General features: G+C 68.7%; 48 protein-coding genes, 1 pseudogene and 1 riboswitch. Of the genes and pseudogenes, 24 read left to right on the forward strand and 25 right to left on the reverse strand.

Annotated features, from left to right (window positions below):
- Both A5764_RS06380 and A5764_RS06385 read right to left on the reverse strand, forming a co-directional pair.
- The coding region (locus tag A5764_RS06380; RefSeq protein ID WP_197501222.1) for a BatA domain-containing protein at nt 1–312 on the reverse strand (312 nt) is incomplete at its 3' end.
- Nucleotides 313–381: 69 nt separating this feature from the next.
- Nucleotides 382–1,413, reverse strand: a complete 1,032-nt coding sequence (locus tag A5764_RS06385) for a cupin (protein ID WP_067110292.1) — start codon at nt 1,411–1,413, stop codon at nt 382–384.
- Nucleotides 1,414–1,626: 213 nt separating this feature from the next.
- Between A5764_RS06385 and A5764_RS06390 the strand changes: the two genes are divergently transcribed.
- Nucleotides 1,627–1,911: a GlsB/YeaQ/YmgE family stress response membrane protein gene (locus A5764_RS06390; protein ID WP_067110295.1), complete on the forward strand. Its 285-nt coding sequence runs from the start codon at nt 1,627–1,629 to the stop codon at nt 1,909–1,911.
- Between the two features lie 47 nt (nt 1,912–1,958).
- Here the strand turns inward: A5764_RS06390 and A5764_RS06395 are convergent, their stop codons facing one another.
- From A5764_RS06395 to A5764_RS06405, 3 genes are read right to left on the reverse strand one after another with little or no spacing between them, the layout of a single operon-like run.
- Complete coding sequence (locus tag A5764_RS06395) at nt 1,959–3,047, reverse strand: adenosine deaminase (protein ID WP_067110297.1); 1,089 nt, start codon at nt 3,045–3,047, stop codon at nt 1,959–1,961.
- The gene (locus A5764_RS06400; protein WP_067110300.1) at nt 3,044–4,345 is read right to left on the reverse strand and encodes a thymidine phosphorylase; all 1,302 of its coding nucleotides are present in this window, start codon (nt 4,343–4,345) and stop codon (nt 3,044–3,046) included. Before A5764_RS06400 ends, A5764_RS06395 begins: the two co-directional genes overlap by 4 nt.
- Nucleotides 4,342–4,740 carry a cytidine deaminase gene (locus A5764_RS06405; RefSeq protein ID WP_067110302.1) on the reverse strand — a complete coding sequence of 133 codons (399 nt, stop codon included), beginning with the start codon at nt 4,738–4,740 and terminating at the stop codon, nt 4,342–4,344. The genes A5764_RS06400 and A5764_RS06405 overlap by 4 nt, the downstream gene beginning before the upstream one ends.
- 261 nt (nt 4,741–5,001) lie before the next feature.
- Between A5764_RS06405 and sdhC the strand changes: the two genes are divergently transcribed.
- From sdhC to A5764_RS06425, 4 genes are read left to right on the forward strand one after another with little or no spacing between them, the layout of a single operon-like run.
- Nucleotides 5,002–5,340, forward strand: a complete 339-nt coding sequence (gene sdhC / locus A5764_RS06410) for a succinate dehydrogenase, cytochrome b556 subunit (protein ID WP_067110305.1) — start codon at nt 5,002–5,004, stop codon at nt 5,338–5,340.
- Nucleotides 5,337–5,804 carry a succinate dehydrogenase hydrophobic membrane anchor subunit gene (locus A5764_RS06415; RefSeq protein WP_067110306.1) on the forward strand — a complete coding sequence of 156 codons (468 nt, stop codon included), beginning with the start codon at nt 5,337–5,339 and terminating at the stop codon, nt 5,802–5,804. Before sdhC ends, A5764_RS06415 begins: the two co-directional genes overlap by 4 nt.
- Before the next feature lie 19 nt (nt 5,805–5,823).
- Nucleotides 5,824–7,596 carry a succinate dehydrogenase flavoprotein subunit gene (sdhA, locus tag A5764_RS06420; protein WP_067110308.1) on the forward strand — a complete coding sequence of 591 codons (1,773 nt, stop codon included), beginning with the start codon at nt 5,824–5,826 and terminating at the stop codon, nt 7,594–7,596.
- On the forward strand, nt 7,596–8,426 hold the full coding sequence (locus A5764_RS06425; RefSeq protein WP_067110310.1) for a succinate dehydrogenase iron-sulfur subunit: 831 nt from the start codon (nt 7,596–7,598) through the stop codon (nt 8,424–8,426). The genes sdhA and A5764_RS06425 overlap by 1 nt, the downstream gene beginning before the upstream one ends.
- A 16-nt stretch (nt 8,427–8,442) precedes the next feature.
- On the opposite strand, the gene A5764_RS06430 is transcribed toward A5764_RS06425, so the two are convergent.
- A complete protein-coding gene (locus tag A5764_RS06430) occupies nt 8,443–8,916 on the reverse strand; it encodes a hypothetical protein (RefSeq protein WP_231989630.1) in 474 nt (157 codons plus the stop codon).
- A 419-nt stretch (nt 8,917–9,335) separates the two neighbouring features.
- On the opposite strand from A5764_RS06430, the pseudogene A5764_RS06435 reads away from it, so the two are divergent.
- Nucleotides 9,336–9,956: pseudogene (locus A5764_RS06435) on the forward strand (carboxymuconolactone decarboxylase family protein); the annotation flags it as partial.
- Between the two features lie 205 nt (nt 9,957–10,161).
- Here A5764_RS06435 and A5764_RS06440 read toward each other — a convergent pair.
- Nucleotides 10,162–11,070, reverse strand: coding sequence for a sigma-70 family RNA polymerase sigma factor (locus tag A5764_RS06440; RefSeq protein ID WP_067110312.1), 909 nt, complete (start codon nt 11,068–11,070; stop codon nt 10,162–10,164).
- 147 nt (nt 11,071–11,217) lie between these two features.
- Here A5764_RS06440 and A5764_RS06445 point away from each other — a divergent pair, with 147 nt between their 5' ends.
- Nucleotides 11,218–12,549 carry an aspartate aminotransferase family protein gene (locus A5764_RS06445; protein ID WP_067110315.1) on the forward strand — a complete coding sequence of 444 codons (1,332 nt, stop codon included), beginning with the start codon at nt 11,218–11,220 and terminating at the stop codon, nt 12,547–12,549.
- On the opposite strand, the gene A5764_RS06450 is transcribed toward A5764_RS06445, so the two are convergent.
- Nucleotides 12,524–12,775, reverse strand: coding sequence for a hypothetical protein (locus A5764_RS06450; RefSeq protein ID WP_067110408.1), 252 nt, complete (start codon nt 12,773–12,775; stop codon nt 12,524–12,526). The genes A5764_RS06445 and A5764_RS06450 overlap by 26 nt on opposite strands.
- A 217-nt stretch (nt 12,776–12,992) precedes the next feature.
- Here A5764_RS06450 and A5764_RS06455 point away from each other — a divergent pair, with 217 nt between their 5' ends.
- Genes A5764_RS06455 through nagA form a run of 3 tightly spaced genes read left to right on the forward strand, consistent with a single transcriptional unit; the run spans nt 12,993 to nt 16,719 of the window.
- A complete protein-coding gene (locus tag A5764_RS06455; protein WP_067110318.1) occupies nt 12,993–14,231 on the forward strand; it encodes a D-alanyl-D-alanine carboxypeptidase family protein in 1,239 nt (412 codons plus the stop codon).
- Nucleotides 14,228–15,607 carry a sugar porter family MFS transporter gene (locus tag A5764_RS06460; protein ID WP_067110321.1) on the forward strand — a complete coding sequence of 460 codons (1,380 nt, stop codon included), beginning with the start codon at nt 14,228–14,230 and terminating at the stop codon, nt 15,605–15,607. Before A5764_RS06455 ends, A5764_RS06460 begins: the two co-directional genes overlap by 4 nt.
- Nucleotides 15,608–15,621: 14 nt before the next feature.
- Complete coding sequence (gene nagA, locus A5764_RS06465; protein ID WP_369807281.1) at nt 15,622–16,719, forward strand: N-acetylglucosamine-6-phosphate deacetylase; 1,098 nt, start codon at nt 15,622–15,624, stop codon at nt 16,717–16,719.
- Here nagA and yhjD read toward each other — a convergent pair.
- Together yhjD and trpS are read right to left on the reverse strand one after the other, a co-directional pair.
- On the reverse strand, nt 16,716–17,744 hold the full coding sequence (gene yhjD / locus A5764_RS06470) for an inner membrane protein YhjD (protein ID WP_067110327.1): 1,029 nt from the start codon (nt 17,742–17,744) through the stop codon (nt 16,716–16,718). The genes nagA and yhjD overlap by 4 nt on opposite strands.
- An 8-nt stretch (nt 17,745–17,752) precedes the next feature.
- Nucleotides 17,753–18,784, reverse strand: coding sequence for a tryptophan--tRNA ligase (gene trpS, locus A5764_RS06475; protein WP_067110330.1), 1,032 nt, complete (start codon nt 18,782–18,784; stop codon nt 17,753–17,755).
- Nucleotides 18,785–18,923: 139 nt separating this feature from the next.
- Here trpS and A5764_RS06480 point away from each other — a divergent pair, with 139 nt between their 5' ends.
- Nucleotides 18,924–19,721, forward strand: coding sequence for an alpha/beta fold hydrolase (locus tag A5764_RS06480; protein ID WP_067110410.1), 798 nt, complete (start codon nt 18,924–18,926; stop codon nt 19,719–19,721).
- A gap of 10 nt (nt 19,722–19,731) precedes the next feature.
- Here the strand turns inward: A5764_RS06480 and A5764_RS06485 are convergent, their stop codons facing one another.
- Complete coding sequence (locus A5764_RS06485) at nt 19,732–20,961, reverse strand: NADP-dependent isocitrate dehydrogenase (protein WP_067110332.1); 1,230 nt, start codon at nt 20,959–20,961, stop codon at nt 19,732–19,734.
- A 28-nt stretch (nt 20,962–20,989) separates the two neighbouring features.
- A complete protein-coding gene (locus A5764_RS06490) occupies nt 20,990–23,236 on the reverse strand; it encodes an NADP-dependent isocitrate dehydrogenase (protein WP_067110335.1) in 2,247 nt (748 codons plus the stop codon).
- A 179-nt stretch (nt 23,237–23,415) separates the two neighbouring features.
- A riboswitch (SAM riboswitch) is annotated at nt 23,416–23,535 on the forward strand.
- A gap of 176 nt (nt 23,536–23,711) precedes the next feature.
- On the opposite strand from A5764_RS06490, the gene A5764_RS06495 reads away from it, so the two are divergent.
- The 3 genes from A5764_RS06495 to A5764_RS06505 are packed head-to-tail and all read left to right on the forward strand — an operon-like array spanning nt 23,712 to nt 26,984.
- A complete protein-coding gene (locus tag A5764_RS06495; protein WP_067110337.1) occupies nt 23,712–25,094 on the forward strand; it encodes a bifunctional o-acetylhomoserine/o-acetylserine sulfhydrylase in 1,383 nt (460 codons plus the stop codon).
- Nucleotides 25,095–25,104: 10 nt separating this feature from the next.
- Nucleotides 25,105–26,253 carry a homoserine O-acetyltransferase gene (locus A5764_RS06500; RefSeq protein WP_067110340.1) on the forward strand — a complete coding sequence of 383 codons (1,149 nt, stop codon included), beginning with the start codon at nt 25,105–25,107 and terminating at the stop codon, nt 26,251–26,253.
- Nucleotides 26,250–26,984, forward strand: coding sequence for a class I SAM-dependent methyltransferase (locus A5764_RS06505; RefSeq protein ID WP_067110414.1), 735 nt, complete (start codon nt 26,250–26,252; stop codon nt 26,982–26,984). The genes A5764_RS06500 and A5764_RS06505 overlap by 4 nt, the downstream gene beginning before the upstream one ends.
- Before the next feature lie 10 nt (nt 26,985–26,994).
- Here A5764_RS06505 and A5764_RS06510 read toward each other — a convergent pair whose 3' ends face one another.
- Together A5764_RS06510 and A5764_RS06515 are read right to left on the reverse strand one after the other, a co-directional pair.
- The gene (locus A5764_RS06510) at nt 26,995–28,368 is read right to left on the reverse strand and encodes an HNH endonuclease signature motif containing protein (protein WP_067110343.1); all 1,374 of its coding nucleotides are present in this window, start codon (nt 28,366–28,368) and stop codon (nt 26,995–26,997) included.
- Nucleotides 28,369–28,695: 327 nt separating this feature from the next.
- Nucleotides 28,696–30,132 carry an FAD-binding oxidoreductase gene (locus A5764_RS06515; protein ID WP_197501223.1) on the reverse strand — a complete coding sequence of 479 codons (1,437 nt, stop codon included), beginning with the start codon at nt 30,130–30,132 and terminating at the stop codon, nt 28,696–28,698.
- 293 nt (nt 30,133–30,425) lie between these two features.
- Here A5764_RS06515 and A5764_RS06520 point away from each other — a divergent pair, with 293 nt between their 5' ends.
- Complete coding sequence (locus A5764_RS06520) at nt 30,426–30,896, forward strand: DUF732 domain-containing protein (protein ID WP_067110349.1); 471 nt, start codon at nt 30,426–30,428, stop codon at nt 30,894–30,896.
- Here A5764_RS06520 and A5764_RS06525 read toward each other — a convergent pair.
- Together A5764_RS06525 and A5764_RS06530 are read right to left on the reverse strand one after the other, a co-directional pair.
- The gene (locus A5764_RS06525; RefSeq protein ID WP_067110352.1) at nt 30,893–31,174 is read right to left on the reverse strand and encodes a DUF3017 domain-containing protein; all 282 of its coding nucleotides are present in this window, start codon (nt 31,172–31,174) and stop codon (nt 30,893–30,895) included. The two genes, A5764_RS06520 and A5764_RS06525, sit on opposite strands and share 4 nt — an antisense overlap.
- Complete coding sequence (locus A5764_RS06530; protein WP_067110417.1) at nt 31,171–32,016, reverse strand: bifunctional methylenetetrahydrofolate dehydrogenase/methenyltetrahydrofolate cyclohydrolase; 846 nt, start codon at nt 32,014–32,016, stop codon at nt 31,171–31,173. The genes A5764_RS06525 and A5764_RS06530 overlap by 4 nt, the downstream gene beginning before the upstream one ends.
- 173 nt (nt 32,017–32,189) lie before the next feature.
- On the opposite strand from A5764_RS06530, the gene A5764_RS06535 reads away from it, so the two are divergent.
- Nucleotides 32,190–33,404 (forward strand): NADH:flavin oxidoreductase, encoded by a 1,215-nt coding sequence (locus tag A5764_RS06535; protein ID WP_067110355.1) that lies wholly within the window; start codon nt 32,190–32,192, stop codon nt 33,402–33,404.
- Nucleotides 33,405–33,433: 29 nt separating this feature from the next.
- On the forward strand, nt 33,434–36,082 hold the full coding sequence (locus A5764_RS06540; protein ID WP_067110359.1) for an FHA domain-containing protein: 2,649 nt from the start codon (nt 33,434–33,436) through the stop codon (nt 36,080–36,082).
- 72 nt (nt 36,083–36,154) lie between these two features.
- On the opposite strand, the gene A5764_RS06545 is transcribed toward A5764_RS06540, so the two are convergent.
- From A5764_RS06545 to A5764_RS06565, 5 genes are read right to left on the reverse strand one after another with little or no spacing between them, the layout of a single operon-like run.
- Nucleotides 36,155–36,712, reverse strand: a complete 558-nt coding sequence (locus tag A5764_RS06545; RefSeq protein ID WP_067110362.1) for a pentapeptide repeat-containing protein — start codon at nt 36,710–36,712, stop codon at nt 36,155–36,157.
- A gap of 7 nt (nt 36,713–36,719) precedes the next feature.
- Complete coding sequence (locus A5764_RS06550; protein ID WP_067110365.1) at nt 36,720–37,295, reverse strand: ATP/GTP-binding protein; 576 nt, start codon at nt 37,293–37,295, stop codon at nt 36,720–36,722.
- Nucleotides 37,276–37,650, reverse strand: coding sequence for a DUF742 domain-containing protein (locus A5764_RS06555; protein ID WP_067110369.1), 375 nt, complete (start codon nt 37,648–37,650; stop codon nt 37,276–37,278). The genes A5764_RS06550 and A5764_RS06555 overlap by 20 nt, the downstream gene beginning before the upstream one ends.
- A 6-nt stretch (nt 37,651–37,656) precedes the next feature.
- Complete coding sequence (locus A5764_RS06560; protein WP_067110372.1) at nt 37,657–38,064, reverse strand: roadblock/LC7 domain-containing protein; 408 nt, start codon at nt 38,062–38,064, stop codon at nt 37,657–37,659.
- Nucleotides 38,061–40,913 carry a sensor histidine kinase gene (locus A5764_RS06565; protein ID WP_067110375.1) on the reverse strand — a complete coding sequence of 951 codons (2,853 nt, stop codon included), beginning with the start codon at nt 40,911–40,913 and terminating at the stop codon, nt 38,061–38,063. Before A5764_RS06565 ends, A5764_RS06560 begins: the two co-directional genes overlap by 4 nt.
- A 257-nt stretch (nt 40,914–41,170) precedes the next feature.
- Between A5764_RS06565 and A5764_RS06570 the strand changes: the two genes are divergently transcribed.
- Together A5764_RS06570 and A5764_RS06575 are read left to right on the forward strand one after the other, a co-directional pair.
- A complete protein-coding gene (locus tag A5764_RS06570; RefSeq protein ID WP_067110378.1) occupies nt 41,171–41,635 on the forward strand; it encodes a tRNA (cytidine(34)-2'-O)-methyltransferase in 465 nt (154 codons plus the stop codon).
- A gap of 46 nt (nt 41,636–41,681) precedes the next feature.
- A complete protein-coding gene (locus A5764_RS06575) occupies nt 41,682–42,008 on the forward strand; it encodes a YciI family protein (protein WP_067110381.1) in 327 nt (108 codons plus the stop codon).
- Here the strand turns inward: A5764_RS06575 and A5764_RS06580 are convergent, their stop codons facing one another.
- Nucleotides 42,009–42,653, reverse strand: coding sequence for a nitroreductase family protein (locus A5764_RS06580; protein ID WP_067110383.1), 645 nt, complete (start codon nt 42,651–42,653; stop codon nt 42,009–42,011). It lies immediately after the preceding gene.
- Nucleotides 42,654–42,675: 22 nt separating this feature from the next.
- Between A5764_RS06580 and A5764_RS06585 the strand changes: the two genes are divergently transcribed.
- The gene (locus tag A5764_RS06585; protein ID WP_067110386.1) at nt 42,676–43,083 is read left to right on the forward strand and encodes a TIGR03667 family PPOX class F420-dependent oxidoreductase; all 408 of its coding nucleotides are present in this window, start codon (nt 42,676–42,678) and stop codon (nt 43,081–43,083) included.
- Between the two features lie 84 nt (nt 43,084–43,167).
- Here the strand turns inward: A5764_RS06585 and A5764_RS06590 are convergent, their stop codons facing one another.
- A complete protein-coding gene (locus A5764_RS06590) occupies nt 43,168–46,455 on the reverse strand; it encodes an error-prone DNA polymerase (RefSeq protein WP_067110390.1) in 3,288 nt (1,095 codons plus the stop codon).
- 76 nt (nt 46,456–46,531) lie between these two features.
- Here A5764_RS06590 and otsB point away from each other — a divergent pair, with 76 nt between their 5' ends.
- A complete protein-coding gene (otsB, locus tag A5764_RS06595; protein ID WP_067110420.1) occupies nt 46,532–47,686 on the forward strand; it encodes a trehalose-phosphatase in 1,155 nt (384 codons plus the stop codon).
- A gap of 91 nt (nt 47,687–47,777) precedes the next feature.
- On the opposite strand, the gene A5764_RS06600 is transcribed toward otsB, so the two are convergent.
- A complete protein-coding gene (locus tag A5764_RS06600) occupies nt 47,778–48,650 on the reverse strand; it encodes a MaoC family dehydratase (protein WP_067110393.1) in 873 nt (290 codons plus the stop codon).
- Nucleotides 48,651–48,732: 82 nt separating this feature from the next.
- Here A5764_RS06600 and A5764_RS06605 point away from each other — a divergent pair, with 82 nt between their 5' ends.
- Entirely contained in the window at nt 48,733–49,437 is a 705-nt protein-coding gene (locus A5764_RS06605; RefSeq protein ID WP_067110396.1) for a histidine phosphatase family protein, read from the forward strand.
- Nucleotides 49,438–49,469: 32 nt separating this feature from the next.
- Here the strand turns inward: A5764_RS06605 and A5764_RS06610 are convergent, their stop codons facing one another.
- Nucleotides 49,470–49,820 (reverse strand): hypothetical protein, encoded by a 351-nt coding sequence (locus tag A5764_RS06610; RefSeq protein ID WP_156664527.1) that lies wholly within the window; start codon nt 49,818–49,820, stop codon nt 49,470–49,472.
- A 57-nt stretch (nt 49,821–49,877) separates the two neighbouring features.
- Between A5764_RS06610 and A5764_RS06615 the strand changes: the two genes are divergently transcribed.
- Both A5764_RS06615 and A5764_RS06620 read left to right on the forward strand, forming a co-directional pair.
- A complete protein-coding gene (locus A5764_RS06615; protein ID WP_067110402.1) occupies nt 49,878–51,890 on the forward strand; it encodes an SDR family oxidoreductase in 2,013 nt (670 codons plus the stop codon).
- 46 nt (nt 51,891–51,936) lie between these two features.
- A complete protein-coding gene (locus A5764_RS06620; RefSeq protein WP_082951540.1) occupies nt 51,937–52,671 on the forward strand; it encodes a 2OG-Fe dioxygenase family protein in 735 nt (244 codons plus the stop codon).
- Nucleotides 52,672–52,786 lie beyond the last annotated feature (115 nt).

The raw sequence follows: 52,786 nt of genomic DNA on the forward strand, positions 1-52,786 counted from the left end.
GTCGATGACCAGCATGACGACCGCACGGTTCAACGGGATCCGGATGTCGGACGTCGGGCCCGCCATCGCGGTGGTCAGCAGCACCAGCGACACCGCGAGCAGGATCGTCGGCACGTGCCGCCAGCGGCCCGAGCGCAGCGGCGCGACCCGCTCCAGCACCTCCATGTTGGCGAACCGCAGCACCCGCCGGCGGCGGGCGAACTGCACCGCGACGTAGATGCCGATCACCAGCAGCACGGCCAGCAGGAACAAGAAGAACCAGGCGTTCTGGAACCCGGTCAGCGACACCGGGCCCAGCAGCGGCAACTTCATGTCCAGCCACACTATTCGTCAAACGTCGACGGTGCATTGGGGCGGCCCGGCCGCCCCGAACGAGCCGGGTCAGCCGGCGGCGAGGTCCCGGCGCTGGGTGAACTTGATGTCGAGGCTGCGCAGGTGGGTTTGCAGGCCGGCGTCCTGGACGGGGATCAGGTGGGCGGGCTGGTCGCTCTCGTTGTAGTGGGCGTGCCACATGCCCGGCGGGGTGGTGAAGGCGCCGCCGGCCTGCCAGTCCACCCGGATCGGGTCGACGATGTCGCCGCGCTCGTCCAGGCGAGTCCCCAGCATCGTGTAGCAGCCGCGGGGCGGGGCGTCGAGGATGAGGTCCAGCGCGACCGACTGGTGCCGGTGTGGGCGCTGCTCCTGATGCGGCGGAAGGACACCGAGCATCGCCCACAGCACGTGGGTGATGGTCAGCGTCTGCTCCTGGTCGGCGTTGGCCAGGAGCACGCTGACGCGGCTCTTCTCGTTGGCCCCGGGCCGGGCGGCGATCTCCTCCAGCTTGGCCACCGCATCGGCGCGGCGGAACTTGGTGGCGCGGAAGCGCGGCCGGGTCGCCTCGGCGCCCAGGTAGCGCAGCAGCGGCTCGTCGTGCACCCAGTACATGGCCGTCTCGGCGTCGGCGTAGAACACCGAGCGCATTCCGGCGGGCAGGGTCACGAAGTCGCCCTTTTCCCACGTGATCAGCCGACCGTTGACGGCCGCGTAGCCCCGGCCGTAGAGCACGTAGAACAACTGCGAGGTGGCGTTGGGGCTGGTGCCGACGTGCTCGCCCGCACGAATGCGCACGAAGTTGGCCAAGAGCGCGGGGCTGGTTGCCGGGCCGGTGATGCCCAGGTCCGCGGACAGATCCAGCGGGACGACGCCGGTCGGCGCGTCCAGGTACAGCTCGGGACCGAACTGCTTGATCGGGACCTGTGGCGCGTGGCCGGAGCCGATGGGGTTGGCGGCCTTCGAGTACTCGAAGTAGCGGGCGTCATCGGCCCACTCTTCAAACCGGCCCTCGAAGCCGTACTCGGCCACGTTGGTCGGCGGCGCGGGAACCGTTGGGTCCAAGTCGGGGGTTAGTGACTGCGTCTCGTGTGCGATGGACATTCCAGCGCCTTCCTCATCGGGTGTGTCTTGCATTTCAAATGTATCTATCTTGTATCTCAGTGTCAACCCCCGGTTCGGCAAGCTGCGCCGGACCGCCAGACGTGATCCTGTCCGGCCCAACGGCCCGACGAATTGTGTTACAAGCCCGTTGATTCGGGGAACCCGCGTACCAGACGGTGCCCACACGGGGCGTCGCTACGAACGGGAGCAGCAATGATTGGATCAATAATCCTCGCCATCATCGTGGGCGCGGTCATCGGTGTGGTGGCACGCCTGGTCATGCCGGGCAAGCAAAACGTCGGCATGATCATGACGGTCGTGCTCGGGGCCGTGGGTGGCCTGATCGGCTCGGCGGTGGCCAGCCAGTTCGGCTACCACAACGCCAATGGCGGAATCGCTTGGATTCCGTTCTTCATCGGCGTCGCCGCCGCGATCGTCCTGATCGCGATCTACGAAGCCGTGACCGGGCGTCGCACCGGTCACAGGCTGACCCGGTAGCCCAACGGCCAAGCTCGCCGCCGCTCAGCGGCGGCGAGCTTGCCGCGCTAGCCGATCAGCACCGCATACCGCGGCTTGATCACCTCGTCGATGATCGCCAGCCGCTCGTCGAACGGGATGAACGCCGACTTCATCGCGTTGATGGTGAACCGCTCCAGATCGCTCCAGCCGTAACCGAAAGCCTCGACCAGTCGGTGCATTTCGAGGCTCATCGTGGTGTCGCTCATCAGCCGGTTGTCGGTGTTGACGGTGACGCGGAACCGGGCCCGCGCCAACAGATCGAACGGGTGGTCGGCGATGCTTTTGACCGCCCCGGTCTGGACGTTGGAGCTCGGGCACAGCTCCAGTGGAATTCGCTTGTCCCGCAGGATCGATGCCAGCCTGCCCAACCGGACTCCCCCGTCATCGAGGACGTCGATGTCGTCGACGATGCGTACCCCGTGACCCAGCCGGTCGGCACCACAGAACGCGATCGCCTCGTGGATGGACGGCAGCCCGAACGCCTCGCCGGCATGAATCGTGAAGCGCGCGTTGTGGTCTCGCATGTACTCGAAGGCGTCGAGGTGCCGCGTCGGCGGGTTGCCCGCCTCGGCGCCGGCGATGTCGAATCCCACCACGCCCTTGTCGCGGAAGCGGATCGCCAGCTCGGCGATCTCCCGCGACACCGCGGCGTGTCGCATGGCGGTGACCAACAGCCGCACCTTGATGGGCCGGCCCTCGGCGGCGCAGGCCTTCTCCCCGGCGGCAAAACCGTCCAGCACGGAATCGACGATCTCGTCGAAGGACAGCCCGCGGTCGATATGCAGCTCGGGGGCGAACCGCACCTCGGCGTAGACGACCGCGTCGGCGGCCAGGTCCTCGACGCACTCGTAGGCGACCCGGTAGAGCGCGTCGGGCGTCTGCATCACCGCGACGGTGTGGGAAAACGGCTCCAGATAGCGCTCCAGCGAGCCGCTGTGCGAGCGGGTGCGAAACCACGTCGCCAGGTGGTCGGTGTCGGTGGCGGGCAGCCCGTCGTAGCCGGTCTGGGCGGCGATGTCGATCACCGTCGCCGGGCGCAGCCCGCCGTCGAGGTGGTCGTGCAGCAGCGCCTTGGGGGCCTTTTTGATCTGGTCTAGCGCCAGTGGTGTCGTCACGTGGTGATCCGATCGATGATCAGCGGCCTAGAAACCGGTGCGGTGTCGCCGACGCTCCAGGCGCCGTCCAGCTCGGCCAGCGCGGCGCCGAAGCGTTCGGGCGTATCGGTGTAGAGGGTGAACACCGGCTCACCGGCGGTGACGGGCTCCCCCGGCCGGCGGTGGATCGAGATCCCGGCGCCCGCCTGCACCGGTTCGCCCGGACGGGACCTGCCCGCGCCGAGCCGCCAAGCCGCCAGCCCCACCGCCATCGCGTCGATATCGCCCATTGTGCCGCCCCGGTGCGCGGTCACGGTCTCGGAACACGAACCGATCGGCAACGGGACCGAAAGATCCCCGCCCTGGGCCGCGACCAGCCGGCGAAATCGGTCCATCGCGGTGCCGTCGCGCAGCGCCCCGGCGGGGTCGCGGTCGTCGATGCCGGCGAGCTGCAGCATCTCGCAGGCCAGCCGCACGGTCAGCTCCACCAGGTCGGGCGGCCCGCCGCCGGCCAGCACCTCAAGCGCCTCGGCGACCTCGATCGCGTTGCCGACGGCCGCGCCCAGCGGGGCGCTCATGTCGGTCAGCAGCGCGTGGGTGGGCACCGAGTGGGCGGCGCCGAGCTCGACCATGGTGTGCGCCAGTTCGCGGCATTGCGCCTCGGACTCCAGCAGCGCCCCCGAGCCGACCTTGACGTCGAGGACGATCGCGCCGACCCCTTCGGCGAGCTTCTTGCTCATCACCGAGCTGGCGATCAGCGGCAGCGACTCGACCGTCGCGGTGATGTCGCGCAGCGCGTAAAGCTTCTTGTCGGCCGGCGCCAACCGGCCGGCGGCGAATATCGCCGCGCCGACGTCGGACAGCTGGTCGCGCACCTGCCGGTCGGACAGGTCCGCGGTGAAGCCGGGGATGGATTCCAGCTTGTCCAGGGTGCCGCCGGTATGCCCGAGCCCGCGGCCCGACGCCTTGGGCACCGCGGCACCGCACGCGGCGACGACGGGCACCAACGCGAGCGTGGTCTTGTCTCCGACGCCGCCGGTGGAGTGCTTGTCCACCGTCGCCAGCGGCTTGCCGCCGCGGCGCAGGCCGGTGAAATCCAAGCGTTCGCCCGACGCCACCGTCGCCGCCGTCCACCGGGCGATCTCGCCGCGGTCCATGCCGCGCCACACGATCGCCATCAACAGCGCCGCCATCTGTTCGTCGGCGACCCGGCCGCCGGTGTACGCGTCGATCACCCAGTCGATGGCGGCGTCGGACAACCGGTGGCCGTCGCGTTTGGTCCTGATCACCATCGGCGCGTCGAATGCGAAGTCGGTCAACTTGGTTCCCGTGGCAGGTCGGCCCCGAAGGCATCGGGCAGCAGCTGACCCAGCCGGCGCGGCCCGGCCGGATGGTCGATGAGCAGCTCGGGGCCGCCGTGTTCCAGCAGCACCTGACGGCATCGACCGCATGGCATCAGCGGGGATCCTTGCGCGTCTACGCACGCCAGCGCGATCAGCCGGCCCCCGCCGGTCGCATGTAGGGCGCAAACCACACCGCACTCGGCACAGAGACCAAGGCCATATGAGACGTTCTCCACATTGCAGCCGGTCACCACGCGGCCGTCGTCCGCCACCGCGGCAGCTCCCACCGCGAACTTGGAGTACGGCGCATACGCTCCCGCTGCCGCGTGGATTGCCTTGTCCCGCAGCGCATTCCAATCGACATCAGGCATCTCGCACCCCCGCTCACCGATGGGCCGACTCGAGCGAACACCCTACCTGTGACACGAACTTCGCCCGGCGACTGTTGGGCACGGCCCGCTACCTGGCAGGGTTAGGCTGGACTGCCCGACTCGAGTGCGTTTGACGTCCAAGAAGGCGGTGAGGACTGGGTGACTACGCAGGCAACCGCGGATCCGGCTGCATCCCAGCAAGCATCCGCGAAGACGCGCAAGCGGCGCCCACCCCGGACCCTGTACCGGGGGGACCCCGGTATGTGGTCGTGGGTGTTGCATCGGATCAGCGGCGCGACGATCTTCTTCTTCCTGTTCGTCCACGTCCTGGACGCCGCGATGCTGCGGGTGAGCCCGCAGACCTATAACGCGGTGATCCACGACTACCAGACCCCGATCGTCGGCCTGATGGAATACGGCCTGGTCGCCGCGGTGCTGTTCCACGGGCTCAACGGGATCCGGATCATCCTGATCGACTTCTGGTCCGAGGGCCCCCGCCACCAGCGGCTGATGTTCTGGGTCGTCGGCATCGTCTTTTTGCTGCTCATGGTTCCGGCCGGCGTGGTGGCCGCCATCCACATGATGGAGCACATCCGATGACCAGCCCCGATCTTCAGCTTGGGCGCGGCCAGGTCGCGCCGGTGCGGCAGCGCTTCCACGACCGCCCCGCCAGCCTGGACAATCCCCGCTCGCCACGGCGCCGCGCCGGCATCCCGAACTTCGAGAAGTTCGCGTGGCTGTTCATGCGGTTTTCCGGGGTGGCGCTGGTGTTCCTGGCGGTCGGGCACCTGTTCATCATGCTGATGTGGGACAACGGCGTGTACCGCATCGACTTCAACTACGTGGCGCAGCGCTGGGCGTCGCCGTTCTGGCAGTTCTGGGATTTGGCGCTGCTGTGGCTGGCGCAGCTGCACGGCGGCAACGGCCTGCGCACCATCATCGACGACTACAGCCGCAAGGACAGCACCCGGTTCTGGCTCAACAGTCTGCTGCTGTTGTCGATGGGGTTCACGCTGGTGTTGGGGACCTACGTGCTGGTGACGTTCGACCCCAACATTTCCTGATCGAGGGAGGCAACCCGAGTTGATCCAGCAACACCGTTACGACGTGGTGATCGTCGGCGCGGGCGGTGCCGGGATGCGGGCCGCCGTCGAGGCCGGGCCGCGGGTGCGCACCGCGGTGCTCACCAAGCTCTACCCCACCCGCAGCCACACCGGCGCCGCGCAGGGCGGCATGTGCGCCGCGCTGGCCAACGTCGAAGACGACAACTGGGAATGGCACACCTTCGACACCGTCAAGGGCGGCGACTACCTGGCCGACCAGGACGCCGTCGAGATCATGTGCAAGGAAGCCATCGACGCGGTGCTCGACCTGGAGAAGCTGGGGATGCCGTTCAACCGCACCCCCGAGGGCCGCATCGACCAGCGCCGTTTCGGCGGGCACACCCGCGACCACGGCAAGGCGCCCGTGCGCCGGGCCTGCTACGCCGCCGACCGCACCGGCCACATGATCCTGCAGACGCTCTACCAGAACTGCGTCAAGTACGACGTGCAGTTCTTCAACGAGTTCTACGCGCTGGACCTGGTGCTCACCCAGACCCCGAGCGGGCCGGTGGCCACCGGCGTGGTCGCCTACGAGCTGGCCACCGGCGAGATCCACGTCTTCCACGCCAAGGCCGTCGTGATCGCGACCGGCGGCTCGGGCCGCATGTACAAGACCACCTCCAACGCGCACACGCTGACCGGCGACGGCATTGGCATCGTCTTCCGCAAGGGACTTCCGTTGGAGGACATGGAGTTTCACCAGTTTCACCCGACCGGGCTGGCCGGTCTGGGCATCCTGATCTCCGAGGCCGTGCGCGGCGAGGGCGGCCGGCTGCTCAACGGGGAGGGCGAACGCTTCATGGAGCGCTACGCCCCGACCATCGTCGACCTGGCCCCGCGCGACATCGTCGCCCGCTCGATGGTCCTCGAGGTTCTGGAGGGCCGCGGCGCGGGCCCGCACAAGGACTACGTCTACATCGACGTCCGCCACCTCGGCGAGGACGTGCTGGAGTCCAAGCTGCCCGACATCACCGAGTTCGCCCGCACCTACCTGGGCGTGGACCCGGTGCACGAGCTGGTCCCGGTCTACCCCACCTGTCACTACGTGATGGGCGGCATCCCGACCACCGTCACCGGACAGGTGTTGCGGGACAACACGTCCACCGTCCCGGGGCTGTACGCGGCCGGGGAGTGCGCCTGCGTGTCGGTGCACGGCGCCAACCGGCTGGGCACCAACTCGCTGCTGGACATCAACGTCTTCGGCCGCCGCGCCGGCAGCGCCGCGGCCGATTACGCGCAAGGGCACGACTTCGTCGACATGCCGCCGAACCCGGCGGAAATGGTCGTCGGCTGGGTGGGCGACATCCTTTCCGAGCACGGCAACGAGCGCGTCGCCGACATCCGCAACGCGCTGCAGCAATCGATGGACAACAATGCCGCGGTGTTCCGCACCGAGGAGACGCTGAAGCAGGCGCTCACCGACATCCATGCGTTGAAGGAACGGTATTCGCGAATTACCGTGCACGACAAGGGAAAGCGCTTCAACAGCGACCTGCTGGAGGCCATCGAGCTGGGCTTCTTGCTGGAGTTGGCCGAGGTCACCGTGGTGGGCGCGCTGAATCGCAAGGAGTCGCGCGGCGGCCACGCCCGCGAGGACTACCCCAACCGTGACGACGTCAACTACATGCGCCACACCATGGCCTATAAGGAAATTGGGGCCGATAAGCAGGGCACCGATCTGCTGAGCGACATCGCGCTGGACTTCAAGCCCGTCGTGCAGACCCGCTACGAACCCAAGGAACGGAAGTACTGATGACCGCAGGCGACGGCCTGGAACCCCACGAGGCACCGCAGGTCCAGTCGACGCTCGAGCCTCCCTTGCCGGCGATCCCCGACGGCGCGGTGATGGTGACCGTCAAGATCGCCCGGTTCAACCCCGATCAGCCCGACGCGTTCGCGGAAACCGGTGGGTGGCAGAGCTTTCGGGTGCCGTGCCTGCCCAGCGACCGGATGCTCAATCTGCTGATCTACATCAAGAGCTACCTGGACGGGACGCTGACCTTCCGGCGATCCTGCGCCCACGGGGTGTGCGGGTCGGACGCCATGCGCATCAACGGCGTCAACCGGCTGGCGTGCAAGGTGCTGATGCGCGACCTGCTGCCCGCTCAAAAGAAGGGGAAGCCCGGCAAGCCGCTGACCATCACGGTCGAGCCGATCCGCGGGCTGCCGGTGGAGAAGGACCTCGTCGTCGACATGGAGCCGTTCTTCGACGCCTACCGCGCGGTCAAGCCCTACCTGGTCACCACCGGCAATCCCCCGACGCGGGAACGCATCCAGAGCCCGACCGACCGTGCCCGCTACGACGACACCACCAAGTGCATCCTGTGCGCGTGCTGCACCACCAGCTGCCCGGTGTTCTGGCACGAGGGCCAGTACTACGGGCCGGCGGCGATCGTGAACGCGCACCGCTTCATCTTCGACAGCCGCGACGAGGCCGCCGCCGAGCGCCTCGACATCCTCAACGAGGTCGACGGCGTGTGGCGGTGCCGGACCACGTTCAACTGCACCGAGTCCTGCCCGCGCGGCATCGAGGTCACCAAGGCGATCCAGGAGGTCAAGCGCGCGATCATGTTCTCGCGCTGAGTGCCGGACCTGAGTTTCAGCCCTTGGATTCGCCGCGGCCGGTGCCCTCCACGTGCGCCGGCCCGACGCTGTCGTCGTCGCGGTCGGATTCCGGCATTTCCGAGGCGGGTTGCTCGTCGGCCGGGGACTGACTCCGGCCGCCGGGGGTATCCGACGGGCTGGCCGACTTGAAACTGGAGTCCGCGGCGGGACCCGTCGCGCCGCCCGCGCCTTCGCTGCCGCCCGCGGCGCTCTCTTGACGTCCCTCGTACGGCGGGACCGCGCTCCCCGTGTCCTGCGGAGGCAATTCACCGGTGCCGCCGTACGTGTCCGACGCGGTCGGATCGCTCATCGGCGGGTTGGCGTCTTCGTCCACGGTTCCGACGGGGCGGTCCCCGCGGCCCTGCTCGGGGGTGTCCGAGCCGGTGTCGCGCACGCCGCCGCCCAACTGCGGATCGTCGAAATGCTCAAGCCGCGCGTTTGCTGATTCCTGTTCATTTTGAGAGGTCATCACTATCTCCTCACCCTCTCGCACCCTGCAGCACTGGATGGCGGCACGGGTAAGGCTCGGGTACCCGACGCCCGCACCGAAAAACACGCGCCGGCCGGCAATGATCGACCGCTGGCAGCTCAGCAGAGCTCGTGATGATGACTCTGGTTGCCCCCAACCGTTCCTGGTACATGGCCGGCCGGACGCGCTGATCGACTCCTCCAGAAGTGATTGTGGTTCGGGTGCGCTGTCGTGGAAACGGGCGCAGGCGGTGCCGATGCAGGCGGTCACCCCCCAGTCGAGGCTGGGCCGACGAGACGGATTGCCGCCGCGTGCCCGTCGCGGTGCCGGACCATGTCCGCGATCGAAGCACCGCACCGCCCTCACCACTCGATCCGCGAAGGCGATAGCACGGTCGAAAATCACCTTTCAGTTCCAGCGGCCCGTCACACTCTGGTGGGCGGGTTCGTCTCACGGGTATGACCCAGAAAACCCGCATCGAGCCCCTTGCCCCCCAGCGCGCCGGACTGCTGACCCGTGTCATGTATCGGGTGGCCAAGCGGCGCTACGGTCAAGTGCCGGAGCCCTTCGCCGTCGCCGCACACCATCGCAAGCTGATGGTCGCCGGCGCCGTGCACGAGACCATGCTCGACCGCGCGTCGAAGACGCTGCCGGCCAGCGTCCGCGAGCTGGCGGTGTATTGGACCGCGCGCGCCATTGGCTGCTCGTGGTGCGTCGACTTCGGCTCCATGCTGCAGCGCCTGGCCGGCCTGGACATGGAGCGCCTGCAGGACATCGACAACTACGCAACCTCGCCCGCCTTCACCGACGACGAGCGCGCCGCCATCGCCTATGCCGACGCGATGACCACCGACCCGCACACGGTCACCGACGAGCAGGTCGCCGACCTGCGGGCCCGCTTCGGCGATGCCGGCGTGTTCGAGCTGACCTATCAGATCGGGGTGGAGAACATGCGGGCGCGGATGAACTCCGCGCTCGGAATCACCGAGCAGGGCTTCAATTCCGGGGACGCCTGCCGCATCCCCTGGGCTAGCGACGATCGCAAGCGCGGCGTAGCCGGGCGCAGCGGGTCGTCGCCGGTGGCTAGCGACGATCGCAAGCGCGGCGTACACGGGCGCAGCGGGTCGTCGCCGGTGGCTACCGACGATCGCAAGCGCGGCGTAGCCGGGCGCAGCGGGTCGTCGCCGGTGGCTACCGACGATCGCAAGCGCGGCGTACACGGGCGCAGCGGGTCGTCGCCGGTGGCTACCGAGGCAGCTCCCGCAACGGAGAGCCGGTGAACTTCTCGGGGTTGGCGATATCCCATAGGGCGCAGACCCTTCCGTCTCGCACCGTCATCGCCATGATGCGTGGCATCAGCTCCCGATAGCCGTCACTCGCCGGGCAGCCCGGCGTGTAGATGCCTAATTCGCCGTTGACCAGCCCCAGCTGATACGACGTGAACATCGCCGGCCCGTACCGCTGCGCCAGGCCGAAGATGAACCGGACCACCTTGTCGGGGCCGTGGATGACCTGAACGGCGGTGGGCGCCTTGCCATTCGAATCGCCGATGAACGTCACGTCCGGATGCAACAGCGCCACCACCGCGTCCACGTCGCCGGCGGCCATGGCGGCCATCAGCTTTCCGACCACCTCGTTGTGCGACGGGTCGGGTTTGGGCGCCGGCCCCTCGGTGACGGCCTTGCGGGCCCGGGAAGCCAGCTGCCGGGCGGCGGCCTCGCTGGTGCCCAGCGCGTCGGCCACTTCGGCGAACGGCACGGCGAACCCGTCGTGCAGGACGAACGCGACCCGCTGGTCGGGGGACAGCCGTTCGAGCACCACCATCGCCGCAAAGCGGGCGTCCTCGTTGGCGACCACGAGGGACAGCGGGTCGGCCTGGTCGAACCCGGTGACCACCGGCTCGGGCAGCCAGTTGCCGGTGTAGGTCTCGCGGCGGTGCGCGGCCGACCGCAGCCGGTCCAGACCCAGCCGGCTCACCACGGTGGTCAGCCAGGCCCGTAGGTCGGTGATCGCCTGCCGCTGCCCGTGCCAGCGCAGCCACGCGTCCTGGACGATGTCCTCGGCGTCGGCCACGGTGCCGGTCAGCCGGTAGGCGACTGCGATGAGATGTGGCCGCAGCGCCTCGAATTCGCTGACCTGCTGGGCTGAGGTCATATCCGAGAGCCTAGCCCGGCGACGGCGAGCGCCGGAACGGCGCGAGTGAGGAGCCGGGCAATCGAACCTAGCCCGGCGACGGCGAGCGCCGGAACGGCGCGAGTGAGGAGCCGGGCAATCGAACCCAGCGCTACGCTCGCAAGCAACATGACCGAACACCTCTGGCTGCACTTCGCCCGGCACGGCCCGGACGTCACGCCGCCGATCATCACCCGCGGCGAGGGCGTCACCATCTTCGACGACCGCGGCAAGAACTACCTCGACGGGCTGTCCGGGCTGTTCACCGTGCAGGTCGGCCACGGCCGCACCGAACTCGCCGAGGTCGCCGCCCGGCAGGCGAGCACCCTGGCGTTCTTCCCGCTCTGGGGATATGCCACCCCGACCGCGATCGAGCTCGCCGATCGGCTGGCGCACTACGCGCCCGGCGACCTGAGCCGGGTGTTCTTCACCACCGGCGGCACCGAGGCCGTCGAGACCGCGTGGAAGGTCGCCAAGCAGTACTTCAAGCTCACCGGCAAACCCGGTAAGCACAAGGTGATTTCGCGGTCGGTCGCCTACCACGGCACCACCCAGGGCGCGCTGGCGATCACCGGGCTACCGCGCTACAAGGCGCCGTTCGAGCCCGTGACGCCCGGCGGCTTCCGGGTCCCCAACACCAACTTCTACCGCGCGTCCGAACCGTTTCACACCGACGCGAAGGCCTTCGGGCGGTGGGCCGCCGACCGGATCGCCGAGGCGATCGAGTTCGAAGGACCCGACACCGTCGCCGCGGTGTTCTTAGAACCGGTGCAGAACGCGGGCGGCAGCATCACCGCTCCCCCAGGCTATTTCGAACGGGTGCGCCAGATCTGCGACGAGTACGACGTGCTGCTGGTCTCCGACGAGGTGATCTGCGCGTTCGGCCGGATCGGGTCGATGTTCGCGTGTGACGACGTCGGCTATGTGCCGGACATGATCACCTGCGCCAAGGGCATGACGTCGGGCTACTCACCGATCGGCGCGATGATCGCCAGCGAGCGGTTGTTCGAGCCGTTCAACGACGGCGAAACGATGTTCCCGCACGGCTACACGTTCGGCGGCCACCCGGTGTCGGCGGCGGTGGCGCTGGCCAACCTCGACATCTTCGAGCGCGAAGCGCTCAACGACCGCGTCAAACAGCACGCGCCGAAATTCCGCGTCACCCTGGAGAAGCTGTACGACCTGCCCATCGTCGGCGACGTCCGCGGCGAGGGCTACTTCTACGGCGTCGAACTCGTCAAGGATCAGGCGACGAAGCAGACCTTCACCGACGACGAACGCCGCGCCCTGCTGCGCCGGGTGTCGTCGGCGCTGTTCGCGGCCGGGTTGTACTGCCGCACCGACGACCGCGGCGACTCCGTGATCCAGCTGGCGCCGCCGCTGATCAGCGGTCAGGCCGAATTCGACACCATCGAGGCGATCCTGCGGGCCGTACTCAGCGAGGAGTCGGCCCGGCTGTAGCGAGGACGCGCTTGACCTCGTAGGCGGCCAGCAACACCTCCCGCGAATGCGTGGGCGACGCGCTGGCCGCCATCCGCGTCTGAGCGTTGCAGAGCCAGGTGAGCGCGGACCGTAGGTCGCCCTCGGGCGCGGTGTCGCGGTGCGCCTTCAGCTCGGTCAACACGCCGTCGAGACCGGAGCTGCGAACCTGGGTCCCCTTCTCGACCTGCTTGAGCAGATTTTCCAGCGATCGCGGACCGTCGCCGTCGCGTCGCCATCTCGACCAGAACCCGTTGTTTGGAATGGCACGCCCTTTGGACCGCAGTTGGTGTCGCACTGACAGCATGCCAGCGTAACGGGTCGCGTCGGTCCCCGCCCACCGGCAAGCTGTCGTAACTTCCGTCCCACCAGTCACAGCGCGGCTCCCGGGAATCCGGCCGCGCATCGCCTAGTCTGCACAAGCAATGAACCTCCTACGCCCCGCGTCGTGCCTGGCAGCGGCCGTTTTTATGATGGCCGCGCCGGTGGCGCTCGCCGCCCCGGCGATGGCCGAGCCGCCCCCCGGCCCCAACGCGGGACCGGCGAACTGCCCGTACCAGGTGAACACCCCGCCCGCCGTGGACTCCTCGGAGGCCCCCACAGCCGGCGACCCGCCGATGCCGCTGGCGGTGCCCCCCAAGCCGGTCGGCGGCGAGGCGCTGGGCGGCTGCGGCATCGTCGCCGCACCGAACACGCCGCCGCTGCCGAACGACGTGTCCGCCGACGCGTGGCTGGTCGCCGACCTGGACAGCGGCGCCGTCATCGCCACCAAGGACCCACACGGGCGTCACCGTCCGGCCAGCATCATCAAGGTGCTCGTCGCGATGGCGTCCCTCAACGCGCTGCCCCTCAACAAGTCGGTCCAGGGCACCGACGAGGACGCGGCCGCCGAGGGCACCAAGGTGGGCGTTCAGCCCGGCGGCGTGTTCACAGTCAACCAGCTGCTGCACGGGCTGCTGATGCACTCCGGCAACGACGCCGCGCACGCCCTGGCCATGCAGCTCGGCGGGATGCAGCAGGCGGTGGAGAAGATCAACGTGCTGGCCGCGAAGCTCGGCGGCCGCGACACCCGGGTGGCGACGCCGTCCGGGCTGGACGGGCCCGGCATGAGCACCTCGGCCTACGACATCGGCCTGTTCTACCGCTACGCATGGCAGAACCCGACCTTCGCCGACATCGTGGCGACGCGGACCTTCGACTTCCCAGGCCACGGCGACCACCCCGGCTACGAGCTGGAAAACGACAACCAGCTGCTCTACAAGTATCCCGGCGCGCTGGGCGGCAAGACCGGCTACACCGACGACGCCGGACAGACCTTCGTGGGCGCGGCCAACCACGACGGGCGACGGCTGGTGGCGGTGCTACTGCACGGGACACGGCAGCCGATCGCCCCGTGGGAACAGGCGGCCCACCTGCTGGACTACGGGTTCAGCACGCCCCAGGGCACCCAGGTGGGCACCCTGATCGAGCCCGATCCGTCGCTGCTGCCGAGCAAACGAGACGCCGCCGCCGACCGGCAAGGTGCCGGCATGCAGGCCGCCGGGTTCATGCCGTCGGCGGACGCGGTGCCGGTGCGGGTGGGCGTTGCCGTGGTCGGCACCGTCATCGTGTTTAGTTTGATCATGGTCGCACGCTCGATGAACCGCCGACCGCAGCACCGTTGATCGGCCGGCCGCGGGGCCTGCTGGTCGCGCTCACCGCCGCCAGCGTCGGCCTCATCTACGGTTACGACCTGTCGATCATCGCCGGCGTGCAGTTGTTCGTCACCGAGGAATTCGGGCTCACGACGCGGCAACAAGAACTGCTGACCACGATGGTGGTGATCGGCCAGATCCCCGGGGCTCTCGGTGCGGGGGCGCTCGCCAACGCGATCGGGCGAAAAAAGTCGGTGGTGCTGGTACTCGTGGCCTACGCGGCGTTCGCGCTGTTGGGCGCGCTTTCGGTGTCGCTGCCGATGCTGTTGGCGGCGCGCTTTCTGCTCGGCGTGACCATCGGCGTGTCGGTGGTGGTCGTCCCGGTGTACGTCGCGGAGTCCGCCCCGGCGGCGGTGCGCGGATCGCTGCTGACGGCCTATCAGCTGATGATCGTCAGCGGCCTCATCGTCGGGTATCTGACCGGCTATCTGCTGGCCGGCACCCACAGCTGGCGGTGGATGCTGGGGCTGGCCGTGTTGCCCGCAATGCTATTGCTGCCCTTGTTGATTCGCATGCCCGACACGGGCCGGTGGTACCTGCTGAAGGGCCGGGTGGACGACGCCCGGGCGGCGCTGCTGCGGGTGGAACCCACCGCCGACGTCGATGCCGAGCTTGCCGAGATCGGCGCGGCGTTGGGCGAGGGCTCATCCGGCTCCGGAGGCGGCATCTCCGAGATGCTGCGGGAAATGTTTCGAAGCCCATACGCGCGGGCCACCGCCTTCGTGATCACGCTCGGCTTTCTGATCCAGATCACCGGTATCAACGGGATCATCTACTACAGCCCGCGGATATTCGAGGCCATGGGCTTCACCGGCAACTTCGCGCTGCTGGGGTTGCCGGCGCTGGTTCAGGTAGCCGGCTTGGGTGCCGTGGGCATCTCGGTGGCCCTGGTCGACCGGGTGGGCCGGCGCCCGATCCTGTTGTGCGGCATCGCCATGATGATCGCGGCCGACGTGGTGCTGTTGGTCGTGTTCGCCCGGGGCCTCGGCGGTGTCGGGCTGGTTTTCGGGTTCGCGGGCCTGCTGGTGTTCATCATCGGCTACACCATGGGTTTCGGCTCGCTGGGCTGGGTGTATGCCAGCGAAAGCTTCCCGTCCCGGCTGCGGTCCCTCGGGTCGAGCGCGATGCTGACCTCCAACCTGGTGGCCAACGCGATCATCGCCGCAGTCTTTCTGACCATGCTGCATTCACTGGGCGGCGCAGGGACTTTCGCGCTGTTTGCGTCGTTCGCGGTGGTCGCTTTCGGCTTCGTCTACCGCTACGCGCCGGAGACCAAGGGCCGCCAGCTCGAGGAGATCCGGCACTTCTGGGAAAACGGGGGCCACTGGGAGAACCCGTGCCTGTGATCTGCGCGGGGACGATGGTCCTCGACGGGCGGGTCAACCGGCCGGGATGGTTGGAGACGTCCGACGGGCGGATCGCGGCCTGCGGCGCCGCCCCGCCTCCCCGGCCCGCCGATCGGGACTTCCCCGATTGCATTGTGGTGCCGGGGTTTATCGACATGCATGTGCACGGCGGGGGCGGCGCCTCCTACACCGACGGCGACGGCATCGCCGCGGCCGCCGGGTTTCACCTGCGGCACGGCACCACCACGACGCTGGCCAGCCTGGTCACCGCCGGGCCGGCGGACCTGATGGCCGGCGTTCGCGCGCTCGCCGCCGCCACGCGGCGCGGCACCGTCGCCGGCATCCATTTGGAGGGGCCGTGGCTGAGCCGGGCGCGCTGCGGGGCCCACGACCCCGCCCTGATGCGTGACCCGGACCTCGCCGAGATCGACGCCGTGCTGGCCGCGGGTGAGGGCGCGGTCCGGATGGTGACGCTAGCGCCCGAACTGCCCGGAGGCGACGAGGCGATTCGTCGTTTTCTGGATGCCGGAGTTGTTGTGGCCCTGGGGCATACGGATGCGACCTATGAGCTGACCAAGCGCGCCATCGCCGCGGGCGCCACGCTGGGCACCCATCTGTTCAACGCGATGCCGCCGCTGCATCACCGCGAGCCGGGGCCCGCGCTGGCCCTGCTGCAGGACCCGGACGTGACCGTCGAACTGATCGCCGACGGCGTGCACGTGCACCCGGAGGTGACGCGCGCGGTGATCCGGGCCGCCGGACCCTGGCGCGTCGCCGTGGTCACCGACGCCATTGCCGCGGCCGGCCGCGGCGACGGGGCGTTTCGGCTCGGTGCCGTGCCGATCGACGTCGTGTCCGGGGTGGCCCGCGTGCGCGGGACGTCCACGATCGCCGGCAGCACCGCCACCATGGACGAGCTGTTTCGCACGGTGGCCTCTGATGTCGGGTTGGCCGCCGCAGCGCAGGTGACCTCGGCGACACCGGCCCGCGCGCTCGGCCTCGGCCGGGTGGGTAGCCTGCGGGCCGGCTACGACGCCAATCTCGTTGTGCTGGATCGCGATCTGCACGTCGCGGCCGTCATGGTGCGTGGCGACTGGCGGATGGGCGGCTAGCGCAGCCGACGGGTCAGCCGCGAAACGATAAGCGCCCCAAAGGCTCCCAAGCCCATCGCGGTCAGCGTCTGACGCGCGCTGAGCCCCTCGTCCACCTGCACCCGCGGCGCGATGATCGCCGGCGGCGGCGGATCGACTGGCTTGACTCGCGGATCGCTGGAAGCCGTGGCCGCCCAGGCGGTGGCGAACAGCACGAGATACGCCGTGATGTAGGAGAACACCATCAGGCCCAGCACCGGCCCGAACGTGGCCCCCGCCGGGCTGCGCACCACCGTCCGCAGGAAGATCGACGCCACCTGCTTGAACGCCTCGAACCCGAACGACGCCAGCAACCCGGCCCAGATCGAGGCGACCACGTCGACCTTCTCCCGCGGCAGCCGGGCGATCAGCCAGGTGAACAGCAGCCACGACACCAGCATGGAGACCAATATGGATAGGGCCCTGAAGACCCAGTCGAACACCGAAAGCTCAGGAACGCCAGCCCATCTCAGTACCGCACGCATCGGCGCGGACTGACCCAGCGTGGAAAGGGCGACCGTGGCTAGGGTCACCGCGAACGTCCCCACCATGGCGATCAGATCGGACAGCTTGTTGCGCACGAAGCCCGGTGACTCGATGCGCTGTTCCCACCACATCTCGGTCACCGCGGCTCGCAGGTGCGAGATCCAGCCCAGGCCCGCCCAGGCCGCGGTCGCCAGCCCGATGACACCGACCGAGGTCCGCGCGTCGATCGCCGAGTCCATCAGGTCCACCAGCTGCTGACCGAGCGCGCCGGGCACCGAGGACCGGATGTGGTCATCGATCGTGCGCAACAGTTCGTGCCGCCGGGCCAGCAGGAACCCGAACACCGCGAAACCGACCATCAGCAAAGGAAATAGCGCGAAGATCGTGTAATAGGTCAGGCCCGCGGCCAAGAAGCCGCCCTTGCGGTTGTCGAAGCGCTGGTAGGCGCGCATCACATGGTCGAACCACGCAAACCGGGCCCGCAGCCGATCCAGGATCCCCGGCTTGCCCGGCTCGCTCATGGTGAGACCTATTTCGGTTGGGGAAGAAAGCCTAACCGATCGTAAACCCGCTGAACGGTTTTGCCCGCCACGTCGTCGGCTCGGCCCGCACCGCTGGCGAGCACCGACTCCAATTCGGTGCGGTCTCCCATCAATTCGTCGACCCGGGCCTTGATCGGGCGCACGAACTCGACGACGGCCTCGGCGGTGTCCTTCTTCAGGTCGCCATAGCCGCGCCCGGCGTAACCGTCGACAAGCTTGTCGATCCCGACGCCGGTGACCGCCGACTGGATGGTCAGCAGGTTGGACACGCCCGGCTTGGCGTCGGTGTCATAACGGATCTCGCGCTCGCTGTCGGTCACGGCCGAGCGAATCTTCTTGGCCGACAATGCCGGGTCGTCGAGCAGGTTGATCAGCCCGGCATCGGTGGCCGCGGATTTGCTCATCTTCGACGTCGGGTCGGCCAGGTCGTAGATCTTGGCGGTGACCTTGGGGATGAGGACGTCGGGGACAACGAAGGTGTCGGGGAAGCGGCTGTTGAACCGCTGCGCGACGTCGCGGGCCAGCTCGAGGTGCTGGCGCTGATCCTCGCCCACGGGCACCAGGTCGGTGTCGTAGGCCAGCACGTCGGCGGCCTGCAGCACCGGGTAGGTGAACAGGCCCACGGTGGTCGAGTCGCTGCCCTGGCGCGCCGACTTGTCCTTGAATTGCGTCATCCGCGACGCCTGACCGAAGCCGGTGAAGCAACCCAGCACCCACGCCAACTGGGTGTGCGCGGGCACGTGGCTCTGCACGAAGACGGTGCTGCGGGCGGGGTCGATGCCCAGGGCCAGGTATTGGGCGGCCGTGATCAGGGTGCGGCGGCGCAGCGCCTCGGGATCCTGCGCGATGGTGATGGCGTGCAGGTCGACCACGCAGAAGAACGCGTCGTACTCGTCCGGGTGGTCGTCCTGCAGGCCCACCCACTGGGTGATCGCACCCAACGCGTTACCCAGGTGAAGCGAATCGGAGGTGGGCTGCACGCCGGAGAAAATCCGGCGGGATCCGGTGGAGGTGCTCATGATGCCCCGATCTTTTCACGACGGACGGCGTGCGGTTCGACCACCGGTCACCCCTTTGTTGCGGTACCGCCGGTACCGCCTTTAGTGTCGCGGTATGACGTCTCGTGCGCCGATCCACCTGGGCTCCGGAGAACCCGTCCTGTTGCTGCACCCGTTCCTGCTGTCCCAGACGGTGTGGGACGACGTGGCCCGGCGCCTGGCCGACACCGGCCGTTACGAGGTGTTCGCCCCGACGATGGCCGGTCACAACGGCGGTCGGTACGCCGGCACCTGGCTGCTGAGCTCCGCGGTGCTGGCCGACCACGTGGAGCGTCAGATGGACGAACTGGGCTGGAAGACGGCCCATATCGTCGGCAACTCGCTGGGCGGCTGGGTCGCGTTCGAGTTGGAGCGGCGCGGCCGGGCACGCAGCGTGACCGGCATTGCACCCGCGGGCGGATGGACGCGCTGGAGCCCGGGCAAATTCCTGGTCATCGGCAAATTCATCGCGCTCATGCCGGTCTTGTTTGCAGCTCGCTTGCTCGGGCAACGGGCGCTGCAGCTGCCGTTCAGCCGTCAGCTGGCCACCGGGCCGCTGAGCGGATCACCGGACGGCCTCAGCGAGCGCCAACTGTCCGGCGTTGTCGACGACGCCGCGCACTGCCCGGCCTATTTCCAGTTGCTGGTCAAGGCGCTGCTGCAGCCCGGGCTGCTGGAGTTGGCCGAGACCGCCGTACCGACACACCTGGTGCTGTGCGAGAAGGATCGAATCTTCCCGCCGCGCCGGTTCAGCCGGCATTTCACCGACTTCCTCCCCAAGGGAACCAAGGTCACCACGCTCGACGGTGTCGGACACGTCCCCACGCTGGAAGCGTCCGAGCGGGTGACCGAGGTCATCCGCGACTTCCTCGACCAGTGCGTCGAGCCTGACCGGGACCGCCAGGAGTCCGCCGGCTAGTCGGTCGCCCCTAACCAGCTAGAGCCTTCTCCAGGTTCTCGGCGATGGAATTGAGGAATTCCTCGCTGTTCTGCCACTCCTGGTCGGGACCGATCAGGATGGCGAGGTCCTTGGTCATCTTGCCGCCCTCGACGGTGGCGATGACCACCTCTTCCAGCTTCTTCGCGAACTCGATCACCTCGGGGGTGTCGTCCAGCTTGCCGCGGTGCTGCAGTCCGCGGGTCCAGGCGAAGATCGAGGCGATCGGGTTCGTCGACGTCGGTTTGCCGGCCCGGTACTGGCGGAAGTGGCGGGTCACGGTGCCGTGCGCGGCCTCGGCCTCGACCGTCTTCCCGTCGGCCGTCATCAGCACGGACGTCATCAGGCCCAGCGAGCCGTAGCCCTGGGCGACGGTGTCGGACTGCACGTCACCGTCGTAGTTCTTGCAGGCCCACACGTAGCCGCCCTCCCATTTGAGGCAGGCCGCCACCATGTCGTCGATGAGCCGGTGCTCGTAGGTCAGTCCCTCGGCTTCGAACTGCTCCTTGAACTCCTCTTCATAGACGCACTGGAACTCGTCTTTGAACATGCCGTCGTAGGCCTTGAGGATGGTGTTCTTGGTCGACAGGTACACCGGCCACTTGGCGTTCAGGCCGTAGGCGAATGAGGCGCGCGCGAAGTCGCGGATGGATTCCTTGAAGTTGTACATCCCCATCACGACGCCGCCCTCTTCGGGAATGGACACCACCTCGTGCACCATCGGCTCGCTGCCGTCAGCGGGCGTGAACGTCAGCGTGACGGTGCCCGCCTGTTCGACCTTGAAGTTCGTCGCCCGGTACTGGTCGCCAAAAGCGTGACGGCCGATAACGATCGGCTTGGTCCAGCCCGGAACCAACCGCGGCACATTCGAGATCACGATCGGCTCGCGGAAGATGGTGCCGCCCAGGATGTTCCGGATCGTCCCATTGGGCGAGAGCCACATCTTCTTGAGGTTGAACTCCTGGACCCGGGCTTCGTCGGGGGTGATGGTCGCGCACTTGACGCCCACGCCGTGCTTCTTGATGGCATACGCCGCGTCGATCGTCACCTGGTCGTCGGTGCGGTCGCGGTGCTCGATACCCAGGTCGTAGTAGTCCAGATTGATGTCGAGGTGGGGCAGGATCAGCATGTCCTTGATGAACTTCCAGATGACACGGGTCATCTCGTCACCGTCGAGCTCTACTACCGGGCCCTGAACTTTGATCTTGGGTTCGTTGGACATATCGAGCTCGACTTCCTCCTCGCGGCCCTTAACTTCGGGAGCCCTGCGAAGCTGCTAGTGCCTCATTGAACGTCTTGCTCGGCCGCATCACTGCAGTCGTCTTCTCGCTGTCCGGGTGATAGTAGCCACCGATGTCGACCGCCTGGCCCTGCGCCTCGCCAAGCTCGGCCACGATGGCCTCCTCGTTTTTGCTCAACGAGTCGGCAAGCGCGGCGAAGTGCTCGCGCAACTCCTCGTCGTCGGATTGCGCGGCGAGTTCCCTGGCCCAGTACAGCGCCAGGTAGAACTGGCTGCCGCGGTTATCGAGTTCACCGGTCTTGCGCGACGGACTTTTGTTGTTTTCCAGCAGCTTGCCGATCGCGGCATCCAGCGTCTTGCCCAGAAGCTTGGCGCGCTCGTGGCCGGACTTGATACCGATGTCTTCGAAACACGCTCCAAGAGCGAGGAACTCGCCGAGGGAATCCCAGCGCAGATGATTTTCCTCGACGAGTTGGTGGACGTGTTTGGGCGCCGAACCGCCCGCTCCGGTTTCGTACATCCCGCCGCCGGCCATCAGCGGCACGACGGACAGCATCTTGGCGCTGGTGCCCAGCTCGAGGATCGGGAACAGGTCGGTGAGGTAGTCGCGCAGGATGTTTCCGGTCGCGGCGATGGTGTCCTGTCCGCGCATCGCGCGCTCCAGGGTGTACCTCATGGCCCACACCTGCGGCATGATCTGAATCTCGAGGCCCTCGGTGTCGTGCTCCTTCAGATACTCCTTGACCTTCTTGCGCAGCTCGACCTCGTGCGGCCGCTCGGTGTCCAGCCAGAACACCACCGTCATGCCCGCGTTTCGCGCTCGGGTGACGGCCAGCTTGACCCAGTCGCGGATCGCTTCGTCCGTCACGATGGGCATGCGCCAGATGTCGCCGGCTTCCACGTGCTGGGTCAGCAGGACTTCCCCGGTGTCCAGGTCGACGATGTTGGCCACACCGTCTTCGGGCACCTCGAACGTCTTGTCGTGCGAGCCGTATTCCTCGGCCTGTTGGGCCATCAGGCCGACGTTGGGCACGGTGCCCATGGTTGTCGGATCGAACTGCCCGTGGGTTTTACAAAAGTTGATGATCTCTTGGTAGATGCGGGAGAACGTGGACTCGGGGTTGACGGCCTTGGTGTCCTTCTGCCGCCCGTCGGCGCCCCACATCTTGCCGCCGGCGCGGATCATCGCCGGCATCGACGCGTCCACGATCACGTCGCTGGGCGAATGAAAGTTGGTGATGCCCTTGGCCGAGTCGACCATCGCCAGCTCGGGGCGGTGCTCGTGGCAGGCGTGCAGGTCGCGGATGATCTCCTCGTGCAGCAGGTCGGGCAGCGACTCGATCCTGTTGTACAGATCGACCAATCCGTTGTTGACGTTGACGCCGAGCTCGTCGAACAGCTCCTGGTGCATGGCGAACGCCTCCTTGTAGAAGGTCTTCACAGCGTGGCCGAAGACGATGGGGTGGGAGACCTTCATCATGGTGGCCTTCACGTGGAGCGAGAACATCACGCCGGTCTCGTAGGCGTCCTGCATCTGCTCCTCGTAGAACTCGCAGAGGGCCTTCTTGCTCATGAACATGCTGTCGATGACGTCGCCTTCGCGCAGCTCGACCTTTCCCTTGAGCTCGAGGGTCTCCCCGCCCTTGGTCTCCAGCACCATCTTCACGTCGCGCGCGCGGTCCAGCGTCATCGACTTCTCACCGTGGTAGAAGTCGCCGTGCCGCATGGTCGCGACGTGAGTGCGCGACGCCGGCGACCATTCCCCCATGCTGTGGGGGTGCCTGCGCGCGTACTCCTTGACGGCCTTTGGCGCGCGCCGGTCCGAATTGCCCTGCCGCAGGACCGGATTGACCGCGCTGCCGAGGCACTTGGCATAGCAATCCCGGATTTCGGAGTCCTCGTCGGTCTTCGGACTCTGCGGAAAGTCCGGAATCTTGAATCCCTGGCCCTGCAGTTCCTTGACGGCGGCGATCAGCTGGGGGACGGAGGCACTGATGTTCGGCAGCTTGATGATGTTGGTGTCGGCGAGCTGCGTCAGCCGGCCCAGCTCGCCCAGGTTGTCCGGAACCCGCTGTTCTTCGGTGAGGTGGTCGGGGAACTCGGCGAGAATCCGGGCGGCCACGGAGATGTCACTGGTCTTGATCTCGATGCCCGCCGGCTCGGCGAAGGCACGCAGGATCGGCAGGAACGCATAGGTGGCCAGCAGCGGCGCTTCGTCGGTCAGCGTGTAGATGACGGTCGGTTGTTCGGCGCTCACGGTCCCTCTCCCGGCGTCAAAATCTTCGAATATCGGTCAGATGTCTGGGGGGTCGGCGTTCTTCCTGCCACGTTATCAAGGGTGTTTGGACAGGTGTCCACCTGCATGTGCACCGTCCGCCAGTTCCGCCACTGGCACCGGGGTGGCATCAAGTCGGCACAATATATAGTCTTCGTATTGGTCATGAGTGCCAGCGCATAGCCCCGGCTTGCTGGCCGGCAACCCTCCAACCGCGGTGGGGTGCCCCGGGTGATGACCGGGTTGAGTAGCCCCAACCGGCTATCCGGCAAGCGCGGGTCCGCCATGACGGGCCCCTGAGTAGACAGGGCAACGTGATGTGCATCCAACCAGCTCATTCGCGCCTCCTCGTGTTCCGGTGCTAGCCGCCGGTCTGCGGTCGACGTCATCGGCGATGGCGTCGGACGCCTGCGAGCGCCCCGGTATCTGATTCACCCTCTAGCAGAAAGCACCGCCCGTGAGCTCCGAGAACAGCACCGAAACCGATCCGACCGCGCATTGGTCGTTCGAAACCAAGCAGGTCCACGCCGGCCAGAGCCCGGACTCGGCGACCAACGCCCGCGCCCTGCCGATTTACCAGACCACCTCCTACGTCTTCGAAGACACCTCGCACGCCGCCGCGCTGTTCGGGCTCGAGGTTCCGGGCAACATCTACACCCGGATCGGCAACCCGACCACCGACGTCGTCGAGCAGCGCATCGCCGCGCTCGAGGGTGGCGTGGCCGCGCTGTTCCTGTCGTCCGGGCAGGCCGCTGAGACTTTCGCCATATTGAACCTCGCGAGTGCCGGGGATCATATTGTCTCCAGCCCGCGGCTCTACGGCGGCACTTACAACCTGTTCCACTATTCGCTGCCGAAGCTCGGCATCGAGGTCAGCTTCGTCGAGGACCCCGATGATCTGGATTCCTGGCAGGCGGCGGTGCGGCCGAACACCAAGGCGTTCTTCGCCGAGACGATCTCCAATCCGCAGATCGACGTGCTGGACACCCCCGGGGTCTCCGGCGTCGCCCACGCCAACGGGGTGCCGCTGATCGTCGACAACACCATCGCCACGCCTTACCTGATCCAGCCGTTCACCCAGGGCGCCGACATCGTGGTGCACTCGGCGACCAAGTACCTCGGGGGCCACGGCGCCGCGATCGCGGGCGTCATCGTCGACGGCGGCACCTTCGACTGGACGCAGGGCCGCTTCCCCGGGTTCACCACGCCAGACCCGAGTTACCACGGCGTGGTGTTCGCCGAGCTGGGGCCGCCGGCGTACGCGCTCAAGGCGCGCGTGCAGCTGCTGCGCGACCTCGGGTCGGCCGCTTCGCCGTTCAACGCGTTCCTGGTGGCCCAGGGCATCGAGACGCTGAGCCTGCGCATGGAGCGCCACGTCGCCAACGCGCAACGCGTCGCCGAATTTTTGGCCCGCCGCCGAGACGACAACCAAGGCGTGGTGTCCGTGAACTACGCGGGCCTGCCCAGCTCGCCCTGGTACGAGCGGGCAAAGAAGCTGGCGCCCAAGGGAACTGGGGCGGTGCTGGCGTTCGAGCTGGCCGGCGGCATCGAGGCCGGCAAGGCGTTCGTCAACGCGCTCAAGCTGCACAGCCACGTCGCCAACATTGGCGACGTGCGCTCGCTGGTGATCCACCCGGCGTCGACCACACACGCGCAGCTTTCGCCCGAGGAGCAGCTGTCCACCGGGGTCAGCCCCGGGCTGGTGCGGCTGGCCGTCGGCATCGAAGGCATCGACGACATCCTGGCCGACCTGGAGCTCGGCTTCGCCGCGGCTCGGAGATTCGGGACCGAGGCGGCCGGGGCCGACCCGCAGGCCGCTAAGATCCCAGCGGCGTTCTGAGGGTGCTGGGATGACGATCTCCGACGTTCCGACGCAGACGCTGCCGGCCGAAGGCGAAGTGGGCTTTGTCCACATCGGCTCGCTGACCACCGAAAGCGGCGCGGTGATCGACGATGTGTGCATCGCCGTCCAGCGCTGGGGTGAGCTGTCGCCGACCCGTGACAACGTGGTCGTCGTCCTGCACGCGTTGACCGGCGATTCGCACATCACGGGGCCCGCCGGGCCAGGGCATCCCACGCCGGGCTGGTGGGACGGGGTGGCCGGTCCGGGCGCGCCCATCGACACCAACCGCTGGTGCGCGGTGGCCACCAACGTGCTGGGCGGCTGCCGCGGCTCCACCGGCCCCAGCTCGCTGGCGCGGGACGGAAAGCCATGGGGCTCAAGGTTTCCGCTGATTACCGTGCGCGACCAGGTGGAGGCGGACATCGCCGCGCTGGCCGCGCTGGGCATCGACCGGGTTGCCGCGGTGGTCGGCGGATCCATGGGCGGCGCAAGGGCTTTGGAATGGATCGTCGGCCATCCCGACACGGTCCGGGCCGGGCTGCTGCTGGCGGTCGGCGCCCGCGCCACCGGCGACCAGATCGGCACCCAGACCACTCAGGTCGCGGCCATCAAGACCGACCCGAACTGGCAGGGCGGCGACTACCACGGCACCGGGCGCACGCCGGATGCCGGTCTGACGATCGCGCGCCGCTTCGCGCACCTGACCTACCGCGGCGAGGTGGAGCTCGACACTCGGTTCGCCAACGACAACCAGGGCGACGAGGACCCGGCGAACGGCGGCCGCTACGCCGTGCAGAGCTACCTCGAGCACCAGGGCGACAAGCTGCTGTCCCGCTTCGACGCCGGCAGCTACGTCATCTTGACCGAGGCGTTGAACAGCCACGACGTCGGCCGCGGCCGCGGCGGGGTGGAGGCGGCGCTGCGTGGGTGCCCGGTCCCGGTCGTGGTCGGCGGTATCACCTCTGACCGGCTCTACCCGCTGCGCCTGCAGCAGGAGCTGGCCGAGCTGCTGCCGGGATGCACCGAGCTCAACGTTGTCGAGTCCATCTGCGGCCACGACGGCTTCCTCGTCGAGTCCGACGCCGTCGGCGAGTTGATCCGCAAGACGCTGGACTTGGCCCATGAGGAAGGCGCGTGCCCTAAATGTCCGAGGTGACGCGCTCGAGGCACGACCGCTCCCTGTCTTTCGGCTCGGCGGCCGCCGCCTACGAGCGTGGCCGCCCCTCCTATCCGCCGGAGGCGATCGACTGGCTGTTGCCGCGCGGCGCGCGCCAAGTGCTCGACCTGGGGGCGGGCACCGGCAAGCTGACCACCCGGCTGGTGGAGCGCGGCCTGGACGTGGTGGCCGTCGACCCGATTCCCGACATGCTCGAGGTGCTACATACCTCGCTGCCGGAGACGCGTGCGCTGCTGGGCACCGCAGAAGAGATTCCGTTGGAGGACAACAGCGTTGACGTCGTATTGGTCGCCCAGGCGTGGCACTGGGTGAATCCCGAACGCGCGATTCCCGAGGTGGCCCGGGTGCTGCGTCCGGGCGGGCGGCTGGGCCTGGTGTGGAACACCCGCGACGAACGGCTCGGCTGGGTGCGCGAACTGGGCGAGATCATCGGTTCCGACGGCGACCGCGGCCGCTTCGACGTCAAGCTCTCCGAGTCGTTCACCGAGCCCGAGCGGCATCAGGTCGAGTGGACGAGTTACCTTACGCCGCAAGCCTTGATCGACCTGGTTGCATCGCGCAGCTACTGCATCACGTCGCCGACCGAGGTCCGCACCCAGACGCTCGACCAGGTGCGTCGGTTGCTCGCCACCCATCCGGCCCTGGCGAATTCGACCGGCCTGGCGCTGCCCTATGTCACCGTGTGCATCCGCGCGGCGCTGGGCGGATAGCCACCAAGCGCTACCACTCGTCGTCGTCCTCGTCGCGTCGCAGCAGTTTTTCGGCGTGCCAGTAGGTGTTGGTGCGGGGTTGGCCGCGGTCGAGGTGTGGGGGTGGGATCCACTCGGTGTCGCCGTTCGCGTTTTTGCGGGTGCTCCAGCCGCCGGGCCTGAGCATGCGGTGTTGGGCACCGCACGCGAAGGTCAGGTCGTTTACGTCGGTGGTACGGCATCTGGCGTAGTCGGTGACGTGATGGACTTCGCTGTAGTAGCCGGGCACCGTGCAGCCCGGTGCGGTGCAGCCACGATCCTTGGCGTACAACACGATTCGCTGGGCCGGGGAGGCCAGCCGTTTGGTGTGATAGAGCGTCAGCGCTTTGCCCTCGTCGAAGATGGCCAGGTAGTGACGCGCATGACGGGCCAGACGGATCACGTCACTCATGGGCAAGATGCTGCCCCCGCCGGTCAGCCCGCGTCCGGCGGCGGCTTCGAGCTCCTTCAACGTGGTGGTGACGATGATCGACGCGGGCAGCCCGTTGTGCTGGCCCAATTTTCCCGACGCCAGCAGGGCGCGCAGCGCGGCGTTGAGCGCATCGTGATTGCGCTGACCGGCCGAGCGGGCGTCTCCATCGATGGCTTCTTGGGTGGGCGGCCCATCCACGCACCGGGTGTCGTCGAACGGGTTGCACATGCCGGGGGCGGCCAGTTTGGCGAGCACGGCCTCTAGGGTTGCGCGGGCTTCGGGGGTCAGCACCCCACGCAGCTCGGACATACCATCGGCTTGCTGGTTGCCCAGGGTCAGGCCGCGGCGTCGCGCCCGATCCTCGTCGGTGTAGATGCCGTCGGGGTTCAGGCAGTCGGCCAGCGTGGCGGCCAGCTCGGCCAGTTGTTCCGGGCGAAATCGGGTGCCTTCCTTGGCCAACTTCGCCTCGACTTGGTCGCGAGTGACGGTATCGACCCAGCCGGGCAGCTGATGCCAAAACCGCCGAATCACCACGACTTGGCCCGTCCCCAGCTTGCCGTCGCGTTGCGCGGCGGCGGTGCCGGCCAGCACCGGCGCCAATGGTTCGCCGGTGAGACCGTGGCGTGGCCCAAGATCGGCTGCCTCCTTGATGCGCCGCGATGCTTCCGTACGGCTGATCAGCGTCGCCTCCGCGATGGCGTGCGACAGCTTGCCGCCCAACTCTTCGGCAGTGGCCTGGCGGGCCAGCGCGTTGATCATCGGATGCTCGACGGCCGGCATCCGCCGGCGCACCCTCTCACAGCGTTCTAACAGCCCCAACAACTCCCGGGTACTCAACGTCTCACAGTCCAGGCCGGCCGTCCCGTCCATTGCGGCGTCGAGCGTGTCAAAGGCAGCCGTGATCGCCTCCCGATCAACCACTTTGCCAGCCATAATCCCAAGCTAGCCATCACCACCGACAGAAATCCCGCCCAGGATTCACTGAAACAAAAGTGGCGCAAGTGATTCCATCGGGAGCGGTCTGGAACAGTTGTATGCGACTCCAGCCGCCGGGCGCCGGCGTGGCGCCGTCAGGCACCGGGCTCCCCGCGGAGCTCTTCGGCCCGGGCAGAAGCAGCTGCAGCGGGCCGCGCACGACGGAGGCAACGCCGGCGCGGCGTTCAAGTCAAGCCCAGGTGGGTGGTGTAGAAGTCCACCGCCGCCCGCACGTCGTCGACGAGGTAACGCCGCGGACGAGTTCGGTCGTTCCGGTAAGTTACCTCAGAAATTCAACCCGGAGAACATCACTCGGTTGGGATCGTACTTCTGCCGCACGGTCGTCAGCTGTGACAGGTTCGAACCGAAGTAACGCGACGCCGACGTGTTGGGCTCCAGGTAGTTCACGTAGCCCCCCACCGAAAACTGTTGCACCGCTTGGTGCGCCGCACTCACCCACTGCGTCGCGGCGGCCACCTGATTGCTCGCCGGCTCCACGTACCACTGCAACACCGCCGACTGCTGGCGCCACGGGAACGCGCTGTCCCCCGCGCCGATGTCGCCCACCGCACCGCCCAACGGCTCGACGAGCACCGACGCTTGCCCGGCCGTCGACGGCCACTCCCCGATTGCCGTCGCAATCCCATGCGCCGCAGCGGCATTGACGGTCGAGATGACGTCGGATCCGGCCACGAATCCGCGCGGCGACGGCGTCGAGCTGCCACCGGCCAGGTACATCACCAGGTCCGTGTGGCTGAACGTCTTGGTCTGGACGGCACTGGGCGCCACGCCAACCGCGGATTTGATCGCATCGGTCATCGCCGCGCCCGCGCCCGCCGGAGCGGTGGCCAACACGTGGCAGTTCGGCTGGCTACCACCAAAGGACAGATCCACCAGCCCCCACTGGTTCCGGTCGGCAGAGTTCAGCCACGACTGCCAGCCGACGAGCACCTGCACTGCCGACGACGGCGGGAAGTCGATGCGGACGAGGTCGGTGTCGCCAGTTGCGAACGTAGAGAACGTCATTGACGTCGCCACCCCGAAGTTGCCGCCGCCACCGCCGCGCAGTGCCCAGAACAGATCCGGATGGTCGTTGGCGGACGCGGTGACCACCTCGCCGCTCGGTAGTACCACCGTGGCCGACTGCAGCGCGTCACAGGTCAGCCCCGCGTGCCGGGAGTCGGCCCCCAAACCACCGCCGAGCGCCAGGCCCGCGATGCCGACCGTCGGGCAGCTGCCGGCGCGCGCGGCGCGGCCGGCGCCGGCCAACGCCTGGTGCACGGCATACAGGGTGGCCGCCGGCGTGACGGTGACGTTGCCGCCGCCGTCGAGGTTGGCGCCCCCCGGAAGCCGGCGCAAATCCAGCACCATCACGCCGTTGGCGCTCGACGCGCCGATGTACGAATGCCCACCGCCGCGCGGGGCGACCTTGAGCTGGTTTGCGGCCGCGAACGACAGCGCCTTCTGCACATCGGCTTGCGATGAGGCGGTGACCACCGCGGCCGGATTGGAGCTGTTGTAGAACGAATTGAAAACCTGCTTGTCCGTGACGAATTGGGCACCGCTGGCGGGCAGGAGCACACTACCGCCGATCGACGACGCCAGCCCGGCCCAGCCGCTTCCCGGGTCGGCCGCCGCCCGAGTGGTACCGAAAACCGCTCCCGCCGCTAGCATTCCGGCGGCGCCGCGAAGAAACTGCTGGCGCGACATGCGACTCTGCACGGAAAGCTCCATCGGTCGGCTGCGATTCGTCGCCATGGCCCGGATTCTTAACCATTCGGCACCCAAAAGCCCGGCGTCCGGCCGAGTGTCGGATCACAGTGTGGCCTCGATCGCCCGGCGGCCGACCAGCAAACCGGACCGCAATAATCGACACCCAGACCGCGCCGGCCTTACGAAACGCTTATTGTGCAAACCTTTATCGCACCGTGTTGTAAACGTGACAGTTATAGATCAGAGTTCTTAGCGTGACTTGAGTGCCAAAAGTGCACTCCGCGACAGAAGGGGCGGCTGGCATGAAGGCATTCGCGAGGACACCCGGTTGGCTTTGGTCGTTTCGCCAGCAGCCGCTGACCATTCGCCTGCTCGCCGGGGCCGCCGGGCTCCTGACCGTGGCCGCCGCTTTCGCGGCGCCGGCCGAGGCGGACCCCGCCGACGACAACTTCATCGACGCGCTCAACCACGCCGGCATCGACTTCGGCGAACCGGGCAACGCGATGTCGGTGGGTCAGTCCATCTGCCCCATGCTCGCCAAGCCGGGCGGGAACTTCGCCGCCGCCGCGGCGAGCGTCACCAACCGCGGCCTTTCGCCGGGGATGGCCCAGATGTTCACGACCATTGCCATTCAGATGTACTGCCCGCAGGAGATAGCGAACATTGCGAGTGGCAACCCGACCGCGGGCCTGCCGCAAATCCCCGGCATGCCCGGCGGCCTGTCCCAACTGCCCGGCGGCCTGAACCAAATCCCCCGCGTACCAGGGATTTAGCGGGTACCCAGCGGGTCGATGGTCGACGCGATATAGACCATCGCCGCGGCCACCGTCGCGGTGGTCACGAAGTCGATGCCCTTGCTGCGGACGACCAAGAGCCCGGCACGGTCCTCGGATAACACCAACCGCAGTACCGCCGCCACGCCGACACCGATACCGATCAGCAGGGCACCGCGGCGCCAGAAGTTGGCCCCCGCCAGCACGAAGGCCGCCGCGAATGTCAACCCCACCAACAGGATCGGCCACTGCGCCCGGATTGCGGCAGCCGCCGTCATTGCCGCTCCGCCAGTTCGACGACGTTGGTGAGCAGGAACGCGCGGGTAAGCGGGCCGACACCACCGGGATTCGGCGACACGTGGCCGGCCACCTCCCACACACCGGGATGCACATCGCCGACGAGGCCGTCCTCGGTGCGGCTGACGCCCACGTCGACGACGGCGGCGCCGGGACGCACCATGTCGGCGGTCAGCAGGTGCGCGACACCGACGGCGGCCACGATCACGTCCGCCTGCCTGGTCAACGCGGCCAGATCTCGGGTTCCGGTGTGGCACAAGGTGACCGTGGCGTTCTCGGAGCGTCGGGTCATCAGCAGACCCAGCGGGCGGCCCACCGTCACACCGCGGCCGATGATCACCACGTGCGCCCCGGCGATCTCGACGTCATAGCGGCGCAGCAAGTGCACGATCCCCCGCGCGGTACACGGCAGGGGCGCCGGGGTGGACAGCACCAGCCGGCCCAGGTTGGTCGGGTGCAGCCCGTCGGCGTCCTTGGCCGGGTCGATGCGCTCGAGTGCCGCGTTCTCGTCTAGCTGCTTGGGTAGCGGCAACTGCACGATGTAGCCGGTGCATTCCGGGTTGGCGTTCAGCTCGTCGATGGTGGCGTTCAGCTCTTCGGTGCTGATGTCGGCAGGCAGGTCGCGGCGGATCGAGGTGATGCCCACCTTGGCGCAGTCGGCGTGCTTGCCGCGGACGTAGGCCTGAGATCCGGGATCGTTACCGACCAGGATGGTGCCCAGCCCCGGTGTGCGGCCCGCCGCGGTGAGTTCTGCGACCCGCTGCTTGAGGTCGACGAAGATCTCGTCCCGGGTGGCCTTGCCGTCCAGCGTGATTGCGCCCACGCCTGACAGTCTGGCACGCCGCAGGCTGCGCTTGTTGATGGCGACCCGCTGCGCCCGGCTACGCCGCACTTGCGATCGCCATTGCGCTCGTTGATGGCGACCCGCTGCGCCCGGCTACGCCGCACTTGCGATCGCCATTACGCCGCGCTTGCGATCGCGATTAGGCTCCCGATATGCCCGATACCCCGGACGTCTTCAGCCCAGCCAAGCTGGGTCCGATCACGCTGCGCAACCGCGTCATCAAGGCCGCGACGTTCGAGGCGCGCACGGACGGTGCGCTGGCGACCGACGACCTGATCGAGTACCACCGGCTGCCGGCCGCCGGCGGGGTCGCCATGACCACCGTCGCCTACTGCGCGGTCTCCCCCGGCGGCCGCACGGAGGGCAATGGGCTGTGGATGCGCCCGGAGGCGGTGCCTGGGCTGCGACGGCTGACCGACGCGATCCACGCCGAGGACGCGAAGGTGAGCGCCCAGATCGGCCACGCCGGCCCGGTGGCAAACGCCCGCTCCAACAAGGCCACCGCGCTGGCGCCGGTGCGGTTCTTCAACCCCATCGGGATGCGGTTCGCCAAGAAGGCCACCCGCGACGACATCGACGACGTCCTGGCCGCGCACGCCAACGCCGCGCGGCTGGCCATCGACGCCGGCTTCGACGCGGTCGAAATCCATTTGGGCCACAACTATTTGGCGAGCGCCTTTCTTTCGCCGCTGATCAACCGCCGCGACGACGAGTTCGGCGGGTCGCTTCAAAACCGCGCCAAGGTGGCCCGCGGTCTGGTGATGGCCGTCCGCCGCGCCGTGGAGAAAGAAGGCGCGCCGATCGCGGTGACCGCCAAGCTCAACATGGCCGACGGTGTCCGCGGTGGCATCGGCACCGAGGAATCGGTGACCACCGCCAAATGGCTGCAGGACGACGGCGGCCTGGACGCGATCGAACTCACCGCGGGCAGCTCGCTGGTCAACCCGATGTATCTGTTCCGCGGCGACGCGCCGGTCAAGGAGTTCGCCGGCGCCTTCAAGCCGCCGCTGCGCTGGGGCATCCGCATGACCGGCAAGAAGTTCCTGCGCGAGTACCCCTATCGGGAGGCCTATCTGCTGCGCGACGCCAAGCTGTTCCGCGCCGAGCTGACGATGCCGCTGATCCTGCTGGGCGGCATCACCAACCGGGAGACGATGGACCTGGCCATGGCGGAGGGCTTCCAGTTCGTGGCGATGGGCCGGGCCCTGCTGGCCGAGCCGGACCTGATAAACCGCATCGCCGCCGACGGCGCGCAGCACAGCGTGCGTTCGGCGTGCACGCACTGCAACCAGTGCATGGCAACCGTCTACAGCCGGACTCGGTGCGTGGTGACGGGGGCGCCGGACGCCATCCACGCGACCGGGTAACAGCGGTCGCACAAGCTACAGTTGTGGCAATGAGTGCACCAGCCCCACCGGCCTTAACCGTTCGCAGCGACGCGTCGGAACGCACCTTCGCAGCGGGTCACGACGTGGTCGTCGGGCGTGATCTTCGGGCCGACATGCGCATCACGCACCCGCTGATTTCGCGCGCCCACTTGTTGCTGCGCTACGACCAGGGCCGGTGGCTGGCGATTGACAACGGTTCGCTCAACGGCACTTTCGTCAACGGCCGCCGGGTCCCGGTGGTCGACATCCACGACGGCCAAAGCATCAACATCGGAAACCCGGACGGCCCGCTGCTCACCTTCGAGGTCGGGCGCCACCAAGGGTTGGCCGGACGGCCGCCGCGGACCGAGTCGATGGGCATTCCGGCGGTGGCCCAGTCGGGGACGGCGTGGCCGGCCTCGCAGGCGTCGGGCCAACCCGGCCCTGCCGTCGCCGCCCCACCCGGGCCGCCGCCCGGACCCCCAGGCCGCACCCCGAACTGGGCCGCGCCGGCGGCACGGCGCCCACCACCCCCGCCGCCGGGGCAACCCGTCTACCCGACCAGCGGCGGGGGTCGGCCCCCGGCCTACCCGACCAGCGCGCCGCCGCCCAATTTCCTGCTCCACCACGCCCACATGGCCGCCTCGCAGGCGGGGCCGGAGACGCAGATGTCGCCCAGCTCCGCCAAGCCGCCTGAGGTGGGCAACCTGGCGACGAAAATGTTCCAGGCGTTGCGGCCGTCGCGGTCCGGAGCCATGCCCAAGCCGTCCGAGGCGCAAACGATCGGCCGGGCGACCGACAACGACATCGTCATCCAGGACGTCCTGGCGTCGCGCCATCACGCGTTTTTGACGCAGACGGCGCTGGGGACCGAGATCCGCGACGCGCACAGCGTCAACGGGACGTTCGTCAACGGTGTCCGGGTCGGGTCGGCGGTGCTGACCGAGGGCGACGTGGTCACGATCGGAAACGTCGACCTGGTGTTCACCGGCGACACCCTGGTGCGCCGCACGGAAGCGGCGACGCGCACCGGCGGCCTGGAGGTGAACTCGGTCTGCTTCGACATCGACGGCAAGCGACTGCTCAACCACATCTCGCTGACCGCCCGCCCCGGGACGCTGACCGCCATCATCGGTGGGTCCGGCGCCGGGAAGACCACGCTGTCGCGGGTGATCGCCGGGTACACCAGCCCCAGTTCGGGCTCGGTGACTTTCGAGGGTCACAACATTCACACGGAATACGCGTCGCTGCGCAGCAGGATCGGGATGGTGCCCCAGGACGACGTGGTGCACCGGCAGCTGACCGTCAACCAGGCGCTCGGTTATGCCGCCGAGCTGCGGCTGCCGCCGGACACCAGCAAGGCCGACCGCGAACAGGTCGTCGCGCAGGTGCTCGAGGAACTGGAGCTGACCAAGCACGCCGACACTCGCGTCGATAAGCTGTCCGGCGGCCAGCGCAAGCGCGCCTCGGTGGCGCTGGAGCTGTTGACCGGGCCGTCGCTGCTGATCCTCGACGAGCCGACCACCGGCCTCGACCCGGCGCTGGACCGCCAGGTGATGATGATGCTGCGCCAGCTCGCCGACGCCGGGCGCGTGGTGCTCATTGTCACGCACTCGGTGTCCTACCTCGACGTGTGCGATCAGCTGCTGCTGGTGGCGCCCGGCGGCAAGACGGCGTTCCTGGGGCCGCCCAGCCAAATCGGTGCGGCGATGGGGACCAGCAACTGGGCCGACATCTTCACCAAGGTGGGCGCCGACCCCGACGAGGCCAACCGCCGCTTCCTGGCCGAGCATCGGCCGACGCCGGCCCCGTCCGAACACAGCCCGGCCGCCGACCTCGGCGAGCCGACCCACACCGACGTCCGCCGCCAGTTCTGGACCGTCGCCCGCCGCCAGGTCCGCCTCGTGGTGTCCGACCGCGGGTACACGGTGTTCTTGGCGTTGTTGCCGTTCCTCATCGGCGTGCTGACCCTGACCGTCCGCGGCAAGAGCGGATACGGCATGTCGGATCCGTTGGGCAACAATCCGGCTCAGCCCGACCAGATCCTGGTCATGCTCAACGTCGGCGCGGTGTTCATGGGTACCGCGCTGACAATCCGCGACCTCGTCGGCGAGCGCCCCATCTTCAAACGCGAACAGGCGGTCGGCCTCTCGACGGTGGCCTACATCGCCGCCAAAATCGTGGTGTTCTCCGCATTCGCGATCGTTCAGGCGGCGATCGCCACCATCATCTCGGTGATCGGCTGGGGCACACCGCTGTCCGGGCCCGTGCTGCTGGGAGATGTCCGACTAGAGCTGTTCGTCACCGTCGCCGCGACCTGTGTGGCCTCGGCGCTGCTCGGCATGGCGCTGTCGGCGCTGGCCCAATCGCAGGACCAGATCATGCCGATGCTGGTGGTGTCGATCATGAGCCAGCTGGTGTTCTCCGGTGGGATGATCTGGGTGACCGACCGGCTCGTGCTCGACCAGCTCTCGTGGGTCACGCCCGCGCGCTGGGGCTTCGCGGCGTCGGCATCGACGATCGACACCCACCGGCTGATACCGGGACCGACGGACCCCAAGGATCAGCACTGGGACCACAAGGCGAGCGCGTGGCTGTTCGACATGGCCATGCTCGGGGTCTTGTGCGTGGTCTATACCGCCGTTGTCTGGTGGAAGATCCGGCTCAAGCGGCGCTGACACCCGCTGATCGCCCACGTGCACGTGCTGCTGCGCTTTGACGGCGCCAGGTGGGGTCGACCCCCGACCCGCTTAGTCGCGCCCGGCGTCCAGGCGCAGCCCGTGCGCCAGCGCGAAGCCCATGGCCTGGTCGACGTCGACGCGCGCGCCCGCCAGCGAGGCGGTCCGCCACAGCGAGGGGTCCACGGTCGCGCCACGCAGGTCGGCGTCGTCCAGCCGGGCGCCGGTCGTCCGCGCGCCGGTGAGGTCGGCGCCGCGCAACACGGCCTTGCGCAGGTCGGTCTCCACCAGGCTGGCCTCGCGCAGCCGACAGCCGCTCAGGTCGACGCCGCGAAGGTCGTTGCCGCCCAACACCGCGAGGGTGAAATCCACCTCGTCGAACGTGATCGGGCGCATCCGGCATCCCACGAATACCGAGCCCAGCATGCTGCACTGCGCGAACGTGCTGTGCCACAGCAAGGTTCGCGCAAAGGTGCAGTTACGAAACGCCGAGCCGTTGTGCTGTGACTCGGACAGGTTGGCGCCGCTGAAGTCGCATTCGCTGAACACGGCCCGTTCGGTGCGCAGCCGGCTGAGATCCTCGTCGCGAAAATCGGTGCCGGTGACTTCGCGATCGACCCACTCGTGCAAAGCGGGATCAGCTCGCGGCCAGCGTTTCCAGCGCGTATTCGCTGACCGCGATCAGGGCGTCGGTCGCCGACCTGCGATCGCGCGCGTCGACCGTGATTACCGGGATGTGCCGCGGCAGGGTCAGCGCCTCGCGCACCGCCTCGACGGGATAGCGTGGGGCGCCGTCGAATTCGTTGACCGCGATCAAAAACGGCAGGTTGCGGTGTTCGAAGAAGTCGACCGCGGCGAAGCTGTCCTGCAGGCGCCGGCAGTCCACCAGCACGATCGCGCCGATGGCGCCGCGCACCAGGTCGTCCCACATGAACCAGAACCGGCGCTGCCCCGGGGTGCCGAACAGGTAGAGCACCAGGTCCTCTTCCAGCGTGATGCGGCCGAAGTCCATCGCGACCGTGGTGGTCCGCTTGTGGGGGGTGGCCTCGAGCGCGTCGACGTTGGTCGACGCGTCGGTGAGCATCGCCTCGGTGCGCAACGGCATGATCTCGGAGACCGCACCGACGAAGGTGGTCTTGCCGACGCCGAAACCGCCCGCGATGACGATCTTCGTCGACGCGTGGGATCCTCCGTCAGAGTGCTTTAAGACCACGCAGGGTCCTTCCTATGAGTTCGTGGCGCTCGTCGCGGGTGGAGCGCTCGGTCAAGGTTCTATGCACCCGAAGGTAGCCGGACAGCACCAGATCGCCCACCAGGACGCGCGCGACACCGACCGGTAAATCCAGCCGGGCCGAGATCTCGGCGACCGACGGGCTGTCGGCGCACAGTTGGATGATCTTGCCTCTCGCATCGTTGGGTGGCCACCGGTGAGCCAGGCCCGCCTGCAACGCCTGTATCGGCGCCTCCAGCGGAAGGTCGACGTCGGTGTCGGTCCGCCCCGAGGTCAGGGTGTAGGGACGGACCAGGTTCGCCTCACGGGAGGCCGGCCACCGCTCGCGTCTGTCCATCGCGGCTCACGAGCGCTGGTGTGTAGCGGAGCGGCGGCTGGACTGCACCACGCCGCCCACCCGTTCGACGAGGATAGCCATCTCGTAACCGATCTGACCGATGTCGCAGGACGTCACGGCCAGCGTCGCCAGATGCGAGCCGTCGCCGACTCGCATCAGCAACAAGTATCCGTTTTGCATCTCGACCACCGACTGCAGCACCTGCCCGCCCTCGAACAGCTCCGCGGCGCCGGTGGCGAGGCTGGCCAGCCCCGAGGCCACGGCGGCCAACTGATCGGCTCGTTCGCGTGGAAGGTGCTCGCTGGCGGCGACGGGAAGCCCGTCGACGGACACCAGCAAGGCGTGCGCGACCCCGGGGACCTCGCGGGCGAACTTCGTCACCAGCCAGTCCAGCGAGTTGCCAGCAGACGTCATGCCTCTTCCGATCCTTCGTTCGTCTCGCGGGCGTGCGACCGTCCGGAGCGCACGCCGCCGAAATGGCTACTGAACGAGGCGCGAACCGCCTCGGGGTCACGCGTCACCGCGGCATGCTCCGCCTGACGATGGGATCCGCCGTTGGAGCCGACGAGGGATCCTTCGTCCTCGTCTTGGCCCTGCTCGCCCGAGGTCCCGTTGGCCGTGCCGGGCACCAGCCGGGCGCCGGGTTTGCGGACCGGCAGCCCGTGCTCGGCGGTGTGGGTCTCGACGGGCTTTTCCTCCGCCGCGGCGGCCAGCGACCAGCCGCGGTCCCACACCGACTGCCAATCCAGGTCGGGGCTATCTACCAGGTCGTGCGGGTCCCCTAGCATCTCCGAGAGCATCCGGCGATAGATCACGTCATCGTCGGCCGGGGCCGCTGGGGTCTTCGTGGCTTTCGGGATGGTCGGAATCGACTCGCCGGCGAGCCTGGCGGGCGGGGGTGCGGCCGGCGGCTCCGGGGCCGGCTGGGCCTGTGCGGCCCGGTCTGTGGCGCTTTGCGAACGCGCGGCGAAGAACGCCGACGTGTTCGATACCGGGGCGGCCTTGGGCGGCGCCGGCTGTGGCTCCGGCGCCTGCTGGGCGGGCTGCTCACTTTCCCACCAGGGAGTCGCGAGCTCGCGCCGGTGCCGCCGGGGCAGCTGCTCGGCCGGCGGGTCCGGAACCGCGGGAACTTCGGTGATGCCGCTGGAGCCCGGGTTGCGGCGCGGCAACAACGTGACCGACGGCCCCAACGCCTCCGAGCCGTTCTGGTTCGCCGGCTCCGGCGCCACGTGCTGCGCGGCGGGCTCCCCGCCGGGATCCGTCGTCGCTATGGCGTTGGCGAGCTGGGTGCTCGGCGAGGACACCGCCCCGACCCGTCCGCGCGGCGACGCTGCACGGACGACCGGAAGGCCCTCGAGCACCGTCGGCGGCAGGTAGATCTCGGCCGTCGTCCCCGAGCCGGCCTCGTTGGCCGCCGGCCCGCGCAGCCCCACCCGGATGCCGTGCCGGGCGGCGATGCGGCCCACCACGAACAGGCCCATGTGACGGGCGTTGTCGGGGGTGGGGTCGGGGGTGTCCTTGCCGCCGGCCTGCAGCCGCATGTTGGCTATGCGCCGATCGGCGTCGTTCATGCCCAGGCCGGAGTCGGAGACGCGCACCACCACCCCGCTGTCGCCGCCGCGCGCCGCGGAGATGCGCACGGTCGTCGTCGGCGGCGAGTAGCGCAGGGCGTTGTCGATGAGTTCGGCGAACATATGGATGGCGCCGCCGGCGGCCGCGCCGATCACGGTGCAGTCGGGCAGGCCCATGATCTCGACCCGGCGGTAGTCCTCGACCTCGGATACCGCGGCGTTGATCACCGTCGACAGCGGCACCGGCTCGCGCTGGTCCCGGGCCAGCTGGGCGCCGGCCAGCACCAGCAGGTTGGCGCTGTTGCGGCGTAGCCGGGCCGCCAGGTGATCCAGCCGGAACAGGTTGTCGAGACGCTCGGGATCTTCCTCGTTGCGCTCCAGCCGGTCGATCAGCGCCAGCTGCTGGTCCACCAGCGACCGGCTGCGCCGCGACATGGTCTCGAACATGTCGCTGACCAACAACCGCAACCGGGCCTCGTCACCGGCCAGCAACAGGGCCTGGCCGTGCAGCTCATCGACGGCATGGGCGACCTGGCCGATCTCCTCGGTGGTGTAGACCGGCAGCGGCTGCGGGATCGGCTCGGCGCCACCGGCCTTGACGCGGGCCACCTCCTCCTCGAGGTCGGTGTGGGCGACCTTGAGCGCGCCGTCGCGCAGCACGCGCAGCGGGCGTACCAGCGCGCGCGCCACCAGCGACACGATGGCCAGCGCGATCACGATGGCCGCCAGCACCAGCGCGGCGTCGAGGATGGCGGCGTTGCGGCGGTCGTCGGCCTGGGCGCGCACCGACTTGGTCACCGACGCGGTGGCATCCTTGATGACCTGTTCGGCGATGCCGTCGGTGGTGTGGATGGAGCGCAGCAGCTCGGGGTTGTCGACGAGCACACTGGCCGGATCCGACATGATCGCCATCCGGGTCACCATTTGCTGCTGCAGCGTCTTGGCCTCCGGCGACCCCGCACCCAGCACTTCGCTCATCCCGAACAGGGTCGACGGTTCGGTGCCGGCCAGCGTGATCATCGAGGTCCGCAATTGCGGCTCGGGCAGGTCGGCGCCGCGGGTGACCAGGATCTCCTGCATCGTCATCTGCCCGCGGGCGCCGACCGCCCGGCTCAGGCCCTGCGCCTCGGCGCGGATGCGCTCGTCGTCGACGCGCACCGACGCGATGATCACGTCCTCGGCCGTCAACAGGATCGGAGCGTAGGTGGTGACCCGGTCCCGCAAACCGATGCTGTTGTCGGCCACCTTGTCCAGCAGCCCCTGACCGCCGTTGAGCAGCGTGCTCACGCCCGAGCGGACGTCAGGGACGAGGTCGGTGTCGGCCACCCGGGTCTGCAGCTCGTATTTGCGCGCCTCGTAGTTCTTCTTCGCCCCCTCGACGTCGCGCCCGGTGGAGCTGGCCAGCAGCGCGACATCCAACGCCGACATGTACTTGGTGATCGCCGGCAGCACGTCGGCGCGGGCGGCGGCCAGCTTCAGGCCGCCGGAGTTCGACATGGCGTCCTTGATGCGCAGCCCGCCGAACGCGGTCGCCAAAACGAGCGGTACCAGCAGGATCGCCAACACCTTGTAGCGCACCGGCCAGTTGCTCAGCGACCAGGTGGACGGGCGTTTACCCGGTCCCGCCTGGGCGGCCGGGACGTCGCGTCGAGCCGCCTCGGCCGGATTGGCCGGGCGGGTGAACATGGTCACGTGATCGCGGCCGGGTGACCGGCCGCTGCGCTGACCCCTAGCGCTTTGCGTAACGAGATGCTCATGAAACTTCCTGCTTAGTTCGTGCCAGCCCCCGCGCAGATGGGCGCGAGCGATAAACGCCTGGCAATCCGACGAGTATGACAGCACCCGGCCGAGGTCTCCACAATTCTTACTGAGTAGGCAGAGCCCTCCAAGGTTCACCAGTGCGCCGAGGCGCAAGTCTGGCAAACAATCGGCTTTGTCATGATCGGCACATGTTCCGGCTGATGTTCGTAAGCCCGCGCATTGCCCCGAACACGGGCAACGCCATCCGGACGGCGGCCGCCACCGGCGCCGAATTGCACCTGGTCGAGCCGCTGGGCTTCGACCTGTCCGAGCCCAAACTCCGCCGGGCCGGGCTGGACTATCACGACCTCGCGTCGGTCACCGTCCATCCGTCGCTGCACGCCGCGTGGGATGCGCTGTTGCCGGCGCGGGTGTTCGCCTTCACCGCGCACGCCCCGACGTCGTTTGCCGACGTCGGCTACGAGCCCGGTGACGTGCTGATGTTCGGGCCGGAACCCGACGGGCTGGACGCGGCGACCCTGGCCGACGCGCGCATCACCTGTCAGGTGCGCATCCCGATGCTGGCGGGGCGGCGCTCGCTGAACCTGTCCAATGCGGCGGCGATCGCCGTCTACGAGGCCTGGCGCCAGCACGGCTATTCGGGTGCGGTCTGATCGGTCGCCGCGATGAGTATTGCGGCCGGGGCGGGTCAGCCTCGGTATGGCTACCTTCATCACGATCGGCTACGGAGACGCGGCCGGATACAACCGCGTGAGCGACGAATGTAAGAGGGCCGCGCACGCGCGCGACGACGAGTTGCGCGCGTCGGGGGCGCTCATCGGAATCGCCGGGCAACCCGTTCAGGTGCGCAACCCACAGGGCGCCGGCGCGCGGATCGAGCCGGGGCCGTACCTGCAGTCAACGCTGCCGATCGCCGGGTTCGCGGTGCTGGAGGCCGACGATATCGACGCAGCGATCGAGCGGGTGAGCCAAACGCCCTGCGCGATCGCGCACGGGGTCGTCGAGGTGTGGCCCCTAACGACGTGACTACCAGCTGTTCCAGTGCGTGAGCTGCTCGGCGGGCAGCCGCTTGGCGGGCCGGAAGTCGGTGCCCTTGGTGTAGGCGATCGGGAACAGCCCGCCCTGGCTGTACTTGTCGTGCGGGATGCCCAGCACCTCGGCCACCTTCTGTTCCCCGTCGCGCAGCAGGTGCAGCGTCGTCCAGCAGGAGCCCAGGCCGCGCGAGCGCAGCGCCAGGCAGAAGCTCCAGACCGCCGGGAACAGGGACGCCCAGAAGGACACGCCGCCCAACGGCGTCTGGTCGTCGCGGCCCTCGATGCAGGGAATCATCAGCACCGGCGCCTCGTGCATATGCTCGGCCAGATAGGTGGCCGAGTCCCGGACCTTGCCCATCCGCTCACCGCGGGTGTCGCCCTCGGGGTATTCGGCGCCGCCCGCGGCAAGGTAGCCGCGGGCGTTGGCAAGGTAGATGTCGCCGATCGCCTTCTTCTTGTCGGCGTCCTCAACGAACACCCACTGCCAGCCCTGCGAGTTGGAACCGGTCGGCGCCTGCAGCGCCAGATTCAGGCATTCCATCAGCACCTCACGCGGCACCGGCTTGTCGAAGTCGAGGCGCTTGCGGACCGAGCGGGTGGTCGTCAGGACTTCGTCGACGGACAGGTTGAGGGTCATAGAGGGAGACTACATTCGGCTGATGACCGTCGAACTGACACAAGAGGTTTCCAGCAGGCTCACGTCCGATCACTACGGGTGGCTGACCACCGTCGCCAAATCGGGACAGCCGGTTCCGCGGCTGATCTGGTTCTACTTCGACGGAGCGAAGCTGACCGTGTACTCCACACCCGGGGCCGCCAAGGTCGCGCACATCAGGGCGCGTCCGCAGGTGAGCCTGAACCTGGATTCCAACGGCAATGGCGGCGGCATCATCGTCGTCGGCGGGACGGCGGCGGTGGACGCGACCGACGTCGACTGCCGCGACGACGAGCCGTACTGGACGAAGTACAGCGAGGGCGCCGCCAAATTCGGCCTGACCGATGCGATGGGTTCCTACAGCACCCGGCTGGCGATCACCCCGACCAAGGTGTGGACGACGCCCGCCTAGCGGAGCGCTGGTTTCCCGCGAGCGTGCGCGTTTGTCCGCGACACGCCGTGAATTGTCGGCATTCTGCGCACCCTCGCGCCCGTATCAGCGGAAGTCGCGCGACTTCGAGCTCACCGCCAGGGTGATGCGACCCAGCCGCTCGGCCACGACGGTGACTGCGCCGCTGGCGTTTTGGACCTGACCGCGAACCAGCAGCGCCGGCGCCGTGTTGGCCAGCTTGCGATGCCGCGCCCACACCCCCGGCACGCAGAGCACGTTGACCATCCCGGTCTCGTCCTCGAGGTTGAGAAACGTCACCCCTTGGGCCGTCCCGGGCCGCTGCCGGTGAGTCACCGCGCCGGCGATCAGCACCCGGTCGCCGTCGGGCACGCTCAGCAGCTTCTCGGCGGGCACCACGCCCAGCGCGTCCAGGTCTTCGCGCAGGAACTGGGTGGGATAGCTGTCCGGGGAGATGCCGGTGGCCCACACGTCGGCGGCGGCCAGCTCCAGCTCGCTCATCCCCGGCAGCGACGGGACGCGCGACGACGAGCCCACCCCGGGCAACCGGTCCGGGCGCTGGGTGGCCGCGGCCCCGGCCGCCCACAACCCCTCCCGCCGGGACATGCCCAGGCAGCCCAGCGCCCCGGCGGTGGCCAGCGCCTCGGTCTGCGACACGGACAGCTGCAGCCGGGACGTCAGGTCCAGCAGAGAGGCGAACGGGCCGTTGGCTTTTCGCTCCTCCACCAGCCGCTCGGCCAGGTCGTCGCCGATATGACGGACGGCGCCCAGTCCCAGGCGGACGGCGTTCCCTGAATTTTCCAAGGTGGCGTGCGCCAGGCTGGCGTTGACGTCCGGGCCGTGCACCGTCACGCCGTGCCGGCGCGCGTCGGCCACCAGCGACTGCGGTGAATAAAAGCCCATCGGCTGCGCGCGCAGCAGCGCCGCGCAGAACGCCGCCGGGTGGTGCAACTTGAACCACGACGAGTAGAACACCAGCGACGCGAAGGACAGCGCGTGGCTTTCGGGGAAGCCGAAATTGGCGAAGGCTTCCAGCTTTTCGTAGGTCCGGTCGATCACGTCGTCGGGGGCGCCGTGCAGCGCGCGCATGCCGTCGTAGAACCGGCCGCGCAGCCGTTGCATGCGTTCGGTGGACCGCTTGGAGCCCATGGCGCGGCGCAGCTGGTCGGCCTCGGCGGCCGAAAAGCCGGCGCAGTCGACCGCCAGCTGCATCAGCTGTTCCTGAAAGAGCGGCACCCCCAGCGTCTTTCGCAGCGCGGGCTCCATGGACGGGTGGTCGTAGACGACCGGGTCGACGCCGTTGCGCCGCCGGATGTAGGGGTGCACCGACCCGCCCTGGATGGGCCCGGGCCGGATCAGCGCGACCTCCACCACCAGGTCGTAGAACATCCGCGGCTTCAGCCGCGGCAGGGTGGCCATCTGCGCGCGCGACTCCACCTGGAACACCCCGACGGAATCGGCGCGGGACAGCATCTCGTACACCGCCCGCTCGGAGAGGTCGAGCCGGGCCAGGTCCACCCGGATCCCCTTGTGCTCGGCCACCAGGTCGATGGCGTAGTGCAGCGCCGAGAGCATGCCCAGCCCGAGCAGGTCGAACTTCACCAAACCGATTGCCGCACAGTCGTCCTTGTCCCACTGCAGGACGCTGCGGTTCTCCATGCGCGCCCACTCCACCGGGCAGACATCGGCGATCGGGCGGTCGCAGATCACCATGCCGCCGGAATGGATGCCCATGTGCCGAGGCAGGTTTCGGATCTGGGTCGCCAGGTCGATCACCTGCTCGGGAATCCCCTCGGCATCCGGCGAATCCGCCGCCCCGCTCCAGCTGCTGATCTGCTTGCTCCACGCGTCCTGCTGCCCCTGCGAGAAGCCCAGGGCGCGGGCCATGTCGCGCACCGCGATCTTTCCCCGGTAGGTGATGACGTTGGCGACCTGGGCGGCGTAGTCACGGCCGTATTTGTCGTAGACGTACTGGATGACCTGTTCGCGCTGGTCCGACTCGATGTCCATGTCGATGTCGGGTGGCCCGTCGCGGGCCGGCGACAAGAAACGCTCGAACAACAGCTCGTTGGCCACCGGATCGACCGCGGTGACGCCCAGGGCGTAACAGACCGCGGAATTGGCCGCCGAGCCCCTGCCCTGGCACAGGATATTGTTGCACCGGCAGAACCGCGCGATATCGTGCACCACCAGGAAGTAACCCGGAAACTGCAGTTGGGCAATGACTTTCAGCTCGTGCTCGATCTGGGCGTACGCCTTGCGCGCGTTTCCCGACTGCCTCGGCGGCCCGTAGCGGTCACGCGCCCCGGCCATCGTCAGCTGCCGCAGCCAACTGTCCTCGGTGTGCCCGTCGGGCACGTCGAACGGCGGCAGCTGCGGCGCGATGAGCGCCAGCCCGAACGCGCACTGCTCGCCGAGCTCGGCGGCGGCGCTCACCACGTCCGGTCGCTGCGCGAACAGCCGGGCCATCTCCTCGCCGGACCGCAGATGCGAGCCGCCCAGCGGGGCCAGCCATCCGGCGGCGGAGTCCAGGGACTGCCGCGCCCGGATGGCGCCCATCGCCATGGCCAGCCGGCCGCGCGACGGGTGGGCGAAATGCGCGCCTGTGGTGGCGACGACGCCGACGCCGAAGCGGGGCGCCAGCGCGGCCAGCGCCGCGTTGCGTTCGTCGTCGAGCGGGTGACCGTGATGGGTCAGCTCGATGCTGACCCTGTGCGGGCCGAACCGGTCCACCAGGTCGGCCAGCGCCCGCGCCGCCGCGTCCGGGCCTTGCGACAGTGCCTGGCGCACATGGCCTTTGCGGCATCCGGTCAGGATGTGCCAGTGGCCACCCGCGGCCTCGGTCAGCGCGTCGAAGTCGTAGCGCGGCTTGCCCTTCTCGCCGCCGGCCAGGTGTGCGGCGGCCAGCTGCCGCGACAGCCGTCGGTAACCTTCCGGGCCGCGGGCCAGCACCAGCAGGTGCGGCCCGGGCGGGTCGGGCTGCTCGGTCCGCGCCCCCGGCCCCAAAGACAGCTCGGCGCCGAACACCGTGCGCAGGTCGAGCTCGGCGGCCGCTTCGGCGAATCGCACCGCCCCGTACAGGCCGTCGTGGTCGGTGAGCGCCAGGGCGCGCAGGTCCAGCCGGGCGGCCTCCTCGACCATCTCCTCCGGTGTGCTGGCCCCGTCGAGAAAGCTGAACGCCGAATGCGCGTGCAGCTCGGCATATGGAACGGACGACGGCGCCAGCCGGGCGTCATCCGGCGGCCGGTACGTCCCGCGCTTGCGCGACAAGGGGGCGTCCTCGGGGACCTGCTCCGGCGCGCCGGCGTGGCGCGGCTTGCCGTCGAGCACCCGCTCCATTTCCGCCCAGCTCAGCGGCCCATTAAACCAGCCCACGAGCCCAGTGTATCGAAAGTATGTTCGATTCGCGCCGCCACGGCCGCCCGCATCCACCGCCGTGAGAGGGTGGGTCGTGACCAAGTTGGAGCCGGTGACCATCGACCCGCGCCGCCACGACGCGGTGTTGTTCGACGCCGCGGTGGACCCCCCGCAAACGCTGTCGCGACAACTGCGCGAAGTCGGCCTGCACACCGGCGTCTTCGAGCCGAGCGGCGCGACCCTGAGCGAGGCGGCGGACGGGCTGGGGGTGCGGCCGGGCCGCTGCGCCGTCGTCGCCGGCAACGCCGCGGGCGTCGTGGCCGCGCGCAGCGCCGGCTTCGCGCTGGTGGTCGGTGTCGGGGCGGCCCCCGACGCACTGCGCCGCGCCGGCGCCGACGCGGTAGTCGCCGAGCCGAGCGAAATCGCGGTGCGCACCGGGGACCGCCGGATGTCGCAGCTGCCCGACGCCGCGCAGGCGCTCGGCCTCCTGACCGCCCGGCGGCCGGCGGTGTTCTACGACTTCGACGGCACGCTGTCGGACATCGTCGACGACCCGGGCGCGGCCCGGCCGGTCGCCGGCGCAGTCGAGGCGTTGCAGGCCTTGGCCGCGCAATGCCCGGTCGCGGTGCTGTCCGGCCGCGACCTCGCCGACGTGGCACAGCGCGTCGGCGTGCCCGGCATCTGGTATGCCGGCAGCCACGGCTTCGAGCTGACCGCGCCCGACGGCACCCACCACCAGAACGAGGACGCCGCGGCGGCCATACCGGTGCTCGAACAGGCGGCGGCCGAGCTGCGCGACGGGCTCGGACCGATCGCCGGAGTCGTGGTGGAGCACAAGCGATTCGGCGTCGCAGTGCACTACCGCAACGCGGCACGCGACCGCGTCGGCGAAGTGGCGGCGGCGGTGCGCGCGGCGGGCCGGCGCGATGCGCTGCGGGTGACCACCGGTCGAGAAGTCATCGAGCTGCGGCCGGACATGGACTGGGACAAGGGGAAAACCCTGCATTGGGTGATCGACCACCTCCGCGAGACCGATCCGGGTCCGCTGATGCCGATATACCTCGGCGACGACATCACCGACGAGGACGCGTTCGACGCGATCCAACACGACGGCGTCCCGATCCTGGTGCGCCACAACGAGGACGGTGACCGCGCCACCGCGGCCCGGTACGCTCTCGACAGCCCCACCCGGGTCGCCGAATTCACCGACCGGCTAGCACGCCAGCTGAGCAATGCCCCGGTGAATTAGGGCGTGACTGTGCGCTGAGCGCAGGCGGCGTGTCGCCGCCCAGGATTCACACTCGACGCCCCCGGCGCACAGCGATGGATATCACCGGCCGCTAGCCTTGCGCGTACTCCGCCGCGCCGTCGTCGAGCACCACCCGGGTGTCGGCGCCGTCGGGCCCGGAAGCCTCGGTGCGAAACACCGCCTTGCCCGGTTCGGTGCGCCAGACCAGCGTGGTCAGCGTCTCGCCGGGAAACACCGGCGAGCTGAACCGCGCGTCGATCGATGTGACGTTGGCGGCCACACCCTTACCCAACTCGGCCACCAGCGCCCGCCCCGCCACCCCATAACTGCACAGCCCGTGCAGGATCGGCTTGGGGAACCCGGCCAGCTCGCGGGCGAACCAGGGGTCGCTGTGCAGCGGGTTACGGTCGCCGGACAGCCGATAGATCAGCGCCTGATCCTCGCGGGTGGGCAGCGCGATGCGGGCGTCGGGCTCGCGGTCCGGGAACTCCGGTGCGGCCGGACGCTGACCCGGCTGCCCGCCGAAGCCGCCCGCGCCCCGGACGACGAAGGTGGTCGACGTTTCGGCGATCAGGGCTCCCGACTCCGGGTCCGTCCCGCGACCGCGCAGCATCACGACCGCGTTCTTGCCCTCACCCTTGTCCTGAATGTCGACGACCTCGGTGACCACCGACAGCTTTCCCGCCGCCGGCAGCGGCGCATGCAGCCGCACACCCTGCGATCCGTGTAAAAGCATGGCCCAGTTGAACGTTCCGATCTTGCCGGCTGCGCCGAACGCCGGACAACAGATCACCGCGTAGGTGGGCAGCACCTGCTGGGTGATGTCGTGGCTGTTCTCGGTGGTGAACGACAGGTCGTCGGTCCCACAGCCGACGCCGAGGGCATACAGCAGCGTGTCCCGGTCGGTCCATTCGAACGGCATCGGCTCGGTTACCGCGCCGACAGCACTCGGGTCAATGGCCACGCGAGTCTCCTTTCAGGCTTTTTTGCCACCTAACCATCGCAAACCCTTCCCACCGGCACCATCGGCAGGGCAGGCTAACGCCATGCGCAAGGGGAGCATGGTCTGGAAGGCGGCGGTGGTGCTCGCCGCAACGCTAATCGTCGGCGCGTGCGGCGGAACACCGCAGCAGCGCAGCATCACGTTGACGTTCGTCCGGCACGCGGAGTCGGAGGCCAACGCGAGCGGGATCATCGACACCGAGGTGCCCGGGCCGGGCCTGAGCCCAGAGGGCAAAGAGCAGGCCGCACAGGCGGCCCGCCAACTCGCCCACAACAACTACGACGCCGTCTACGCCTCCACCATGGTGCGGACCCAGCAGACCGCCGCGCCGCTGGCCTCCGAACTGCACAAGCAGGTCGAGGTGCTGCAGGGCATCCAGGAGATCAAGGCCGGCTGGTTCGAAGGGAAGCCGGTCAAGGAGGAGAACGCCACCTATCTGCTGGCGCCGGCGGACTGGATCAACGGCGACCTGCAGGACGCCATCCCCGGCTCGGTCAGCGGCAAGGAGTTCAACGACCGCTTCACCGCGGCCGTACAGAAGGTCTACGACAACGGGAAGCACGACCCGGTGGTGTTCTCGCACAAGTTCGCGATCGAGTACTGGACCATGCTGAACGCGAAGAACGCCAAGACCAGCCTGCTGACCAGCCACCCGCTGCCCAACGTCGGCCGCGTGGTGCTCACCGGCAACCCGATGAACGGCTGGACGCTGGTGGAGTGGGACGGCATCCGTAACTTCGCCGGTTGATCGCTCCGCGCGGACGATCACCCCTCGGCGAATCAGTTGCCTTTCCGCCATTCTCGGCGCGCGCGCATATCCTCTTCATACGCTTGGGCTTCCGCCGCCATCTGCCGGTAAGCCGCCGCGGTGTCGGGACTGCTGAACTGTTCCCCCAACTCGGCGGCGAGCAGCCGGATCAACTCCATCACGAACTGCAGGGACCGTCCGCTGTTCAGCGCGTCGTTGATCGAGTTGATCATGTCCTGGAACTGCAAGTCGCTGTTGGCGGCGGCGCCAAGCGCGAGCGTGACAGCGGCACGACGGGTGTCGTCGGGCCAGATGGATTCGTTGTGCGGTGGTTTCATGTCACTGTCTCGATAGCCGTTCTCATGATTGTGCTCCGCGCGCAAGACTTCAGCCTGTTCCCCGGTTGACGTTTGCGGCCACCAGCCGCCACGATGGCTTGCATGCGGTATGTCGTTACCGGCGGTACCGGGTTTATCGGTCGTCGCGTCGTTTCTCGCCTGCTCGAAACCCGGCCGGACGCCCTGGTCTGGGTGCTGGTCCGGCGCCGGTCGCTGGGCCGCTTCGAACGCCTCGCCGCCGACTGGGGTGAACGTGCGAAGCCGCTGGTCGGCGAGCTGCCCGAGCTCGAGCTGACCGACGAGACCCTCGCCGAGCTGGGCCCCGTCGACCACGTCGTGCACTGCGCGGCGATCTACGACATCACCGCGGGGGAGGCCGAGCAGCGAGCCGCCAACGTCGAGGGGACCCGCGCGGTGATCGGGCTGGCGCGGCAGCTGGGCGCCACACTGCACCACGTCTCGTCGATCGCCGTGGCGGGCGACTTTCCCGGCGAGTACACCGAGGACGACTTCGACGTCGGCCAGCAGCTGCCGACCCCGTACCACCGAACGAAGTTCGAGGCCGAGTCGCTGGTGCGCTCGGCGCCCGGGCTGCGCTACCGCGTCTACCGCCCCGCGGTGGTGGTGGGCGATTCGCGCACCGGCGAGATGGACAAGATCGACGGGCCGTACTACTTCTTCGCAATATTGTCGATGCTGGCTGTACTGCCCAAATTGACCCCGATCCTGCTGCCCGACACCGGGCGCACCAACATCGTCCCGGTCGACTACGTCGTCGACGCGCTCGTGTCGCTCATGCATGCCGAGGGGCGCGACGGGCAAACGTTCCACCTCACCGCACCGAAAACCATTGGGCTGCGCGGCATTTACCGCGGCGTGGCCAAAGCGGCCGGGCTGCCGCCGCTGCGCGGGTCGTTGCCGGCTTCGGTGGCCGCGCCGGTGCTCAAGGTGCGCGGGCGCGCCAAGGTGCTGCGCAACATGGCGGCCACCCAGCTGGGCATCCCCGCCGAGATCTTCGACGTGGTCGACCTCAAGCCCACGTTCGCCAGCGACCACACCCGGGAAGCGCTGCGCGGCACGAACATTGAGGTCCCGGAGTTCGCCGCCTATGCGCCCAAGCTGTGGCGGTACTGGGCCGAGCACCTGGACCCCGATCGGGCCCGCCGAAGCGATCCGAAGCATCCGCTGCAGGGCCGGCACGTGATCATCACCGGCGCGTCCAGCGGCATCGGCCGGGCGTCGGCGATCGCGGTCGCGGAGAAGGGCGCGACGGTGTTCGCGCTGGCCCGCAACGCCGACGCGCTGGATCAACTGGTGGCCGAGATCCGCGCGGGCGGCGGGCAGGCGCACGCGTTCAGCTGCGACGTCACCGATTCGGTGTCGGTGGAGCACACCGTCAAGGACATCCTGGGCCGCTTCGACCACGTCGACTACCTGGTCAACAACGCCGGCCGGTCGATCCGCCGCTCGGTGGTCAACTCCACCGACCGGCTGCACGACTACGAACGGGTGATGGCGGTCAACTACTTCGGCGCCGTGCGGATGGTGCTGGCGCTGCTGCCGCACTGGCGCGAGCGGCGGTTCGGTCACGTGGTCAACGTCTCGAGCGCCGGCGTGCAAGCCCGCAATCCGAAATACAGCTCGTACCTGCCCACCAAGGCGGCGCTGGACGCGTTCGCCGACGTCGTCGGGTCGGAGACGCTGTCCGACCACATCACCTTCACCAACATCCACATGCCGCTGGTCCGCACGCCCATGATCGCGCCGTCGCACCGGCTCAACCCGGTCCCCGCGATCAGCCCCGAACGCGCGGCGGCGATGGTGGTGCGCGGCCTGGTCGACAAGCCGGCGCGCATCGACACCCCGCTGGGCACGCTCGCCGAAGCCGGCAACTACTTCGCGCCGCGGACCTCGCGGCGCATCCTGCACCAGCTCTACCTGGGCTACCCGGATTCGGCCGCCGCCCGCGGGCTGGCCCCCGAGACCACGGCACCAACAAAGGTGGCGTGGCCGAAACGCCGCCCGAAGCGCCCGGTCCGCGCCGTCGCGGGCGGCCTGCGCACGCCCCGACCGGTCAAACGACTGGCGCGCCTGGTCCCCGGCGTGCATTGGTAGCCGGCCGCGTTTCGCCGGCACCGGATTGCGGTATTCCGGCGCCGTGATGCCCTGCGACGAGCGGACGGACGCCGACCCGGTGGCCGCCGCGACCCGGCTGCTCACCACGACGGGCGCCGCCCTGATGCCCGCGCTGGACGTGACCCGCAGCCTTCGGGTGGGTCGGGAGGAATGGACCCGGTTCGCCCGGCACTGGCGACATCTGGCGCCGGACCGCTACGCGGCGGAGCTGGGGGTGCAGCGCCTGCGCCGGTACGGCCAGTACGCGGTGCGCGACGGGGTCGCGCGGCGGGTGCCCATCGGCGTCTTCGCGCAGCCGCAGGACTCCAACCCGCTCTACGTCGGCAGGGATCGCCAGTTCGAACCGCTGACCGACGCGTTCGACGGAGATCCCCTGCTGCACAGTGTGATCCGACTGCTGGCCGGGATGGCGGCGGCCCTCGACGACGTCGACGAGTGGAACGTCAAGGTGCACCCCTTCCGCATCCGGTCCGCGGCCGACGCGGACGGGCGCCCCACGCCCGAAGGCATGCACCGCGACGGCGTCACCCTGGTCACCTCGCTGCTGATCGGGCGGCGCAACGCCATCGGCGGCGAGAGCACCGTGTGTGACCTGACCGGTCGGCAACTGCTGAAAGCGACGCTGGCCGAGCCCGGCACGCTGATGCTGGGCGACGACCGTCGCACCGTGCACGGCGTCTCGCCGATCCGGCCGATCGACGGCTCCGGGCCGGCGCAGCGCGACGTCCTGGTGATCACCTTCGCCTCGGCGTGGCCGTGAACCCCGTCTTCGGGGGGGGGGGCCGCCGCCGCGGCGGCCCGCGGGGGGGGTGTTTAGTGGAGGGGGCGCGCGCGCGCGGCGGCGGGGGGGGGCGGGGCGGCGGCGGGGGGCGTCC

The organism is Mycobacterium sp. 852002-51057_SCH5723018 (assembly GCF_001667035.1).
GTDB lineage: Bacteria > Actinomycetota > Actinomycetes > Mycobacteriales > Mycobacteriaceae > Mycobacterium.

Bases quoted from the DNA above. Each gene is read 5' to 3' on its own strand.
- A5764_RS06605 (WP_067110396.1), top strand. From the start codon at position 48,733: ATGCGCAAGGGGAGCATGGTCTGGAAGGCGGCGGTGGTGCTCGCCGCA.
- A5764_RS06390 (WP_067110295.1), top strand. From the start codon at position 1,627: ATGATTGGATCAATAATCCTCGCCATCATCGTGGGCGCGGTCATCGGT.
- A5764_RS06555 (WP_067110369.1), bottom strand. From the start codon at position 37,650: ATGGACAGACGCGAGCGGTGGCCGGCCTCCCGTGAGGCGAACCTGGTC.
- A5764_RS06415 (WP_067110306.1), top strand. From the start codon at position 5,337: ATGACCAGCCCCGATCTTCAGCTTGGGCGCGGCCAGGTCGCGCCGGTG.
- trpS (WP_067110330.1), bottom strand. From the start codon at position 18,784: ATGAGCACCTCCACCGGATCCCGCCGGATTTTCTCCGGCGTGCAGCCC.
- A5764_RS06615 (WP_067110402.1), top strand. From the start codon at position 49,878: ATGCGGTATGTCGTTACCGGCGGTACCGGGTTTATCGGTCGTCGCGTC.
- A5764_RS06445 (WP_067110315.1), top strand. From the start codon at position 11,218: ATGACCGAACACCTCTGGCTGCACTTCGCCCGGCACGGCCCGGACGTC.
- A5764_RS06440 (WP_067110312.1), bottom strand. From the start codon at position 11,070: ATGACCTCAGCCCAGCAGGTCAGCGAATTCGAGGCGCTGCGGCCACAT.
- A5764_RS06520 (WP_067110349.1), top strand. From the start codon at position 30,426: ATGAAGGCATTCGCGAGGACACCCGGTTGGCTTTGGTCGTTTCGCCAG.
- A5764_RS06455 (WP_067110318.1), top strand. From the start codon at position 12,993: ATGAACCTCCTACGCCCCGCGTCGTGCCTGGCAGCGGCCGTTTTTATG.
- A5764_RS06425 (WP_067110310.1), top strand. From the start codon at position 7,596: ATGACCGCAGGCGACGGCCTGGAACCCCACGAGGCACCGCAGGTCCAG.
- A5764_RS06560 (WP_067110372.1), bottom strand. From the start codon at position 38,064: ATGACGTCTGCTGGCAACTCGCTGGACTGGCTGGTGACGAAGTTCGCC.
- A5764_RS06570 (WP_067110378.1), top strand. From the start codon at position 41,171: ATGTTCCGGCTGATGTTCGTAAGCCCGCGCATTGCCCCGAACACGGGC.
- A5764_RS06510 (WP_067110343.1), bottom strand. From the start codon at position 28,368: ATGGCTGGCAAAGTGGTTGATCGGGAGGCGATCACGGCTGCCTTTGAC.
- A5764_RS06535 (WP_067110355.1), top strand. From the start codon at position 32,190: ATGCCCGATACCCCGGACGTCTTCAGCCCAGCCAAGCTGGGTCCGATC.
- A5764_RS06405 (WP_067110302.1), bottom strand. From the start codon at position 4,740: ATGCCTGATGTCGATTGGAATGCGCTGCGGGACAAGGCAATCCACGCG.
- yhjD (WP_067110327.1), bottom strand. From the start codon at position 17,744: ATGAGCGAGCCGGGCAAGCCGGGGATCCTGGATCGGCTGCGGGCCCGG.
- sdhC (WP_067110305.1), top strand. From the start codon at position 5,002: ATGTGGTCGTGGGTGTTGCATCGGATCAGCGGCGCGACGATCTTCTTC.
- A5764_RS06580 (WP_067110383.1), bottom strand. From the start codon at position 42,653: ATGACCCTCAACCTGTCCGTCGACGAAGTCCTGACGACCACCCGCTCG.
- A5764_RS06500 (WP_067110340.1), top strand. From the start codon at position 25,105: ATGACGATCTCCGACGTTCCGACGCAGACGCTGCCGGCCGAAGGCGAA.
- nagA (WP_369807281.1), top strand. From the start codon at position 15,622: ATGGTCCTCGACGGGCGGGTCAACCGGCCGGGATGGTTGGAGACGTCC.
- A5764_RS06430 (WP_231989630.1), bottom strand. From the start codon at position 8,916: ATGACCTCTCAAAATGAACAGGAATCAGCAAACGCGCGGCTTGAGCAT.
- A5764_RS06575 (WP_067110381.1), top strand. From the start codon at position 41,682: ATGGCTACCTTCATCACGATCGGCTACGGAGACGCGGCCGGATACAAC.
- A5764_RS06620 (WP_082951540.1), top strand. From the start codon at position 51,937: ATGCCCTGCGACGAGCGGACGGACGCCGACCCGGTGGCCGCCGCGACC.
- A5764_RS06540 (WP_067110359.1), top strand. From the start codon at position 33,434: ATGAGTGCACCAGCCCCACCGGCCTTAACCGTTCGCAGCGACGCGTCG.
- A5764_RS06525 (WP_067110352.1), bottom strand. From the start codon at position 31,174: ATGACGGCGGCTGCCGCAATCCGGGCGCAGTGGCCGATCCTGTTGGTG.
- A5764_RS06385 (WP_067110292.1), bottom strand. From the start codon at position 1,413: ATGTCCATCGCACACGAGACGCAGTCACTAACCCCCGACTTGGACCCA.
- A5764_RS06485 (WP_067110332.1), bottom strand. From the start codon at position 20,961: ATGTCCAACGAACCCAAGATCAAAGTTCAGGGCCCGGTAGTAGAGCTC.
- A5764_RS06585 (WP_067110386.1), top strand. From the start codon at position 42,676: ATGACCGTCGAACTGACACAAGAGGTTTCCAGCAGGCTCACGTCCGAT.